This is a genomic window from Zavarzinella sp. (assembly GCA_041399155.1).
GTDB lineage: Bacteria > Planctomycetota > Planctomycetia > Gemmatales > Gemmataceae > JAWKTI01.
Genome location: JAWKTI010000003.1, coordinates 749,729 through 807,399 on the forward strand (window position 1 = coordinate 749,729; position 57,671 = coordinate 807,399).

Here is a 57,671-nt window from a genome sequence, read left to right on the forward strand (position 1 = left end):
ACCGACGTTGAGGCGATTCTTCCCAAGTCAGTGTTGCGCAAGATAGGATGCCTGTTTGGGCCGTTGCCAGATGGACGGGTCGTGACGGTGAGTCTTCACGAACCACCGAAGCAGCACCGGATAATCAACGTGGCAAATGCTCGCTAACCAAACACTGGATCGGGGCCACAACCGTCCTTGTGATCCGAACGCTGGTCGTCGGCCCCTGCCAGAGAATGTTGGTCCGCGATTGAGCATATATTAAAGGTAACGGCCACAAGCGGCTTAGCGATTGGAGTAGTGATGGCATCTGAAGCACCAATTCAAAACATCGACCAAATCGACATCGTCGGCAAGCGTAAGGATGGGGGCGTGGATCTCGTGATTGTGGCTTCTTCGCCTGTAACGGCATCCCCAGAGCACCAACAACTGCTACTCGACAAGATTCAAAGCTACTTGGAGCAATGCAATTCCCCCGGCTTCAGAGACGAGTTTGGCTACGATGCAAAGGTGCGTATCCTGATCAACTTCTCCCAGCAGCCCGATCCGGTGATTGTTGAACTCCTAAAACGCTCAGCGTCTTGGGTGCTTGATAATAATGCCGAACTTGCCGCCAAAGTGGGTCACTAACTACCTGTTAGAGTGACCCGCGAGTAGAATGATGTTGTCAGTTGGACGCTTGCCCCCCGAGGGCGGTCGCAACTGTGCCGCATTACTTTAAGCCAGCTTGCGGCGGCTAACAGGGTCCGCGATTGAGGATATATTAAAGGTAACGGCCACAAGCGGCTTAAGTGAGCGATTGGAGCAGCAATCGCTTCGTATTCACTCCGCGCTCTGCTCACTCGCGGACTCCGTTATGCTAAGGAGTTGACTCGATGGCGAAAGTCTTAGACCCGTGTTGTGGCCAGCCACCCAAGAATTACTGGTTTGGCACTTACTGCCGCTGCTGTGGGGCCGAGTTGCAAGCCGGGAACGGCATTATTGTGGGCTGCAACCGGCCCCACTTCGGCCTAGAACCTTGCGAGTACTGCGGTCAGACCACCTGCGGGCCGCACTCGCACAATGGGACCGGGCCGTGGCAGGTCCGGCGTTTCTGTGAGCAGTGCGGCGAGCAGTGCGAGGAATCTGGAGCGTGCCCATCGCATGGCATGCAGCAAGCAAGGTAAGGCGACTTCGCCCTGGAATTCCTTTATTTGAACACGGATCTATGCACGTTCGAAGGAAATCAACTTACCCTGAAAGACAACAAACGGACCGAAGTCATCTTTGATCGTGGCAAGTAACCCTACGCGCGATAGGCCCCGTCTGTTTCGGGGTGGTAGGGGCGTTCCCATTGCAGCACCTCAATGCGGTTGCCATCCGGATCGTTAATGAAGAAGCGTTCTGCACCAGGGATTTTAACCGTTTCGGCAATCGGAATCCCACGTTCCTGCATGTGGGTGCGTGCCTCCGCAATCGAATCAACATGCAGGCAGAAGTGCCGTGGGCTGATCGTATCGGCTTCTGGTTTCAGCAGTAAATGCAGGTAAGTGCCGCCCAAATCGTACCACAGTGCCACAAAATCGAAGCTCTTCGGTGCGGGAATCTCCCGCAGCCCAAGCAGTTCGCCATAGAAATGCCTTGACGATTGCACATTTGTAATAATAACAGAGCAATGATCAATGTGGCTGACTGGAAAGGTCATGCGGCACCACAGGTGGGTAAAATATGATAAATCAATGAGAATCTGACGGTCTTACTGCTTCGGCTTCATATCCATCATGTCGGCTACTGCGTTAATGATTGGCGTGGTGGGCTTATTTGGCTGTTGATACCCCCACACATAGTGGATCAGTTCGTATGCCATCAGCCCCACCAGTACCAGCACAATCATCGTGGGCAGCATCATCAACGTGGGGAACAGCCCCCACTCTGCAGGTTTGGCAACGGTAATCACCTCACCTTCGTATTCATCATCATCGTCGTCGCCTGCAATAGCTGCGGGTTTCAGACCTTTCAGTGCCATGCTGGCGGAAGGGCCATCGTCCAGCTCCAGATCATCCAGATCGATCACGTCGTCATCGTCATCATCGGCAGGTTTTTTCTTGGATTTTGCTTTCCCTTTGCCTTGTTTGCTCTTCGCCTGCACCAGATCATCATCGTCAATGGCCACCACTTCGGATGCACTGGCATCATCGTCGCCATCAATATCCAGTTCCAGATCGAATTCCGAGCTTTCCAGGTCGGTATCATCGTCCAGCGAAATCACTTCCGATGCGGAATCATCTTCCAGAGAAGGAATTTCAAAGTCGGTGGCTTCAAAAATATCCTTGCCTTCATCCCCACCGTCGGCTTCGATGCTCAATTCCAGAGAAAGATCGCTGGGCTCTTCAATTGTCAGCTCAAATTCGCTGTCTGAATCTTCCACCAGCAGTTTTTTGCTGGAACCCAGACCTGCACCCGAACGGCCCACGCCAGGTGCGTCGAGGCTCAGTTCAAAGTCGATTTCATCGTCGGAATCTTTTTCCAGCGAAATCCCACTGTCGGCGGGTTTGTTCAGGTTCACGCCACTGGGGGAAGCACTGGGACCGGGATCATCACCCAGTGAAATTTCCGCACTGGAATCTGGCTCAATGGTCAGTTCAAAATCATCACTGTCGCTATCCAGATTCAGCTCAAATTCGCTGCTGTCATCTTGGGGTGGTTGGGGCAGTTTTGTGCCCGAATCACCTTTCTTCAAAACGCCCGATTGCCCAGCGTTAATCTGTGCAGAGGTCAGCTTACCGGATCGACCAGTCAGTTTCCCGCTGCCACCCAGCGACATCGGAACTTCAAATTCGTCGGTCAGGATTGATTCATCGTCGGAATCAGTATTCGGCTTGGGTGCGTCCTGTTTTTCCAGTCGCACGTCGCTGTCGGAGCCGGACTTTATCTTGCCGGATGCAGAAACGTCTGGCAGCAGGATAATGTCGTCACTGTCCATTTTGAGGGAGCTGTCGTCATCGTCATCCAGATTGATGATGTCGGGTGCCAGTGATTGAATCTGAGTCGGTGGGGTAGAATCAGCCACCACAGGTGCGTCAGCAATCGTTGGTTCATCATCCATGTTCAGCACAATGGCAGACGAATCGTCATCCGAACTGCTACCGCCAGTGGTACGCAGAAGATCATCGATGTCGTTCGCACGAAACCGCAGTGTGGAGCCATCCCGGAAGGAACGCACATGTTTCCATTCCTCACGGAGACGACGCTTGAACTCGTCAACCGACAAGTTCAGTTTTGCGGCTGCTTCGTCTAATGTATATGTTTGTGCCATTCAAATGCACCCCCGACGTGGTAACGACAGCGTCGCACCGTATTTTGATTCCGGTGAATATCTTCCATTGATTTTAAACGGTTTTGCGATCATTACAAGCAAATAAGTAAAGTGGACAAACAGGGAAAGACTGCGGAGTGAAAAGAATGGGGCGACTGTAGCGATTATGCGGGCTCATTCCGTCGAAGAATCGAACAATCCTGGTCCGGCGGCTGAAGAATTGCGCGGCTTTCTTTTTCGTTCCGGCGGCGAAACAACGAAACGAACGTTGGATTGTGGCAACTGGTGGCGGGATTCCAACTGTTCCAGAATCACCTGAGATCGTTCTAATACGGTGGGGGGCATTCCCGCCAGTTTTGCCACGTGAACGCCGTAACTTCTTTCGGCACTGCCACTTGCGATCTTATGCAAAAATACCACGTCGTTGTCCAGTTCCTGCACCTGTACGTGGTAGTTCCGCAGGTAGTGCAGCGATTCTGCCAACTGCGACAATTCATGGTAGTGGGTGGCAAACATACACCGACAGCGGATTTCATCGTGCAGGTGCTCGCTGATCGCCCACGCCAGCGACACACCATCGTATGTACTGGTGCCACGGCCAATTTCGTCCAGAATCACCAGGCTGGATGCGGTGGCATTGTTCAGGATGTTGGCGGCTTCGGTCATTTCCACCATAAACGTGCTGTGGCCTTTCGCCAGTTCATCGCTGGCACCCACGCGGGTGAAAATACGATCCACCAGCCCGATTTTTGCCGCTGCTGCAGGCACAAAACTGCCCATCTGAGCCAGCAGTACTATCAGGGCCACCTGTTTAATGAAAACCGACTTTCCCGACATGTTGGGGCCAGTGATCAGCCAGAACAGCCCAGTATCGGGTGTCAGCACCACATCGTTGGGCACCAGTGTTCCTGGTGGGAGGGTCTGATCCAGCACCGGATGCCGACCTTCACGAATTTCTAATAATTCGGGCTCATCCACTAACAATGGCCGCACGTAGCGTTTGTTGGCGGCAAGTTCTGCCAGACCGGCGAAAAAATCGAGCAGTGCCAGCAGATCGGCCAGTTCCAGCAGCCGAACTGTGTTCTGGGCAATCTGTTCACGCACCTGTTGAAACAGATCCAGCTCCAGTTGCAGCGACTTCTCCTGTGCGGTGACTGCCTTTTCTTCATATTCCTTTAATTTTGGCGTAATGTACCGCTCTGCGTTCTTTAATGTCTGCCTGCGAATGAAATCGTCCGGCACCTTTGCTGCGTGGGTGTTGGTAATTTCAATGAAGTAGCCATGCACCTGGTTAAAGCCTACTTTCAAAGTAGGGATTCCCGTGCGGGCAATCTCTTCCGCCTGATAATTGGCCAGCCACTGTTTCCCTTCCCGATTGATGACGCGGTATTCATCCAGCGTGGGGGAAAATCCTTCGCGAATCACCCCACCGTCACGTGGATTGTAAGGTGGGTCATCTACTAACGCACGGTCGAGCAGTTCCCGCAGGTCAGGGCATAGTTCCAGCTTATTCCCCAGATCCACCAACGGTGCGGCCTTTCTGCCCGCAATTTTCGCCTTTAACTTGGGCAACAGACGCACCGCACGCCGAATGGCTGCCAGGTCTTTTGGTGTTGCTCTGCCAGTGCTTACTTTTGTAGTAAGTCGTTGAATATCAGGAACTTCGGACAGAATATCGCGGATTTCACGCCGGGTATTTGTTTCTGTCAGCAGTTCTGCAACGGCATCGAGCCTGCGTTCGATTTCCTGTCGTTCTGCCAGCGGTGCCACCAACGCATCGTGCAGCATTCGGGCACCCATCGGTGTTACCGTGCGATCCACTACGCTCAGCAAAGAACCATCTTTCTGCCCATCGCGGATGGTTTTGGTCAGCTCCAGGCTGCGACGGGTCACCGCATCGAGTCGCAAATGCTTATCGTGATAGTAGGGATTCAATCTGCGGATGTGGGTCAATTCCGCTTTCATTGTTTCCTGCAGATAATGAATCAGTCCACCAGCAGCCACAAGGCAAGGTTGCTGATCTTCAAAGCCAAACCCACTGACAGTCAGCACGCCAAAGTGCTTGAACAGGATTTCGCGTGCGGTGTGGTTGTCAAAGGTCCAGTCGGGCCGTTTGGTAATACCCACGGGCAGTGCGGCAAGCAGTTCTGAAGGTAAACGGCTACTGTCAGCTTCGCCCACCAGACATTCTGCCAGATTCAGGCGGGAAATCTCATCAATCAGGGCACTGGTGCTGAAATCGGCAGCGAACAATTCCCCGGTCGTCGCTTCCACCCAGGCCACACCCAATTGATTGCCCACAGGAATGATGGCAGCAATCCGATTCGGCTGGCTGGCATCCAGCAGACTGTCTTCAGTAATGGTGCCGGGGGTGACAATACGGGTCACTTCCCGCTTGACCAGTCCCTTGGCTTGGGATGCATCTTCCACCTGATCACAAATTGCCACGCGGTGCCCACGCTTCAACAGGCTTCGCAGATGATTTTCCAGTGCATGGTGGGGGAAACCAGCCATCGGAATCTGTTTATCGCGACTGGTGAGGGTCAGACCGAGCACTTTGGCCACCAATTCCGCATCTTCCTCGAAAGTTTCGAAGAAATCGCCCATGCGAAAGAGCAGAATCATCCCGGGATGGCGTTCTTTCGCCTCCCGGTACTGCTGCATCATTGGTGTGCTCATAATTTTTTCATTTTTTGGTGCACTGCACCACCCACGGTGACCTCTGGTATTGGTTTCAGGATAGTGCCTTTGAGGAAAAATGGCGAAAAATCGGGAATAATGGGGCCAATTAGTTTACATGTAAGCTAATTGGTTTGCTTTCCACCGAATTTCCAGCGGTTTCACCTCAAATCCAGAAAAGTCTGCCTTTGAAATCACGTACTTATGAGAGAAGATGGTCCGCTACCTGCAATTATGTGTTTGTTTTCATATTTGATTTTTACCAGACAATCGACTTAAGTTCTTTTTAAATAAGTACTTAAAATAATGAATGCAACTCGGCTGTTAATTATTTGTTAAATTTCATTAATTTTTCTTGACACAATATTTAGATTTTGTTAATTTCTTGTTGTCTTCCAAATCTTGGCAGGCACCGCACACTCTCGTGCTCCTTTCTCTGCGAGGTTGTATGTGATGGTTCGTCGATATTGCCTTATGTCCATTGTTGTTGGACTTGTACTATCTCTGTTTGGCTGCAGTTCGGCTGAAAGCACGAACGAAGATCCCACCCAACTGCGCCTGCAATCGATCAGCGATGCTTATGCGAAATTTCTGGAAACCAATCGTCGCCCGCCAAGTTCGACCGAAGAGCTGACAAAATATCTTCCTGAAGGTGTTTCTGCTGCAGAAGTATTTGTTTCTCCGAATGATGAACAACCTTTTGACATTATCTGGGACATCAACCTGAACCGCGACAGCAGTGTTCCAGGCATGGTGGAAGACGATTCGGAAATGCAGAATCTGCCTGAAGAACTTGCCAGCACCAGTGGTAAGGTGCTCGTTTCGGAAAAAACCGGAAAAAACGGCCAGCGCTATGTTCTTTTCACCGATGGCGTTGTGTTGCAACTGGATGAAGAGGTGTTTGCCAAGGCACCGCGAGCCAAGCCGCAAGGCAAAAAAAAGCGTATCCAGTAATCTCTTAATCAAGGTGAATATTTTCTCATTATTTTGGAGTATTTCTCATGAATCTCTCATCAAGGAAATCGCCTCAGGGTTTCACTCTGATTGAATTGCTGGTAGTGATTGCCATCATTGCCATTTTGATTGGACTGCTGCTGCCAGCTGTACAAAAAGTACGTGAAGCGGCGAATCGCGCATCCTGCACGAACAACCTGAAACAAATCGGCATTGCTTTCCATGCCCACCATGATGTGCTGGGGGTATTCCCCACTGGTGGCCGCCACTGGAGTGCAGGCCGCAGTCGATCCGGAAGCAACATTTTTTCGGCCCCACAGCAAGACTGGGGCTGGGCTTACCAGATTCTGCCATATATCGAACAGGACAATCTCTACCGCAACACCAGCGATGCATTTGTTCGGCGGACACCAGTAAAAACGTATTTCTGCCCATCCCGCCGTTCCCCAAGTGTCATCAATGGTCGAGCATTATGCAGGTTGCTGGGGCTGGAGTTCTTACACCAATAATTCACGAAACGGGATTCTGATCCGTAACAGAGACAATACCACCACCACAAGCTATCGCACCGTAAATATTGCCGCAGTAACAGATGGGCTTTCCAATACCCTGATGGTGGGTGACAAACGATTAAATGCCAGCCGCCTGAACGTGGCACAATCAGACGATAATGAAGGTTACACATCCGGCTGGGACCACGATATGGTGAGGTCAGGAAATAGTCTGCCCGCACCTGATTTGCGATCTGGAACTGGAAATGGTGGGGGTCGCTTTGGGTCTTCCCACACAGGTGGATTTGTAGCTGTACTGGGCGATGGATCAGTGCGATTCATCCGCTATAGTGTCAACCTGACTGCGTTCCGGAACCTTTGTGCAAAATCAGACGGTAATGCCAGGAGCATTGACTAGCATCTGCATGGATTCCAGGGGGAAAATTGTGAGAACGATCCACCGAAATGGAGAAGACTATGTGTTTTTGTTAATAATTTGAATCTTTTTAAATTCGTCGCAAATGATTTTCCAGCAAGCATTTGCGCCTTTTGTGCAATGCAGAAGGCGTAAACATGTGTGAAATTTCATTCATTTTCGATTGACAAAATATTAAGTTTTGGTTAACTTCTAGATCATCTAATGTTCTTGAGCGACGACCGCGCACTCTTGTGCACCTTTCTGGCGGGGTAGTTGGATGATCGGTTTCCGTAGATTTTCGCTTAGCGCAATTGCGTACATCTGCCTGACCACACTGGGGTGTAGTTCTGCTACGGATACCAGTGAGGATCCTACGCAGTTGCGGCTGCAGGCAATCAGCGATGCGTACGCGAAATTTCTGGAAAACAATCGTCGTCCGCCAAATTCCAAAGAAGAGCTGACGAAATATCTTCCTGAAGGCATTTCAGCCACCGAAGTCTTTGTTTCTCCGAATGATCAGGAACCATTTGATATCGTGTGGGGGGTTAATCTGCACCAGGACAGCAGTGTGCCTGGGCTGGTTGCCGACGATCCGGAAATGAAGGATCTTCCCCCAGAACTTTCCAGCACTAGTGGGAAAGTGCTGGTTTCCGAAAAAACCGGAAAAAACGGCCAACGCTTTGTTTTATTCACCGATGGCGTTGTGCTGCAACTGGATGACGACGTTTTTGCCAAAGCCCCCAAGGCCAAACCAGGTGGGAAGGCAAGGCGTTCCCAGTGATCGGATAAGGTGAATATTTTCTCATTTATTTGGAGTTATTTTCATGAACCTCTCTCATCAAAAGACCCAGCGTGGGTTTACCCTGATCGAATTGCTGGTGGTGATTGCCATCATCGCGATTCTGATTGGATTGCTGTTGCCAGCAGTTCAAAAAGTACGGGAAGCAGCAAACCGCTCGAGTTGTACGAACAATTTGAAGCAGATTGGGATCGCATTTCATGCCCACCACGACATTTATGGTGTTTTCCCCACAGGTGGGATGCACTGGAGTGCCAACCGCAGTCGTTCCGGCAACAACATTTTCTCCGCACCTGAGCAGGATTGGGGCTGGGCCTACCAGATTCTGCCATTTATCGAACAGGACAACCTGTATCGCAACACGGATGATGCATTTGTCCGCCGCACCCCAGTGAAAACCTACTTCTGTCCATCGCGTCGGGCCCCCAGTGTAATCGGTGGCCGTGCTCTGCTGGACTACGCCGGATGCTGGGGCTGGAATTCTTATAACAACGGCTCACGAAATGGTATTCTGATTCGAAATCGGGATGATGCCAGCATTACCACCTACCGCACTGTGAATATTGCCGCAGTAACCGATGGGCTTTCCAACACCCTGATGGTGGGCGACAAGCGATTGAATGCCAGTCGCCTGAACGTGGCACAGTCGGATGATAATGAAGGTTACACATCGGGTTGGGACCACGATATGGTGCGTTCCGGCGATAATCTGCCTGAACCGGATTTACGTTCAGGAACCGGAAACGGCGGTGGTCGGTTTGGTTCTTCCCACACAGGTGGATTTGTGGCGGTGCTGGGCGATGGTTCGGTTCGCTTCATCCGTTATGGCGTGAATTTGACCGCTTTTCGCAATTTGTGTGCAAAAGCAGATGGTAATTCTACCACCATCGACTAACTTTGTGGTTGATCGCCCGAAGTATCGCGTTTTTTGCCTGGCAGGTCGGTTGCTAATTCTACTTTGCGGTAGCCCAGCGAAACCAGCACTTCCAGCACTTCACTCAATGTGGGAAATGGTCGGCGGTTTTCTCGTTTGTAACGTTCCATCGCCTGCATGAACTCAATTTCAGCCTCATTGTAGTTCCGTTCGCAAGTGGCAGGATCGATTAATCGCCGGCGTTCGCTAGTCCTTCGTTTTTCAGCAGCGTTCTGCTTGCGACGGTCTTTTGCAACTGGAATATTGCGTTTGCGGCGATCATTGGCGTCATCGCCTGAAATTTTACCTTCTGCTTTATCTTCCGTCATCGGTGCCCCATTCGGTGGTACGGGTTTTTCTAGGTGCAATCTGCAAAGGCAGAGCGACTGATACCGCAGGCACAGCCACTGGAATAACCATATCCGAAATAAGCCTACCCGCTATTGGGCTCTTGTCAAGAAAATGGGGGAGTTTTGTGGGCAGAAAAACCAGAATAATTGTCAATTTTACAACTTAGGACAGATTAGTGCGGCCTGCAGGCCAAAACAGAAAAAAACGACAGGATTTTCTTCCTGCACCGGATCACCTACCCGCGAGAACAGGTTTACCACCAAATCCAAAGCCTGCTTTCAGCAAAGAATCGGACCTTTGGTGCGGTTCGGCGATTACTTGACATATCAGCTATCTGGCTCATTTTGGGATAGAAAAATGAAAGGTTTATGAGAGCGGGCGAGTGTAACGCACATGTAACAACAGCGCAAACAAATTCAAGTTTCTTCGTTTCATAAAGATAGGCAATAAATACTGCACCTGGAGGGGTAATGAGCCAATTACTGGGATGGACCACCATTATTCTGGGCATCGTTGCGAGTTTCGCTTCGATTTTCGCCCAGGAAAACAAAAAAGAGCCGGAAGCCGCTGAAATTACATTACCGCTCAAGCGAATTGTCATCAGCAATTCAGGCATGGGATATTTCCACCACGAAGGTGAAGTGACTGGCAAGGCCACGGTTACCTTGCGGGTCAACGAAGAAGATGTCAACGACCTGATTCTGACCTTAAACAGCAGCGATCCCAAAGGGAAAGCTCAGACGGTGGTTTATGATAACCCCGCACCCGCCGACATTACGCTGAAGTCTTTTCGCATCGATCTGACAGAAAACCCCACCCTGGGCAACCTGCTGCACCAGGTGCGTGGCGAATCGATCGATCTGATCGATCTGAAGGACAAAAAACAAACTGGCATGATCGTCAGTGTGCACTTCTCACCGGACAAAACGGAAAACAAGTCGCAGGAACTGGTTTCGCTGATGACGAAAGACGGTCTGACCACAGTGCCTGTAGGGACGATCAAAAATGTGAAGTTCAACAACGACGACATTCAATCGGAGTTTTTGAAGGCACTGCGGGCCCTGGCTGCCGCACGTGGCTCGACGGCCAAAACTGTTTCGGTGGCATTCCCAGGCGAAGGGAAGCGTTCGGTCAATCTCAGTTACATCACCGATATGCCGATCTGGAAGCCCACCTACCGGTTCCTGCTGGGGAAAGAGAGCACCCAGGTCAAGGGGCTTGCGGTACTGGAAAACACCACCGAACAGGATTGGAACAACGTGCAGATTCAATTGGTTTCCGGTAAGCCAATTACGTTCAAGATGAATTATTACTATCCCATGTTTGTGGAACGCTCGGTCATTCAGCCCCGACTGTTTGGTTCGGTGCTGCCCCCACTCTACCAGGCAGCATCCACCGGCATGCTGGGTGGGGCAGGATGGACTGGTCCAAATTTGAATCTTGGATACCAGACGTTCGATCCGAACAATCCCAGGGCTAATACTTTAAATACTGGGGGGCAGTTCGGTGGTCAGTTTGGAGGTGGGGGTTTTTCTGGACAGCCAATGCTCACACCACTGAGCTACAATTCAACTGCACACTATGGTGGAATTAGCCGGCCCAGTTTTAAGCAGTTGTTCAATCAATTTTCTCAGAATCTGAGCACTCCTGTAGCAAAAGGCGATCCGAAATTGACGCCTGCAGATGCTTTGAAAACGGGAAGTGTCATTGATCTGGGGGAAAACTTTATCTACAACGTTTCGGAACCTGTGACCCTGCCACGGTTGAAATCGGCGATGGTACCGATCGTCAATGAAACTGTGGATTCCAAAATGATCTCTATTTACAACCCCAGTGTCTTTCCCAAACATCCACTGAAAGGGTTTCGAATTACTAACACGAGCAAGCAGTATTTTGCTGAAGGGCCCATTGCGGTGTATCAAGGCGATCAGATGCTGGGACAGGCCCGCCTGCCTGATGTCAAACCTGGAGAAACACAACTGATTGGCTACGCGGTCGACCTGGATACCATTGTCAGCATGAAAGAACCGAAAGAAGAGTCTACGCTGGTGTCAACCACCATTGTGAATGGAAATTTGGAACCGAAATACCGCAACAAACGCACCACCACCTATCTGTTGTACCACAAGGGCGATGATGGCGCCACCGTCTGGTTGACTCAGCCCATTGCGTACGACTGGAATCTGCTGGCACCTGCGAAGGCAACCGAACAAACAGCCGGGCTGTACCGCTTTGAAGTGGTGGCACCACCACGGAAAGAAACCACGTTGGATGTGGTGGAAGAAAAAGAGACTCTGCAAAAGGAAAGAATTAGCCTGACCATGAACCTGGCACTTCTGGAACGCTACAGCCTTGAACCCACCACCCCACCAAATGTGAAACAGGCGTTGGCAAAAATCATCAACAGTATTCAGGAGATCAATAACAACCGGAAACAGTTGGCCAGTGCCAATGCAGTCATCAAGACCATTTTTACGGAACAGGACCGCATCCGAGAAAACCTGCGGGTCACGCCGAAAGAGTCCGAAGCTTACCAGCGATACCTGAAGAAGTTCGATGAACAGGAAACGGTAGTGGAAAAAGAACGCAGTACGATTGAAAAGCTGAATGCCGACCACGACCGCATGCTGCAGGAATTCAACAAATACACCACCGACCTGAATGTGAAGTAGGCGGTGGTGGCATTCTGTAGATTCCCGCCTTCGCGGGAATGACGCTATTTTGGAAGGTTCGAATCGCTGAATACCACTTTGAGTTTTCTGCTCTGGATTCCCGCCTTCGCGGGAATGACGCTTTAGCTTAGGGTCAGTTAAACTGGAATCAGTTTGAAACTCGGCCAATAATCGAACAGTTACCAAGCCTGTCTTCATAGCCCGCAGCGTAAAAAAGGGAATTTCTCAATGAGATCTCACTGCCTTCATAGCCCGCAGCGTAAGCAAGGGTATTTCTGCTCAAACCCTTGCTTACGCTGCGGGCTATGAAGGCAAACTTAATGAATTCGAACGGAGTGTCAGGAAAGGCCGATCGTCCATCCGAACGAAGTTTAGTTATGTGAACGGGGATTAAGGAAAACTGATTTGCGTGCCAAAGGTTTTCGTCGGTTTCATGAAAACGGTTGTGACAACAAACGACATTCCCGCGAAGGCGGGAATCCAGTGCAGTAAACCCGAAGGACAACTCAGTTAACCGTTGCCCACATGAAAACTGTCATTCTTTGGATAGTCGGGAACAATAAACGTCATTCCCGCGAAGGCGGGAATCCAGTGCAGTAAACCCGAAGTAGAAACAATAAACCGAAGCAACTCGAAATCCTTCATACCACCGTTACTTCGGTCCCTGTGAGTGCTGAAAACGAAAAAAACCGAGGATGTTATCCCCGGTTTAATCGCTCTGGCACCATGAGCAGGTTTCACAATTCAGTAACAGGCTTCAGGCAGATCTCTGCTGATTAGCGGATTCCCATGAAGCGGATCTGGAAGAAGGCCATTGCGGTATACAGGTCATACTCGCTCGAAACAAAGGCCCGGGCTTCCGCACCAATCGTCAACCAGGAGCTGATGTCATAGTTCACCAGTGCCTTGGCATCATGGTAGGAAACCATGTTATTATCGGTGCTGATACCATACTGCAGCGAGTAATAACATTGATTACTATGGACAAAGTAATCGCGGCTTAACCAGTGCCACCACTCGACCCGAATCTCGCCCGAGGCAAAGATATCAGGTGCGAAGTATGGGTGGATCGTCCCAAACAGGTTGTTGGGATTCGGTGGGAAGCTATTAAACTGGGTTTCTTCCCGATACCCATACACATTAAACCGTTTCACCAGCTTCAACATCTTCGGTGGCAGGGTCAGTGCCACTTCGTTGAACAGATACCCGAAGTGGGAATCGTTGTCGTCGTCGTAGTGAGCGTAAGTATAACGGCCACCCAACATCCAGGTGCGGGTTGGCTTCAGGTCAGCCCCCATGTATGCACCGTAGCGGAAAATATCCTGACGAATCGACTCACCAGACTCTGCCACGTTTTCCAGGAACAACCCGGTGGTGGTCCGCAGGACATCGTTATGGTCGTACCACATCCCCACATCAAAGGTGGGTCGGGTGGTGAAGCGATCCTGGTACTGTTCGATATTCACCTGACCATAAGTCATCAGGCGATTATCATCAAACTTCTTCTGAAAGCGGGCAAATGGTGCGTTCCCCCACAACCCACGATCATCGGTGGGTTGATAGCCAATTCGGGAATAACCGAACTGCAGGTATTCGTTTTCATCACCCAGGGGCAGTGATGCTGCCATGGTGTAGCGATGGCGATCCATATTCGCCACACCAGTCCGCCCACGTTGACTCATAAAGTCGTAGCGACCATCCAGTTTCGGGCTGATTTCCGCCAATGCTCGTTCGCTGGCAGCAATCGACTCGCGGTGGGTGGGGTCCACAATCAGGGTATTGGAATACCATGTCAGGGCGGCATTGGTCATTCTGAGAGCCCCATACACCTGACCCTGATCAAACAAAGCTTCCGTGTTTGTGGGTTCATATGCAATCAATGCATCGTATTGCGGCACCGCCATATAGTTGCGGTAACCTTTCAGTTCTTTGGCATCCCGTTCCAGCCGGAAAGGTTCCTGCCAGGCCAGAGTGGCATCGTATTCACACAACAAGCGGTGGGCCGCCAGTTTCACTTCAGGATCACGATGAGTTTTGCTCATCATTTCCAGTTCTGCCCGCAACGCAGGTCCAGACATATGCCCCTTCAGGTGGGTGCCAAAGGCCTGCATCATCCGTGGGTCCTGCTGAGCATTAAAGGCCATCCGGTTCAATACCACTTCCGTGGGGGAAGGTGATAATACCGCGTTATACTGCGAGCGTGCCGCACTATATTGGTGATCGCTGAACAACACCCGTGCCCGTTCCCGTGGTGGGATGGTGAAGGTAGGGTCAATGCTCACCAGTTGATCGTACTGCACAGCCGATTTCCGGTAACTTTGCGTAATGGCAAACGATCGGGCCATTGCCAGGTGCCCACGAACGTTAGTGGGGGACTGGCGAATAATCTGCTGACAGGTGGCAAAGCAATCGCTTGGGTCGCCGGGCCAGCGTGCGGAGCGTTGCTGAGCATCTGCAAGACGAATCAGCACCGCCAGGTTGTTGTTATCGTAACCGTTGAAGCTATTGCAGATTTCAATGACCTTATGATCATCAAAGTCTTCCGAATAATAATCCGCCAGTTGCAGCCGACCACGCAGATCGTTGCCAATGGAAGTATTCAAGGATGACAGAATCTGATTAGCACGCTCTGCGTTCCCCAGGCGTTCTGCAGCGCGGGACAGGCCGTAGTAGGCTTCCGTAACGCGGCCAGCGGGTTTTTGCAGCGTGATTTCATACTCACGGCTGGCATCCAGATTTCTACCTGCTTCCAGCAAGGCGCGGGCAACTGCCAGACGCACCACGGTGGCAATCCGATCATCCTTTGGATCGGTGGCCAGGTAACCTCGACCCACGCTGATTGCCTTTTCAAACTGACCCGCTTTCGCCATCGCACGAATGTACAATGCCAGCACTTCCGTATTGTTGGGGTCATCTCGCATCATCTGCTCGGCAATCTGGGCTGCTTCCACGTGCTTCCGCTGGTGCAGCAGGGCATAACCAAACCACAGTCGGGCGGGACGAGACATTTTGTCTTGTGCGGGAATCATCGCGAATTCACCCTTCGCTTTCTCCCACTCTTTCGTATATTCGTACAGGCGTCCCAATGCATAACGGATTTCGTGGTCGTTGGGGTTGTTCGACAGCATGTGCAGATAGATCTGCTTCGCTTCCGTATATTCCCCCACGGTCTGGTGGTAGGAAGAATAGGTCATCAGGTACCCACGGCGGTTCTCTGCGTTGGGCACAAAGCTATCCAGAATCTGCTTGGCAGGTACGGGCTGAAACGTTGCCAGGTAGACATTCGCAATCCCAATCAGGCCGGAACCATTGGCTGGATCAACTGCCAGCACCTGGTTGTAAACGTGCCCACTCAGGTCGTACTCTTCCAGGTCATACAGAATATTACCTAATGCGTTGCGAATACCCGTTTGCGTGGGAACCCGGCCAGACATTTCGGTAATGGCTTCCATCGCCTGATGGCGTTCGCCGATGCGGGCAAAACCACGCACCATGCTGGCCAGCACTTCCAGAATCCGCAGTTCGTGTTCATCGCGGTCTTTGGGGTTGCTGTCCCGCAGTAATTGTTTCCGTTTTTCAATCAGGTAAGGCAACGCATCGTAAGGGCGATCCAGATCGAGCAGCATCGGCCCCAATGCCAGTGGTGCGGCTTCTGAATCGGGACGAATGGAAGCCAGGTAGGTATCCACAATCTTCGCTGCCTGCAGGATGTTATTATCCAGTGCGAACGCACGTGCGAGGCGGATGGCCACCTCAGGAGTGCGGTCAGCATAGCGTTTATCGCTTTGAACCATTTCCAGTGCAGTCTGGAACACATAAGCAGCCGCACGATAGTTCTGGATGCTCATGTAGGCATCACCCAACTGCAGGCGATAGCCAGCAGAGTTGGGATCCATACGAATGGCCTGTTCCAGTTCAACAATGGCTGCACGAGGATTGCCGGCTGCCAGGTAGAGTCCTCCCAACTCTGCCCGCAGATCATATTCCTTGGGATTGTCGCGGATAATTTCCGACAACAATTGTGCCGCACGACTGAAATCTTTCAACTTGGCAGCGTTTTGTGCTGCGTTCAGTTTGATTTCATCTTCCTGCGAAAGAGTCCCCACCACTTTCCGCTTGGGTGCGGCGGGCTCTTCTTTCTTTTCCTTGACAGGTGTGGGCGGCACAGGAATGACTTCCGGCTGCTGCAGGGTAGTCAATGTGCCTGGTACCTTCTTCGTGGGAGCAGGAACGCCCGGGATGGTGTAGTCTTTTGGTGCACTTGGAATCGGTGGCACTTCTACCGGAGAGGTCTTCACCGGAAAGCTGATCGGTGGGACTGCTGCTGGTAAAGGCAGGTCGTCTGGCTTTGCCGTAACCACTTTCTCTGCAGGCACTTCCGGCAGTTTCATTGCTGGAGCAGGTGCGGCAGGGACCTGATTGGCTGCGGGAGTAAACTTGGGATCTTTTACCGCAGGTGGCGTGGCAGCAGGCATCACCAGTGCAGGACCTTCCGGCACGCTGGTTTTATCCAGAGCCTTCAGCACTTCGGTTACCTGTTTGGGTAACATCACCTCTTTGGGTGCGGGTACCACTTCCGGCAATTTCGGAACTTCAGGAGCTGCCGGAACCGGTGCGGCCTTAAACGGATCCTGCTCTGGTTGACGCGGTTTCAGCACCAGCTCTGCAGGCTGCGGAGCTGGGGATGCCTTCCATTGGACCCCCGCCTCAGGCGTTGGTGTTGCCGCTTGTAATGTTTCGGCGGGGCCAAATTGCCAGTGTCCAGAACCTGTCAGATAGGCTGCAGTAATTGTGCAGGCCAGACCTGTCCAGGAGTACCACTTATTGGCCACCCGAACGAGCCACGACCGGGGAGGTTGGCCGAATTGGTGGGTGGAACTCATAGTCTCCGTCCTTCGAAAAAAGTACTTCGAAACTTACCGATTGTTACCCGATTGCCCATATTGCCCATACGATCCGCGCAAAAGTGCGAATTCAAACAACTCATGCAATCGGGCAATCCTATACAACATGTAAGTTCGGCACATCTTAACATTCGGGTTGAACAAAATCTGACAATTACACCGCATTTGCCGATATGAATTATTTCTCCAAATTGCCCAGAAATCCCTTTTTGCCGTAACGTCTGATTTGAACGCCACGCACAATGACCAGATTACGCTGGGTATTTCGATTTCCGCCCGAATGCCAGCCAAGTGGTATTAAAAACTGCTCAAGATGGTGGTGGAAAGAAGTGCTGGATTACCTGGAACCGGTGTGAGAATTGCGATTCCCATCAGGGAAATTATTCATCAAGCAGCAAGTATTAATGAACAAATATTCATTAAATCAATGTGAAAATAGTGAATTATTGTTCATTTTTACGATTCCCACGGCACGGTTCTGCCTTGAGATGTGCTGTTTCTGCCAGAACCCAGGATCCGACCGTGGATCACGCAATCCCTTCCACTGGGTTTGGAACCATCAAGAAACATTCTGGCAGGTGGAAATCTGGGATGGGCATCCCACAGTTGGGCAAGGTAAATCAGCCGCCATTGTGCTTTCGGATCAAATTCGTCTTCATTTCCCATATGTGCCAGAGATTTGCGGAGGATCTCTTCAAACTCCACCCGCGATTTTGCCATACAGGCAATTTCTTCCAGTTCAATCGTAACATATTGATAAGGAAGATTTTCCAGTGCACTTCGAAACAGCTGTGCGTATTCGTCTAACTTGCCATAGCCGTAGAACAGTTCTTCCAGATAGGGAATTGCGGCATCCAGTTGCCCCACCGCACGGCGTAGGTCGCACCGTGGTGCAATCGCGAGAAGCGTTTTGCCTTCCTGCGTGAACGTTCTCTGAATCAGGTCGCTTTCGCGGAATAATGCCAGCCATAGTAGTGGGATGGAATATGTCTGGCTGGCAATCGTTTGCTTACTGGCATCGTAAGGTTGATCCCCAAAGCTGGGGTAAATGGTTTCTCGATCTGTTGCACACAAATACGCCCAGTTGGCCATTACAGCACTCCGGATAGGGCTAGGATCTGATCAGTTTTCTAGCAGATCCTACCAAAACGAACACTTAAAAGAATTGCAGAAGGGTAAACCTGAAGTATCGATTATTTTGCAGCAGGGATCGTTGCGGGTACGGCGAGCTTCGATGAAATGGATATCTGTGCTGATTCTGTGTAGTTGATGTTACTTTCGATCCGACTGACCCCTGAATTACGCAGAGTTGCTACTACTTTGAGTATTTCCTGGTGATGTTGAAGGTTATTTGCGGCACCTGATAACGACGCAACACCGTTTTTAACTTCGATCTCGACTTTTCCACTTTGAATTACACCAGATTCATTGAGCTTTTTCTTGATCGCTTCCGCTAATTGCTGATCGCTCATATTTGGCGCAATTGGAGAATTTGAACCCGTAAACTTGTTTAAACGTTCGTTCATCTTTGTACTTGGTTGATGGAATTCCCAAAACCTTGCCCATTCTTTGCGAGCCTGACGCAGATCTGCTGATTGATCAGCCATATCCTTCGGATTACTATCATTCAGCACATTCTCCTTTAATTTCGTGCGAGGACCTGACAGAGGATTTGTCGTAGGTTGTGGTCCAGATGGCACAGTTTGAGCAGGCTGGACAGGCAAATCCTGTGGTTGTATCGGGCCCTGTTGCGGTGCAGGCATTGCAGGAATTGTTGATTGAGGTTGATGCACTGGTGGTATAGGATGCTGTTGAATCGGCCCCTGTTGCGGCACAGGCATAGCAGGTATTGCCTGCATTGGTGGCGGTACTTCTTTTGTAATACCTGAAGGAAAGGGAGATGGTTGAAACGGTACATGTAGTTGCGGCACTGGTATTTGTTGTGGAGGTATCGTAGGAGTTTGTCCTGCAGGCAAAACCTGCGGTGACGTTGGCCCCTGTTGCGGTGCAGGCATTGCAGTGCCTGGTAATTGCAACGGCACTTCAGGTCCTGCAGTAGAAGGTGTCGGTACGGGTTGAATCGGTATCGGCTGCAGAGATTGAGCAGGCAATATTTGTGGTTGATACGCAGGGATTTGTTGCGTTCCAGGCATGACAGGTGTTGTTTGTGGCGACACCCCTGGTGCAATCGGTTGCATATACTGTGGTGGATGTTGCAGGTACTGAGGCGATGGCAGGGTCATGCCACCGATACTGTTTCCTGAAAGCTGCTGGATCAGTTCGATCAGTTTTTTCGGATCGGACTTTGGCTGCTCATTGATGTTCAGTTCGCCAGTGTATTCTTTGTAGCTACCTTCAAAAATGCGGGTCGCGTTGATACCGGCTATTACAGGGATTGCTGCCTCACCCATTGCAGCCATCATTCCGGTGGGCAATCCGTAGAACAGCACTTTCATATCGCTGATAATGTACTTGCCATCTACTTTGCGCCAGTGATAACTGAAAGGCAGATCCAACATCAGATCGTTCAGCATCGGATCGGCCAACTTCCATAATTCAGTGAAGTCATTCAATGCAGCAATTTCAGGGATTGGGGGTAACTGAATGCTGACAATCTCCCCACTGGTGATCACACCGTGAACAACAGACTGGCGGGTAATGGAATATTCGCCCGTCAGTCGAATTTCCACGTATGCCCCACCCACATCGACAAACAGGTTCGCGGAAAAGTCCTCTTCTCTGTTTTCCAGAATAATTTTGATTTCGCCGTAATCTTTGAAATCAAATCGTTTAATCCATTTCCCGGTGGGCATCTTTGGGCGTGGTTCCAGTGCCTGCATTTCTGGCCGTGGGCTGGGTTTCTCTGTATTTGTCCTCGGCACTACCTGAATCGGTGTGGTAGGGGGATTCGATTGCTTCGTGCCCGATGTTTTTTCCTCTGGTTTAGAAGGATCATCTTCCTGTCGAATCAAACACCCTGTTAGAAAAATTGTCAGTACAAACCCGATGGCCAGGGGTAACCTGGTGAATGCTCTGCGTATCATGCCCATTCCATGGAAAATTGTTGCATCCAAAGCTGCCCAGTACTTTTGAACCATTCGAAAGTGACAGGCGAGCGGAATTGTATCCTGAAACAGAAAATCTGCACAAGAGCGAAATCTTTCCCAAATTAATGAACATATTTTAATATTTGAGCTGGCTTCGCACGGTCCAACAACGTCTTACTTGACCAATCGCTGCCTGAATCATGCGGCTGACATTGGCCAAAACTTCAATTCCCCCGCCCGTAAGCTCCCCTTTCGTCTTTTTTCGCTTTCCCATACAATTGCTGTTCTTAGAAGGAACGCTGGTGGGTGCTGGAAACATGGACAGTGGCGATGATCTGATTGAATTGCTCGAACACGCAGGCACACCTCGGGTGCTGGTGCTGGGCGATTGCATGCTCGACCGCTATGTGTGGGGCAATGCCGAACGGATCAGCCAGGAAGCACCCGTTATTCTGTTGCGGGCAGATTCCCGCGACGAGCGTCTCGGTGGGGCTAGTTCTGTAGCCACAATGCTGGCCGCACTGGAAGCCGAAGTTACGCTCGTCAGTATTACTGGTGCGGATGCCAACGCCGAACATGTCCGAAAATTATTGTCCGACCTGAAAATTTTATCCGACAGCTTAATTCCTGACCCTTCTCGCCCCACCACAGTGAAAGAACGTTACGTGGGACGGGCCCAGGCACGCCACCCACAACAGATTCTGCGGGTGGATTACGAAACCCGCGATCCGGTGGGGCCGGAAATCAGCCAACAATTGAAAAATCGCCTGACGGAACTGATTCCGACGCACCACGCGGTGCTGATCAGCGATTACGATAAGGGAGTATGCACTCCCGAAGTGCTGCGGTGGACAATTGATCTGGCAAATCAGCACCACATTCCGGTGATTGTGGACCCGATTCGCAGCACCGATTATTCCCGCTATCGTGGCTGCACTACGATGACACCGAACCGCCTGGAAGCGGGAATGGCATTGGGCATGCAGATCAATTCTGTTGCCGACGCCCTGCACGCCGCCGAACGCCTAAGAACCGAACTGGCAATGACTTACGGCATGGTAACGCTGGACAAAGACGGCATTGTGGTGGCAACTGCAACCGGTGCCCAGCACTTCCCCACGCGGGTGCGACAGGTCTACGACATCACCGGTGCGGGCGACATGGTTCTGGCCATCATTGGGCTGGTGCTGGGGACACGGACCGACATTCCTGCTGCCACCCGACTGGCGAATGTGGCTGGAGGGCTGGAAGTCGAAAAAATTGGCGTGGCTACCGTCACGCGGCACGAAATTATTAACGATCTGCTGCATTCCCCGTCCCACGTGGATAGTGGGGCACTTTCGCGTAAGTTATGCTCCCCACAGCAGTTACAACAGGAAATCCACCGCCGCAAGCAACTGGGCCACCAGATTGTGTTCACCAATGGATGCTTTGATGTGCTGCACGCAGGCCATGTGGATTACCTGAATGAGGCAAAGCACCAGGGCGATTGCCTGGTCGTGGGGCTGAACAGCGACCGCAGTGTGGCAGAATTAAAAGGCCCAGGCCGGCCTGTGAACCCACAGGAGGCACGTGCCGCTGTGCTGGCAGGTCTGAGTGCGGTTGATTATGTGGTAATTTTCGACGAACCCACTCCCATCCAACTGATTGAAATGGTGCAGCCCACGGTGCTGGTGAAAGGGGCCGATTATCAGAAAGATCAGGTAGTGGGCGGGCCATACGTGGAATCGTACGGCGGACGGGTTCATCTGGCGGGTTTACGGGCAGGTTATTCCACCACCAATCTGATTTCGCGGATGAAATCTTCTGATCAGTGATGCAGTCTACCAATTACCAGCGGATCGCCTTTTTCCTTCCCAACTGGATTGGGGATCTGGTGATGGCCACGCCTGCCATTGCTGCGGTAGCCCAGAAATATCCCCAGGCAGAACTGATTGCGATTGGCAAACCATACGTGTTTGCCACCTTATCGGGCAATCCGTGGTTCTCCCACAATATCATGTTGGATAAAAAAGGCCCACCTGAACAGCGGGCGAGGGCAGTGATTCGCCAATTGAAGGCACTCTCGCCCGATGCTGCCGTGCTGTTTCCCAATTCGTTTCGTGCCGCCTGGATTGCCTGGCGGGCAGGGTGTCGGCAGAGAATTGGCTTTGTGCGCTACGCACGTGGGCTGTTACTGACCGACAAGTTCTACCACCAACGTGGGCGATTTGGCAAACCGATCCCCATGCCGGTGATCGACGATTACAACCGCCTGATTGCCCCACTGGGAATTACGAATCCCGATTGTCGAATGCAATTGTTCACCACAGCAGATGAAGAACAATCTGCCGATGCCCTGTGGACAAAACTTGGCCTAAACCGTTATAAAACAGTCATTTGCATCAATTCTTCCGGTGCCTTCGGTGCGGCAAAACTGTGGCCCAGTGCCCACTTTGCAGAGTTAGCAAAAAAACTACTGCAGCACCTTCCCGATGCTGCCGTGCTGGTGGTGTGCGGGCCGAACGAAAAGAAAATTGCCGAAGAGATCACTTCCACGGCGAATGACCCGCGGGTGATCAGTCTGGCAAACGAAAAAGTCTCGATTGGCCTGACCAAAGCCTGCATTCGTCGTTCACAGATGCTGATCAGCACCGACAGTGGCCCACGTCACTTCGGTGCGGCGTTTGGCATTCCCGTGGTCAGCCTGTTTGGCCCCACGCACATTGAATGGACTGACACCCACTATGTGGATGAAGTGCACCTGCAAAAGAAGGTGCCGTGCGGTCCGTGCCAGAAACGGGTATGCCCGCTCGACCATCGCTGCATGACGCAACTATCTTCAGAAGAAGTACTTACGACAGCACTTGATCTGTTTCAGCGTGCCAAACGCAGGAAGGTGCCCCTTGCCTGAGACGCACATATTACGCACGGGGGTATCCATGTCGTGTGACTGGCTGAAAATCCACCCGGACTACCAGGAACTGCTGCACGGCTGGCAGGCAAGTGATCTATTACAACTGCCCGGTGTGGTTGTCAGTGGGCATGTCCGGCGAAATGTCACCCGCGTTGAAATCGCTGGCGAAACCGCCTACTTGAAACAGGAACATTTCGTCCGCAAGCGGGATCGCTTCAAGAACTGGTGCGATGGCTTTGGCTGGTGCTCACTTTCCGTGCGGGAACAGAACGTACTGGCCCATTTACAGAGGTTGGGCTTTTGTGCACCCCAATGGATTGCCTATGGCGAAGCGGAAGGCAAAGCATTCTTACTATTAAAAGATATTGGCCCGAATATCCCACTGGCACAGTGTGACGATGTATCACCGTATATGATGAAGTTGGTGCAATATGTGGCACGACTTGTTGACAGTGGAATCGATTTGCCAGACCTTTTCTTAAAACATTTTCATCTGCTGCAAAATGGTGAAATCTGCTGCCTCGACTGGCAGCGAGCCAGAAAAAGTCCACCTGGGGCGGCTCATCTTCAAAAAATTGCAAAGAAGCTGGCACAATTACTGGTCAGTGGGTTGCAGCAAAAGCTGTCAATTACCTCCAAACTCCGATATTTTTTGAAATTTTCAAAATTATTGAAACTTTCTCACCTAGAAATGCGTCTACTATATCAGAGAACGGTTCAGTGCGTGAATTCACTGGACCATTCCAGGTACGCCCGTCACAAGGTGGCGAGCACTTCGGTGAATCAGGAATTGCTGCGCATTCGTGGGGAATACGCATGCATACGGCCAATGTATCAGGAAATTATTCCCCACGTGGAGGACTTTTACAATGGACAAAACAGCACATTCAAATCACTGTTAGGAAATAGTATTGTTATTCAGCGAACATTGAATGGCAGTTCAGTTAGAAAGTTCGTCGCGACATGCCTCGGCAAGCAATGGCGTTCACAGGAACTGGTTGTGGCACGGATGTTGTTTCATCTGGAACGTGCAGGTATCGCCGCACCCACACTGGTGGGGTATGGCTTGCAGCACCACTCTGGGATGCGGTATTCCAGTTTTGTCTGCTACCTGCCCGTGCCTGAGCAAGAAGGATCCATCGCACAACAGGCAGCACTGCACCTAATGCAGCAACTACATGCTGTGGGGGTCATTGTTCAGCAGGATAATCACGGCAAGGTGCCGTTTGCAGCAGGTGGAAACCGCGTCTGGATCACGAATCCTGCGTGCCTGGTCTTTCAGAAAAACATCTGCCCCAAGGTGACGATCCATCAACTGCACATCGTTTGCACTGCAAAGAATGTGTTGAAGGATGGCACCGCGTGATTCCATCGTTCTGGAAACGTCGCACTCACGGCTACACGAAGCTGGAAGCCACAGACCATTGGCGTTCCATTGCACCTGCTGGTTGGGAAAGCACGGTGATGGCCAGTGAAGAGCCCAAAGTGTTTGCGGCGAAGCAGGGCAGGTCGATTGCCACCTGGCAATTGCACGACCGTGAAGGGAAGCCCACGCTGGTCTATTTGAAGCGGCACTACCGCCAGCCCTGGCGAACGCGCCTTGCAGCACTGTTTTTCCCCAGGCGTGCCTGGACACCCGGACTGCAGGAATGGCACCACTTACAGTGGGCTACAGAGCACGGCTTCGCAGTGCCCACTGCTCTGGCAGCAGGAGAATATCTGTTGCCTGATGGCCAGTTGCACGGCTTTATTGCCATTCAAGAATTACAGGGCATGGTGGCACTGCACGAGGCAATTCCACGTGCGTATGACACGATGGCACCTGGCGATTTTCGACAGTGGAAAAGACAGTTGATCCGCATGCTGGCCGAGATGAGCATTGCGTTGCATCGCACTGATCATTTTCATCGCGACTGGTATCTGTGCCACTTTTACATTCCGGAAAACTGGATTGGTGCCACGCAATTTCCCGCCCACGAACAGATGTATGTGATTGATTTTCACCGTCTGATTCACAAACGCTGGCGGCGTACGTTTGGCATCGCGAAAGATCTAGGCCAACTGCTCTATTCCAGCGATTTGCCTGGCATCAGCACGCGGGACCGCCTGGAATTCTGGGCCCTGTATCGCAAATCGGTGCGTTGGCCACGATGGCTTCGCTGGTTAAGCATTCGCAAATGGCGTTTGTATCAGCGTCACGATAAACCCCACGGGTAGCTGAGATGAAGATCGGTTTGTGCTACGAAACAGTATTGCCCGCCCGAGGTGGGTGCGAGCACTACATTGGTGATCTTGCTCGTCGCCTGGCGAAAGACCACCACGAGGTGCATCTGTTTGCCTGCCGCTGGGAAGCAGCATCGTTGCCACCTGGCACTATTTATCATCAGATTCCCACCGTACGTGGGCCACGCTTTCTGCGACCATATCGCTTTGCAAAACGGGTGCTGCAGGCCCTGCACGATCAACCGGTGGATGTATCGATTGGATTTGATAAAACCTGGGGGCAGTCGATTCTATATCCGCAAGGTGGCCTGCACTCCGCTTCGCGCCGGCAGAATTTGCTGAAGTATCCTTCGGCTGGGAAACGATTGATTGCCAGGTTGTTGCGGGTATTCGATCCCACCAGTTACACGTTTCGATGGATTGAAAAGAAACAGTATCTGTCCGCACCACGCCCACTGGTAATTGTGAACAGTAAGATGGTGCAGCGGCACTTCCAGGAGATTCTGGGCTTTCCCGCAGATGCGGTGCGGGTAATTTACAGTTCGATCGATCCGGAACGCTTTCACTGTGAAGAGCGGGAACAGGTACGCCAGCGAGTACGGCAGCAATTGAACATTCCCCCTACCGCACCCGTGGGGTTGTTTGTGGGGATGAACTATCGGCTGAAAGGATTGCAGCAACTACTGAATGCCGTGAAGGAAGTACCCGAATCGCTGGGTTACCACCAACTGGTGATTGGTGGGAGCAAGTTTCAGGGGTACCAGGAACAGGCAACGAAGCTGGGCATTGCCCACCGTGTGCATTTTCTGGGGTTTCAGACCGATCCGAAAGACTATTTCTTTGCCAGCGATTTTTTGACGCACCCCACGTTTTATGATCCCTGTTCGCTGGTGGCACTGGAAGCACTGGGCTGTGGGCTGCCGGTGATCACCACGCAATACAATGGGGCCAGTGAATTTATTCAGCCTGGCAAGAATGGTACAGTTATTGCCGACCCCCACGATGCAGCAACGCTGGGGCAGGCAATTGCCGATTTCTGCCAGCCCACACTACTGCCGAAACGGAAACAGGCTGCAGAAGAATCCGCCCGCGGCTGGACGTTTGAAAACCACTACCAGCAGATTCTGGAGGTCATCGAACAGGCTGCCAGGCAAGGTGTCGAGCAAATGACTTAGATAGATGATATCTGTATGAACCATGTAACAAACATTTCACCAAAAGTGCTTGAAAAATTGGACAATTTCTTTGAATCCCCAAACCAACGTCATTGGTAGCAGTATTTGAATGAGCAATGAAGGGAAAGCAAGCAGATTGGGGCGAATCGTTTGCCGCAACCCGATTTCAACACAACCGATTAGGTGAAGTAGATGATCAACTATCGAATCAGTTTGGTTTTCAGTTCGCTGACGATCAGATCAAGCTCTTCAAGTGATTTCTGATGCAACTCATCCATGGGGGTTAGTGGTAAGCTGAGAATCTCTTCAAATGCGTGAATCTTGCCGATTCTTTGTCCTCGCTCTTCGCCAAGTTTGATGCCTTCTTCTTTCGCAATTTCTTCAAATGAGGTTACGAACGGCATTTTATTCTCCTGAATTAATTCAATTCGAACTTTATTAAAATCTTTGCGCATTTCTTCTGGTAATTTTAGCAGCCAGTCGAGCAAACGCATAATATCCCATACTTTTTGATCGGTTAAGTTGCGTTGAAAGAGCTGCCGAATTAGGCGGGCTTTATCGTCAAAGCGTAAGTGTGGGTTACCGTGGGTCAGTAAACTTTGAATACTGGCTGCCACGATAAGCCCTACCGGACTACGGTGCATCGTTAATTCATCCAGCCGATCAACATAATCAAGCAGTTTCACCGAATTAAACACGAACTCATTGTGTGTCCCTTTACAACTCAACATGTTGCGATTCACACGCCAATTTGGGTTCTCATCGGCCAGAATTGCAAAGCTGGAAACATTCAGGCCATATTTTTGCCGAATTCTCCAATAGTATTCTGCCATCCGCGAAGCAAAATGGTCATCACGTTGCGCCTGCACCTCAAAGTGAACAAAAATGGTCACGGTCTGGCCGGGGTGCTCTAAATCGTACACCTCAAACAGTGCGTCGGCACGAATCATTCCCGCTTCAGAATCGGGCAACAACGTGCGTAATTCGGTGTCGAGCGAGCGAAAACCTTTCGCCCAGTCGAACGTGGGGTACCACTGCGGGAACAGAAGCTCGAAAATATCAGGCAGATAATTTTCCAGAGTCTCTTTCCAGGGGGAATCAAATTCTCGGGTCATTGTGGGGCCTGCGGGAAAAGATTACATCGCTTTAATTGAAATTTCTTGATGTGGAAACCGGTCATTAAAAAGGTTCATTCGTTCGAAAACCGAATTTAAACTAATGACGTTGATCGATTTCATCCACCCTTACTCGCCGTCATCAACTTCTTCCATCTCCCCCACGGGTGCGGTGGAGGAGGTCTGGTTGTATTGTTTCACTAGTTCCTGCAGGCCAGCGACCGCACCGGACAGCGAGAGTGCTGCCATTTCAAAGTTGGTGTGGGCACTGTAGTTCTTGTATTCCTGCTGAAAAAAGGTCGCTATTTTACCCAGTTTTCCCAGCTTTCCAGCCAGTTTCCGCATGTAACGTGGCAGATCGTTATTTTGTAGTGCGGGTTCGACCGCACGGATCGAATCGTACAAGGTGCGGGGAACTTCGAGCAGTTCTGGATTGTCTGCCGTTTCATCGGCATGTTTCAAAAAGGTGCGTATCATCCACAGGTGGGCGAGATATACCTGCGAACGTGCAACAGCGTCTTCGATCGTCATTGGCTTAGACGTTATCCAATTCCTTGCGAATTTTTCGGATCGCCTTATATTTTTCATCGCTGACGCGATCGACAGAAATCTGCAATTCGCTGGCGATTTCCGGCACTGCCCAGCCTTCGGAAGTCATTTGCAGAATCTGCTGCTGCCGAGTGCTCAACACCTGACGTGCCACATGCTGCACTTCTTCCTGCAATTCATTGCGTTCGGTGGCTGGGATAATTCCACGATCTGCAGTTGCTTCTGGCAAATTACCCCAGCGTTTGGTACGCAAAGTTCGCTTTTTGACAGCATCAATGGCTCGGAAAAACTCGCGTCGTTCCTCGCCTTCGTGCTTCAAAATACCTGCCCAGCGGTCGGCTTCGACCGTCTGCAGCAGCCGAACCAGCACTTCCTGGGTGCAGTCCGACCAGCTATCGGGGTGCAGACGGGCATTCCGCCAGCACGCCTGACAGTACCGGGAAATATCCTTGACCGCATCTGGATTGGGTTGGTTACCAGCGTGGGCTTCGCTGGACAGCGTTGCCAGTGCCGTCCCCACCACCATTGCAGCTACCATTTTGCGTGAAGCATTCAATTTTGACATCTTTGAGCTGCCTTATGTAAGCACGGTAACAATATCTGAATTCACCAGACATTGTACCTGTTTATTCTCGCACATCGACTATATTTTGACAATCCGAGATTGGGAAAACAAATTAATGAGTGAAAACTTTCTCATTTTCGGTCGAAGCTCATGGCGATTAAGGAGTGGATTTCCGGAGATGAAGCTATTTTTTTGTACATTCTGGCACGAGAATTAAATTATTCTAACTTGTGTTAGACTATTTCCAAAACAGCATCAATTCAAAAGAATCATGCAAAAGAAAGCCGCTTACTTTGCACCAGCCGCAATCAATTGATGAGCAATTCGAGTATAACCATACCTCTTAGCTGCGCTTAGCGGGGAATCGCCAGCGCACAGAACATTTGGATCTGCACCTGCATTTAACAGTATAGTAACTAAGACTTCATCTCCTTCTTGAGATGCAGCAAACAAAGCATTATCATGTAGCCCACACGGATCTAGCAGAAACCCATTTGGATCTGCACCAAAATTAAGTAACTGTTTTACTCGGGCAATGTCTTTGGAATAGACTGCATAAACAAGACTAGAATCCAACCTGATTTGTATATCAGTACGGTCATCCCCCCACCGCCGGGCAATAGCTTCCCAAAATGTTAAAGGTTGTACCGCTTTGAGTTTTTGAGCAGGAGAATTCAACCAATCTACTACGAACACTGTCCAAATCAGAAGCACGTATGCAACTATCCATGTAAAAGGAAGGCCAACTTTTTCTTTGTCCAATTCCGACAAACATGAATGATGCTCGGATTGTTTCATACTGTTCCCATTCATATGTGCTATCGATGCACCCAACTCAATCTGGTAAGTACGATTTACACAACTGCTTCACGATCCAAGTCAGAATAGGGGTAATATCCCGCATCTTTCAGCCTGGAAAGTAATTGTCTGCCACCATGTTTCCTGGCAAAATCCATCTCTTGACGAAACACTTCGATGACCAACAACAAACCGAAGTCTGCCATTTTATCATCAAACTTGTACGCGTCAAAGATCAGGCATTTTCCTCCAACCATTTCCATATCATCGGGAAATTCACATGTTTGAAATGGATTCAAAGTTGCAAGCGCACTGTAAGGTGCGACGTGATTCAGGATTGCATCGATATTGAGATGTGCACGTCCAAATGGTGTATTTTCGTTTGTTGCATCATCCACTGACAAATGATGCCTGGTAAACATGACAATTTCGTAGTTTCGAAAGACATCATTCGATGAACCAGAGTTGTGCGTTTCGCAGAGCTCTTTCGTGGCAATCGCACAACCAGAAATGCCATTTGGGTAGTAGTACAGGTCGAGATTGCCGCCAATTGCATAGGGAATCATTGCGTGCATTACAATGTTGTGTTCTTCGCCAAGCAACGTTTCCATCATTGCAGTTTTCTTGTTGTACCATTCATCCATGAGGGAGTCTTCATTATTATCAGCCATGTTGCTCCTGGATTGTCATCTGATCAGTCACTACCAAATGGCCAGCACGAATTAAATTGTTATTAAGATATAACCATCGTTCCCAGTGGCACGCCAGCGGTAAATCGTACCATTGACAGCAATCTTTCGAGATTTTTTCTTGCTGCGAGCCACTTTCTGCCCCAACTTTCGTTAACTACTCGCTATTATTCCAACAAATGCGTTTAAAGCAATAACGAAACTTCCGTCAATTGTGCCTTCCTGTGCGCTCTGCGAGGAGTGGGGTTGCGAAACCGGGTGAGGTCAAAGTATGAAGGCATGTATTCCCGCCTTCGCGGGAATGACGATTCTGGTGGGTATCAATCTATTGGGTGCACTTCGGGTTTTGTAGTGCATTGCCTGCCCGCGCGGGAATGACGGTTGTCTTCAGAATCTCTTCGCGACTTTGCGTGCGAATGCTTTCATAAATTAAAGAAATTCTCTTGTTGGCACTGCGGGCTTTTAAAGAAAGAAAACTAACCGTGGCTAACGCCGTCGGCTCACAAAGCCCTGGGTTCGTGCCACGAAAACAAAGCGAATCCGACGATTGACCCGATGCGTATCATTTGGAGCAGATTGATCGCAGATAAGAGAAGTCATTGCGGAAACTTTTGTACTGCGTGGGGAGATAAATGTGCGACAAATCAATCCCTACTCCGTTTGGGTAGGTCACGCGGGAGACGGGCGTGCGTTTCGAGAAATCTTTGAGCAAGGTATCCGGGCAGTCGTTCAGGTGGCAATCGAAGAAATTGCTATACAAACACCCCGAGAACTCATTTACTTTCGATTCCCCATTATGGATAGCACTGGAAACGGTCCTGAACTTCTCGACATGACGTTAAGTTCTGTGGCAAATCTGATAAGAAATGGGATTCCCTGTCTGGTCTGTTGCGGAGCGGGAATGAGCCGATCACCAGCAATCGTTGCTGCTGCGCTGGCAGTCATTCAAGGGAAAGACTTTGATGAGTGCTTCAGGCTGGTAGTGGCCTGTGGCCCTTCAGATTTATCCCCTGGCCTCTGCGATGAAATGAGAATAGCTACCGAACGGGCAAGAGTATCCGGCTTCGTTGAGTGAGAGCAGTGAAATAGCCTATACACGGAGGGTTTCCTGTAAGAGGACTTCGGAAAGACTGGGTAAAGCATTCTTCAGGCACGAAGTGCCGTCTAGTTTTAGCCTGGTCCGTGAGGGCCAGGTTCGGAACGTAACAATCACGGAAGGCCTCTAAGGCCGTCTCACGTGAACAATGATGCCCCAATTGCTCGCATTAATCCATCTGTAAGCCGTTTTCAACAATCAGCCACGCCCCAATTGCAAATAAGGCGGCCTTACAGGCCTTAGAAATCGAGGAATCTGCCCCCGGCCCTCACGGACGGACTACGATTAGACCGCACTTCGTGACTGAAGAAATTTCACAGGTGTTCTAACGCAGGTTTTAATATTTTGAGTTCAAATCAATTGATTATCTATTTGCGAAAATATTAAATGCTGTTGTTCGCTACCATGAATTACATGAATTAAGCTGGCTAGATAATAGACAGTCAATGGCCCCTTCAGGGCCAAAAGAGAATAAGCCTTTAACAGCCATGATCACAATTACTTGAAAACCGCTCTAAATAATAACAATCGATCTCAATCAATACAGGTGGGCACTTGCCAGTAACATGGCAATATTACTTCCCAATACAGAAGCGGGTGAAGATTTTGTCCAGCAGGTCGTTGGTGTAAACCGCGCCGATCATCTCGCCGATCTGGGCGATTGCCTCCCGAAGTTCCAGTGCCGTCAATTCGGGTGGGTCTTCAAACAAGGTGCGTTGGTGGGCAGCACGAAGGTGATTTAACGCTGTATCCACATGACCCTGACAGCGGCTGAATTGGGTGCCTTCATCGTGCTGCAGGAAATTTCTTGCCCGCGTGTCAATTTCCTGCTTCAAATGCTCGATTCCTGGGTGGGCGACAGCACTGACAGCAATCCCTGTGGGTAATTCCGCACGAAGATCGGCTTTGGTGTGTACTGTCAACACCTCCACATGGTGCGGGAAGGCATCTGCAGGTAATTCATGCTGATGGCTGTCTGTCAGCACCAACACCAGGTGGGCAGAAAATAGCTGTTGCCTTCCCAGGTGCTGCGAACGCGCATCCAACTCATCGGTGGTGGCGTGCCAGCCCGCAGTATCTACCAGTTCCACCACCAGTTGATCCAGTCGCCATTCCGCTACCAGGTAATCCCGGGTGGTGCCCGCAATTGGGCTGGTCAGTGCGGCATCCTGATTCAAAAGTGCGTTAAACAGGGTACTTTTCCCCACGTTGGGTGGGCCTGCCAGCACCACTTTGTAACGATTTTGTAACAACGTGCGGTTTTTTAACTTTTTTTGCAGGTTCATCAGGTGGGCCATCCCAGCACTGATGCGAAGTAACGCATCGCGTTGATCGACAAAGGAAATATCTTCGTCGCTGAAATCCAGCCCCGCCTCCAGGTCGGCCAGCAGATTCATTAGATCGTCCCGCAATGCATGCAGTGGCTGGGAAACATTGCCCGCCAACATCGCCAGCGAATGATTCAACGCTTCGGTGCTGCGAGATTGCACCACTGCCTGTACCGCTTCCGACTGAGCCAGGTCTTTTTTCCCAGCCAGAAACGCCCGCATCGTGAACTCTCCAGGCTGGGCTGGGCGAGCACCGGTGGCGTAGATTGTACTAAGCAGTTGTTCCACAATTGGTGGGGAACCAATCAGATGGATTTCCGCACAATCGTCGCCAGTATATGTCTGTGGGGCGGGCATCCAGCCAATCTGCACAGGAAGTGGGGAATGGATTTCCGGAATCCGTAAGCTGCATTCCCAAAAACCACGTTCTGCCGGTAAATCTGGTGCCAACTGATCGATAATTTCACGGGTAGCTGGGCCAGAAATCCGCACGATACTGCGTGCCGCACTCCCAGGTGGGGATGCAATCGCTGCAATGGTATCGTTAAGACGCAAAGAATGATTCATGAGAAAAAACTAACGCCTGCGGGCACGAAATATATTCATTTTACTCTCATAAGTCCAGATTGCCTTCCCATTGATGTCGTATTCGATCAGTTTTTTCTGGCTGTGGCTGGCAGCAAGGATCCCACCGGTCTGCAGGGCGGTGGCACCCGTAACGTTAGGCGTATTCCAGGTGCGTACCACTTCACCAGTGCGGGAAAATTCCACTACCTTCATCTGTGGGGAAGGCTGGCTGACAAGAATATTGCCATTTCGCAACAGATCGATGCCGCTGGTCCAGGAGGTATCCCGCTTGGAATCAAAAGCAAACAGTTCTTTGAAATCAGCACTGTAGCGCACCACTTTGCCATCATTTCGCAGGCAGATGATCTGGCCATCGGGTGCTTTATAGCCGGCAGTCAGGTTGGCAGAAATCTTGTGGTGGGTCAGTATTTTCCCTTCCCGATTCACTTCAATGAAGCCATCGGTGGCAGAAACGAAGGTATTGCCATTGGGAAGTCGCTGCACGTTGGTGGGGCGGGATGGTAAAGAAGCTGCCCACACTTCTTTGCCTGCAAAATCAAATTCGCGAACGCGATTGCCATCCCATTCGGCTACCAGCACCCGATTTCCGGGCAGCACCACTGCATCCACGGGGTAACGTATCTCGCCTATTTCCCACCGTACCTTGCCATCACGGTCCAGTTCCACCACTCTGCCCACGCTGTTACTGCCCACCTCGCAGACCAGGGTGAAGCCAAGGTAGTTGAAGTTTTCCCGCTGCAGTTGGGCCAGATCAATTGTCTCGCGATTCTCCTGCAGCCAGGCATCCCATGCCGTCCGTGCCTGCTTGCGGGTAGGCAGGTCATCGTTCAGCACCACTTTCGGTGCGTTGGTATCGGCCAGTTGCTGCAGCATATCCAGTGAAGGCCACGAATCACTGGGGGGTAACAATTCCAGCATTTCTACCAGTGTTTGTAATGCAGGTCGATAACCCACGCGGACAAGTTCGATCGCGGTGGCCTGACGCACCAGCAAATTGGCATCAGTAAGCAGCTTTTTGGTTTCTGGCAGCGACTCTTTACTGTGGGATTTAATCAGCGTTCGCATCGTTACCAGACGCACCAATTCGTTCTCGTGGCGTAGTCCCTGAAGCAATTCCCCTGGTATCTGTCTGGTGCGAAGAGCAATACTGGTCATCGATTGTTCAATTTCGCCCACCAATGTATCGTGGGTTTCCAGAAATGGTAAGTAATCCCGCATTACTCCAATTGCTTCAGGTGGGTTGCGGATTGCCAGCAGTCGGGCGATACCATCAGGCACTTTCAAATTCGGACGCTGTTCAATCGATTGAAAACAGTCTTTGGCACGGGTTGCTCGTTCCGCATCGTCATCATCCTGGGCCTGCAGCAGCAGATTCAACACCTTCCCGCCCATCTCCAGTAGTTTTTTGGATGCCATTTCTCGAACTCTGAAGTCAGGGCTGCCCAGTTGATCAATCAACTGAGTTGCCACTGGTAGTTCTGTGGGCAACAGGGTGCGATCGCGAAAGGCTTTTACCAGATTCTCCGCATCATATTTCTCCCACCAACCGGTCCACTGGGCGTGCCCCGTTGGGTTCGCATCCGTGATCCCACGTGGGGCTGTGGAACCCGCAATATTTCGGAGTGCTTCCAACAGAATGAGATTGCTTTCATAATCTGCGGTTTTCAACAGCTCGATCAATTCCCTCACTGCAGGTGCGTAGTTGATCGTCGCAAATTTTAATGAGATTCTCATCCGAACGAATGGATTCGGATCGGAGATCAGTTGCACCAGCGTTGCCTGCGTGGGGGATGAAGTGCTGCGAAACAGTGCCTCTGCTGCAAACGCACGCACCTGCGGGTTATCAGATTTTAACGATTCGATGAGTGTTTGATTAGGCAAGTCTTTCTGATAAGCCAGTGCGGTGAGCGTGTTCAGCAGCACCACCTGCATTTCGCTGGTATGGGAGAAGGGCAGAAATTTGATCAATGTGGGCACCACGATCGGATCGGTTTGGGTAGAAAGCCACTCGAGCGTGCTGATGATGAGGGTTTGATCGTTATTTTCGATGGTACTCAGGCAAGCGGTGGCACGTTTTGCTGCCAAGGGATCGGTTTTGTCATTTGCCACTTTTCTCAACCCAGGCACCACCAGTGGACCGTAGGTCAGCAGTTCGTGCTGGGCTGCGTGTGCAATTGCCGTATCTTTCGAACTCAGTGCAGCAATGAGAGGCGCAAAATCGCCCACATTCGTCTGAATGATTGAATGATTGTCTAATAGTTTTAGTCTTAAGGCCAGGTCTTTGGGGAATTCAGGCAATGCCTCGTCGGCACGGCAAGTGGTACTTCCCAATGCAGACAGAACCAGAACCATGCAGCATAGTTGCTTCATTGTGCACCTCGTTCGACTTCATCCATGAAACTTTCATGATGATAACAGATTCGCGAGAGCAAAAATGAAGAAAAAATGAGAATAGTGAATCGCAGCACGGTGGGCAGTCGAAGGTAGTCAACTTTTTAAGTACAGCGAAAAGATGAAAATCCATTACTACATCAAATCAAGTTGATGAATCTGAATGAAATGCTTCGGGAATGTTGCGAAGAAACAAATATCGCGTGGCTGCCGATTGCCCCATTGGCGGAGGTCAGTTCAACAATCGGTTTGCGGGCAGCACACCAAGAAATCCCCATCGTTCCGGTGGGGAACACTTCTCATTCCCAGTTCCCATTATAATGTGAATAGATAAGGAAATCGGAGTTTTCACGTGGCAGCGATTAAAAATATTGATATCCGCAAGGGTAACGTCTTCATCGGCGAAGATGGGCAGTTGTACCTTTGCCTGGATCGGGATTTGAATACACCGGGTAACTGGCGGGCAATTCTGCAGTTGAAAGTGCGAAACCTGAAGACAGGTTCGATCACCACCAACCGCGTGCGGCCAGATGACAAGGTGGAGCTGGCATACCTGGAAACCAAGGAAATGCAGTATCTCTACCGTGAAGGTGACGATTTCATCTTCATGGATACCGAAACTTTCGATCAGATCCCACTGAATGTCGAATTTGTGGGCGACCAGATGGTCTACCTGAAAGAAAACGACATGGTCAAAGTGACCACGTATGAAGGCAGTCCCATGAGTGTGGAATTGCCGCAAACCGTTGAGCTGAAAGTAATTGAGACAGATCCCACCATCAAAGGTGCTACTGCAGCTGCTCAATACAAGCCAGCAATTCTGGAAACCGGTGCCAAAATCGATGTGCCTTCCTTCATCGAAGTGGGCGAAATCATCAAAATCGATCCCACCGAAGGCAAATATATTGCCCGCGTGGGGAAATCTTAATTAATTTTCATTTCTAAAGTTCTGGATGCGTTGCCACCACTGCTCTCATGATTTTCTCATGCTGTTAGTGGGGCAAATATGGCTAAATTCTCATCATTTGATGGCAGGATACCCGCGTGACTGTTGAAAAAATTCCTCTCAGACATGAAATTGCACCCACTGACACGTGGGAATTAGAACGAATGTTCCCTACCGCACAGGACTGGGAAACCAGTTTCACCACGTGGGAGCAACAAGCCAATGGATACGAACGTTTTCGTGGCACACTTGGTCAGGGACCTGCCACCATTCTGGAATTATTAAAATTCGATGAGGAATGCGAGCGGTTGGGCGATCGTTTAGGCACCTACGCCTTTCTTCGCGAGGCGGAAGATATCACCAACACCGATTCGCAAGGTCGCAAAGGTCGGTTTTATGGTGTTGCCGCACGTTTTGCAGAAGCGGCCAGCTTCATCACACCGGAATTGCTGTCGCTACCCGATGAGACTTTGCAAAGCTACCTAAGTTCTGCTGAATTAAGCACTTACAAACTTTGGCTGACCCGCCTGACTCGGTACAAGCCCCACACATTGACCGAAGCGGAAGAACGCCTGCTGGCGATGCTGGTGGAAGTGATGCAGACCCCCAGCAACACATTTGACCAACTCACCGATGCCGACATGCAGTTCGGCGAAATTGAAATGGAACCCGGCTACACCATCGAATTGACCCAGGGGTCGCTCATGGTGTGCCTGGAAAGCCCGAACCGTGCGGTGCGGGAGCAGGCATTCAGACAGTTCTACAAAGAGTTTGAATCCCACGCCAATACCCTGGCTGCCACCTACTCAGGCTCGGTGCGGCAGGATGTCTACAATGCCCGCGTGCGAAATTACCCTTCCGCACGTGCGGCGGCAATGTTTCCCGACAATGTGTCCGAAACGGTTTACGACAACCTGATTCTGGCTGTGCGGCAGAATCTGCCTGCGGTGCACCGTTACTATGAATTGCGACGCAAGGCAATGCAGTTGCCAGACATTCATTTTTACGATGTCTATGTGCCGATTCTCAGCGATATTGAAAAACACCACACCTGGGATCAGGCCGTCGATGCTGTCATTGCGTCGCTGCACCCACTGGGGCAGGAATATTGCACTGTTCTGGAACAGGGACTGCGGGGACGCTGGTGCGACCGCTACGAAAACAAAGGGAAGCACAGTGGGGCGTTCAGCAGTGGCTGTTTCGACAGCGACCCTTACATATTAATGAATTTTAAGGAATCAATCCTCGACCACGTGTATACGTTGACGCACGAAGCGGGCCATTCGATGCATTCGTGGTACAGCCGCAAGAATCAGCCTTTTCAATATGCCAATTACACCATCTTCGTGGCGGAAGTGGCCAGCACATTCAACGAGCAGTTGCTTGGCAAGCACCTCTACCAGCACGCCAGCGACGACCGTGAGCGAGCCTACTACATCAATCGTGAGCTGGATGATATTCGCAAGACAATCATTCGGCAGACAATGTTTGCTGAATTCGAGCACCGGATTCATGCGATGGCAGAGGCCAACGACGCACTGACTCTGGCCAGCATTCGAGCCACCTACCAGGAGTTGCTTGAAGCCTATTTTGGCCCGAACTTCATGCTGGACCCAGAGTTAAGTCTGGAAGGCCTGCGAATCCCGCACTTCTACCGTGCGTTCTACGTTTATAAGTACTCCACCGGGCTGGCAGCAGCCATCGCCTTGGCGGATCGTGTGATCAACGGTGGGCAACAGGAATTGAACGACTACCTGAATTTCCTGAAATCGGGTGCGTCGAAAGACCCACTGGAGCTGTTGCGGGATGCCGGCGTAGATATGAGCACGCCAGAACCTGTAAATAAGGCACTGCAACGATTCAGCACACTGACGGACGAGCTGGAAAGACTACTCAATTTGTAGTCTTGATAAAACATAAATTGCGATTCTCCATGGTTGTAATCCAGTTAAAGTAAAAGTGTTTTCTTTTTTTGAATTCTCACATTTTAATCAGGTGAGTAGAATTTGCTTTGTCGCGAGTTGTAACCTCTACAGCAGTCTATCCGGATTAACCAAACAGTCCGTAGATTGCTTGATAGTTGACGAGCAGCTGGGAGATGGCATCAAATGAGCAGAATATTGCAACGAAGTGGTATCTGGTTTATGGTTTGCGCTTTCTTAGCAGGCTGTTCCTCTGACTCTGAGACACCTCAACAGGAGTCAAATATCTCACTCTCCGAGGCGAGAAAGGGATTCAAAACACAACTGGTTCGCCGCGAGAATACAGATTTGCCGCTGCCCAATCCGCCCGCTGAGCTGTTTCGATCGTTGCGGTTTTCCGCTCCTAGCGGCGAGTTGCTCGCTTACCTGACACCCGACCCAGGAGATGGGAAAAAGCATCCAGCGATCATCTGGATCACTGGCGGCAATTCCAGTTCGCTTGATGACGGCATGTGGAAAGCGCTTCCGTCTGGTGATGAAACTGCCAGCGGTTTTCGGGAAGCAGGAATCTTGATGATGTTTCCAACCTTGCGTGGTGGAAGTAAAAACCCTGGTGTTCATGAGGGATTTTTCGGGGAAGTTGATGACGTTATCGCCGCCACAGACTTTCTTGCGAAGCAGCCCTACGTTGATCAGGATAGAATCTATCTTGGGGGGCTCAGTTGCGGTGGAACACTTGCACTCTTAAACCAAAATCAGATTGAAAATCGGAGTTTTTCCGCTTGAGGATCGACTTCAAATCTTGGCCACAGTCTTTTAATTATTTCATCCGGAGTTTCATTCAATGTATCGATGAATCCTTTGCAAGCGTCGAACAAGTCACGCAAGGTTGCAAAACAACAATGTTGCGTGACCTCTTCACGCATCCATTTCCATAACCCTTCAATGGGATTGAAATCGGGACTATAACTGGGCAAAACTACTATTTCGATGTCCAACTCGCTGGCTTTGGTTCGAACGAACTTCGCCTTGTGCCAAGGTGCTCCATCCCAAATTACCACAACACGTCGACCTTGTCTTTCTACCCAATCGTTCACTCGGTGCAAAAATTCAGCCGTGTTTTCCTTGTTGCATTTGCCTTCGTTCCAGATCAAACATGCACCAGCACTGAAATTGTAAGCACCATACCAGTTGATGCGATCGGACAGCGGAGGGCAATCACTCACTCGCCAAGCCGATTCTCCCTTGCGCCACCAAGTATAGCCCAAGTCCATATCACGATGAAAATGGGATTCATCAATATAAATGATCACGATATCGCCGCGACACATGTGCTGGTACATATCCGCGAACTGTTTCAGGTATTCGGCCCGCTTTTCAGGGTCCCCTTTGCCGAACAGTTTCTTGCATTTCTTCCAGCTCAATCCCGCTAATTGCAGGATCCGCCGCACGGTATTCCGAGATACATACCGCTGGAATTGACAACCGATCCAGTTGCACAACTTCCTGATCGTCCATCCGTGGCCTGGCAATTGGTGATCTACCGGATCGCTTTTCAGAACGGCATCAACGATCTGCTCTATCTGCGACTGGACAAAAGGGGGACACGGCCGCCAGTACGCCGATAAATCAAGGCGTCAGGTCCATGGTTGTTATATTTATGAACCCAGTTCAACAACACATCGTCGCAACGTCCAATTTCTGCGGCATAAGCAGTTGCGTTAGTGTGACCAAGAGCAATTTGGTACAAAGCCATAAACCGCTCCCGAGTACGAGGATGCTCGGATTCCAGAGCCAGGCGACGCAAATCATCGGTGGTTTGATTCCATTTAGTAGTGTTCGGTCGGATCATCCTTGATCTCCAAAGGTTGGTCGACTTGCCTAGGTTGAACATTCTGACCAGCTTAACATAACTCACCAAATCTGTAAACACCGATTTTCAATCTGATTTTGGTTTAGTAGCTGAGTCATCAGACCGCTATCGTGCCGTCTTCGCATTTGGTGCGGCGGATACGCCACTCAGGCACAGCCCGGAATACACGTTTTGCGACCCTTCGAACAGAAAGGAAATTCAACTACGCTCACCGATCCGTTGGCTCGACTCGATTAAAAATCCGACGTTTATCATTGAAGGTACGATTCAAAGCAATCTAGTGCTTTGTCACATCTAAAAAGTCGGATTGGCAATTCCAGTCAAATCTGCGATACTGCATGGTACAAGGAGTTTGCCATGCGGAAGTTGTATATCATTCGACTGACAAAGCAAGAACGAGTCGAGCTTCAGAGTGTCGTCAAGAAGTTGAAGGGAACCGGGCAGAAAGTTCGACGTGCTCAGATTCTGCTGAAGGCAGATGCCGATGGTCCGAATTGGACTGATGAGCGTATTGCCGAGGCGTTTTCGTGTCGGACTAGAACCGTGGAACGGCTTCGCCAGCGGTTCGTCGAGCAAGGATTTGAAGAAACGCTCAACCGAGCTAAACGTCAGCAACCACCCGTGGATAAGCTATTGACGGGCGACCAAGAGGCCCGCATCATCGCGACTCGGCTTGGGCCGCCTCCGAAAGGCTACAACAACTGGACGCTTCGGTTGCTGGCACGCAAGGTCGTGGAGTTGGAAATCGTGGAGTCGGTGAGCTACGAAACGGTCCGACGCACGCTAAAAAAATGGCATGACGAATCGGAAGATTGAATATTGGGTGATTCCTCCGGAGGCGGACGCCGAGTTTGTCGCCCATATGGAAGATGTGCTGGAAACCTACGAAAAACCGTACGATCCGAACGTGCCGGTCCTGTGCATGGACGAACAACCGGTGCAGTTGTTGAAAGAAACACGCGTTCCTATTCCCGCCACGGCCCAACATGCCAAGCGGGTTGACTACGAATACGAACGAGCGGGCACGGCGGCTATCTTCATGTTTACCGAACCGCTGGTCGGTTGGCGTGAAGTCTCCGTTCGCGAACGGAGGACGAAGATTGACTGGGCCATCGAAATGGCTCGGTTGTTGGAGGGTCGCTATGCGTCATGTGCCAAAGTGATCGTGGTGTGTGACAACCTCAACACCCACACCAAGGGCGCGTTCTATGAAGCGTTTGAACCCGCGCGTGCGCGGACCTTGGTTCGACGGATCGAATTCTGCTACACACCCAAGCATGGAAGTTGGCTGAACATCGCAGAGAATGAACTGAGTTCGTTAACCCGCCAATGTGTCGCGGACCGTCGCTTTGAAGATGTTGCCACTTTGAGTGAAGAAACCGAGGCATGGTCGAACGATGTCAACACCACACAGCGTGGCGTTGACTGGCAAATGAAGATCGACGAAGCACGAACGAAATTAAAATCGGTTTACCCGACAATTAAGTCGTGACAGAGCACTAGCCTCTTTGGAAAACATGAAACGTGTATCGAAAAACTCACTCATTCAGTTCATTCCTGTGGAAGGGGCTGGACATGTGTCGGTGCTAGCGCCAATTGTTCGATTGCTCGCTGAGAAGATTGTCAATGATTCAGGTGAACGATGCAATATTCAAATGACTGGGGAAGAGGCAAGCCGGCATTTTTGGAAATGATGACACTGTTTTTTGGCTTCGATTTCACAACTGGAGCGTTTCTGAATTTGCTCTAGCGACAAATACTTAATGCTGTTGTTCGCAATCTTGAATTACATGAATTGAGCTGGATAGATAATAAGTGGTCTTTGGCCCCCTCTGGGCCAAGAACTTAACAGCCATGATTTTAATTACTCGAAACCCGCTCTAGCGGTGCGGCAGTCGAGCTGGGCCGCGACCTTTGGTGTCTAATTTCGAGAACAAGAAGTTGCCAATATCTTCGAATATATTGCGGTCTGCTGCAGCCTGTTCTTCTTCGATTTGGTGAAGCGGTTTTCCAAACACTATGTCAACTGATTCACTGTCTGTTCGGCTGTCACCATTTCGATAAATATAATCGACTTCACCATCATTTACCGTGCTATACACATTAGTATAGTTGCGTGAACCGCCATGAAGCCAGTCGTTGCCTTCTCCGCCATCAATGTTATCGATGCCCGTTCCGCCCCAGATGATATCGATACCCGTTCCGCCAGTTAGGAAATCGTTTCCCGAATTGCCTTCGATATCATCGTCGCCTGCTTCACCCCAAATAAAATCTCTACCATCACCACCAAAGAGTCTATCCTCGCCACTTCCACCATAGATGGTATCAGCTCCATTGCCGCCGTAGACGATATCGTTACCGCCCGCTGCATAGACGGTATCGTTACCGCTTCCTGCAAAAATATTATCGGCACCGTTATTGCCGTAGATGGTATCGTCCCCCTCACCACCATCTACATATTCCGGACGTGTAGAGGCACTGTCGTATCGGGTGCTTGTGTGGATCGCATCATTTCCCCAACCGCCGAGAATCACATCACTGTCGTTTCCACCGATGAGCAAGTCATCTCCTGATTCGCCGGAAACAAGATCGGTGCCATCGCGGCCATCAATTTCATCATTTCCCCAGCCACCATAGAGGAAATCGTTTCCGTCACTTCCGTATATCAGATCGTTTCCATCACCGCCATATATTTTGTCGGAGTACTGGTCGCTATTACGTCTTGGGCTTGTCCAGTCTCCAAAGAGCCTGTCGTCTCCCCCGCGGCCTTCGATTTGATCATTCCCAAAACTTCCGACAATAATATCTCTACTTTCGCCTCCAATCAGCAGATCATCTCCAGCTCCACCGTCGATCGTGTTATCACCATTTCCACCAAAAATGGAATCTGAACCATCAGAACCGTATAATCGATCCGGGCCATCTCCGCCTTCTATCCAATCATTACCATCTCCGCCCGAAATCGTATCTTCGCTGTTCTCACCATATAGAAAATCATTGCCGTCGCCGCCATTGATGGTGTCATTACCGTCGCCACCATATATCACGTCATTGCCTTCATTGCCGTAAATTGTGTCATTTCCTCGGCCACCAAGGATAAAATCGTTCGCATACTTCGAGCCATAAATCGTGTCATTGCCATCTCCACCAATAATAACTATGTTTTGAAAAGTATTCTCTGCAAAAATGAAGTCGTCGTCTCCAAGCCCGTTCACAGTAATTTGGCTGATAGGACCAGTTACAAATGATCCAACAGAACCATCTGAATAGGTGATTGGTACGATACCAGCCAGCGTACGAACCGAGCTGCTCAATTGATCGACTACGATTTGATCTCGCATTTCCGTTCCCTCGACATATAGAGCGCGAGTGTTGACATCGAACGTGGCAGTGATATTCGCCGCAGGCACTTCGCGAGATTCGAGACTTTCGAGTTTCAGAACAGTCTGCTTTTGCAGTGATGTTGTGTTAGACTGGCCGATCAGTTTTGAAATTAAACGTAGCATTGACCTTCTCCGGTAAGGAAATCTGTCTGGTAAAAACCGTCTCACCAGTTCAATCGCCGTGCGGATGCCAGCCGGACAAAGAATGCCAAGATTATTTCAGAAAGGTGAAAAGTTTGTGTCAGCCGCCGTACATGCTTTTGCGGGCGAAATTAGCGGAATGATTTTAGTTGCAGCAGCATGAATTCTTGTAGTTAAAAGAATTTCTGACAAAACACTCGATTCGAAGTGAACTCTACTTGGGCATAATCAGGGCGGGTGCGGGGCGAAAGTCAGGCACAATTTCCGGTAGTGGTGCCGGTTTTTTCGGCTCCAAAACGATCGGTTTTTTCATTTCCGATACAGGTGGTGGGGGCAATTCGGGTAATTTCAGTTCTTTAGGATCACCCACCTTGGGAATCGTAACTGCTGGTTTGGCAGGAACTTCCAGCGATTTTTCCGGCAGTGAAGCAGGAGTGGTTGCCATCGGCAAGCCCAACGAAGCGGACCGTTCACTTGGCTTCGGTTTCACAGGCACTTCCACCGGTGGCAGAGGTTCTGGAACACGTGGCAGCAATTGTTCGGGCAATTTGGGAACCCCTACAGGTAGCTCCACGCGTTTTTCGGCAGAGTTTGGCAGGGTGGGCACCAATTCCGGGCCATTTACCAGACGCAAATCGCTTTTGTCCTTGCGGTCAGGCAACTTCAATTGCGGCTTTTCTGGTTTCATTTCTGGCTTCTTTGGTGGATCGGGCAATCGTGGTTCCACGGGAACGACAGGCGCTGTTGGTGCCTCCGTTACAGGAACTTCATGCACCACAATCGGTTGCATAGTGCCTGGAAATTGCCGCCACTGCGTGGGGTAATAGCCAAAATAGGGCTGATACTGAACTCGCGACATGTGCGTTGGGACTTCCACGTGGTGCGAGTGATGACCAATCGTACCAGCGACGCGTCTGATATTGGGATCAACTGGTGGCAATGGTTCTGGCGCACGTACCGTGGGGCGGGCGTCTGGTCCGACTAGGGGACTGCTTGCCGTTTTCGTTTGGGCCAGGGCTGTGCAGGTCATTGCACCGCACAATACAGCCGTGGTGAATAGTCGACGTTCCATCGTCTTGATCCTTATGCTGCGAGCCAGTTATCTTGTTACTTTTGTGCCGGAGGGCTGATTTGTCCTGGTGTGCCAGTGCCACCCGAACTGCTCCCTGATTTCCCAGTACGATTTCCACCAAAGCCATTTCCGGAAGATCCCAGTACAGAACTGCTGCGGCCGGTGCCCAGGCCAGAACCAGATGAGCCCAGCGTGCTGCCAGAACTGGAGTTGCCTCCGAGATTCAGAAAGTAGTTGCCGGTATTCAAAAATCGCACGCGGGTGCCCACGTTCAAACCAGGATTCACCTGTTCGCTCGTAGCACTGCCCCCGCTGTAGATTTCCTGCTGCAACGTCTGCAGAGCTTCCCGCACATTATTCTGTGGGCGAACAATGCCATAATAATTGCCGACAACAGAACCGCCCCCACGCAGCAGATTCAGGTAAGGACTGAAGCCAGGCGAGCCGGAAGTCCCGATACCACCAGGAGATGCGCTGCTGAAGCCACCTGAAAAACCGCCTCCCGGCGATCCCCCACGTGGGAGAAACTGGGCGTGCACCGTGTTTCCACAGAGCACCACGACAGCAACGAGCAGAAGCATTTTTATCTTCATGATTCTTCACCAACATCTTATATAGCAATGGGGCTATATTTATAATCGAATATTAAGGCAGCTATCAGTGTTCCACGTGGAACATTCTACTATTATTGTACCATGATTAGAGGGTTGGTGCTGGTTTACGGTGCACCCCCTCCGACCCCACCTCCGATCAAGTTGGGATTCTTGATCGACTGGATAGTGCTTTGTCCCAGCAGAGTGACCCCCAATGCCCGTTCGATGGGCGACAGGAACATCGACAGGTAGTTGTCGAAGGTGATCATTGGCTGTGCCTTCACATACAAACGATCCCCAGGCAGAATCTGGTAATTGGTTTTGGTGCTGCCATGCTGGGTAACACTGTTCCAATCAATCGGCATAATCAACTCTTTGCCGGTTGCGGCAGGTGCCGGGCGTGCCAGCCACATATGATTAGTGCTGGAAACCGGCGACAGACCATTTAACTGTGCCACCGCATCAAGGACGGTATCTTTGCCTGTAATTGGCAGTGGGACTACTTGCTGACCTCGACCACCGCCATCGTAAATGACATAGAATTTTTTGCTGTTATAGGCGGCAATATCCACGGTAACGGAGGGATTGTTCATCGACTTCTTCAGGAAATCCTGAATAACGATGTTCGCTTGTGCCAGTGGGACGCCGACGAGTCGAACAGAGCCGTAAATCCCCAACCCGACAGTGCCATCCTGGCGGACCAGGTATTCCCCACGTAAGGCGGGGAGAGATCTCGACTGCAATAGTTGGATCGACGCTTTCGGTTCGCGGACTTTGTATTCAATTGCCTGCTTTTCAATGGCGACGCGGGCTTCATCGGTAGTAAGGCCCACCAGTTTGATTGTCCCACCGAATGTGGGGCCAAGATTGACGGTGCCATCCGGCCCAATCGGCAGGTCACCGCTGACAGGTTCGGTTAAGCCTGGGTAAATGATCGAAATACCGATCGTATCACCCACATCAAGGCGGTAGTTCGGCAGTGGCTGCACATTGGTTAGTTCAATTCGGAGGATATCGGGCGGTTCAATGATATATTCCGGCATGGTGACCATCTGCAACTCGCGTGGGAGTTGCTGATCAAGCGCCTGATCGGCGTAAAACGCCTGATTCAGTTCGCGGTCCATGGTGTAGGGTGCGGGATTTTCTGCAGGATTGCCTAACTTCGGGGCGGTGTAACAGCCCACGTTCAGCACGCACAACGCGAGACTACTACAGTAAACCAACGTGCGGCGAAACAGGATTTTCCCAGCCATGCAACAATTCCCCCCCGAGGCAATCGATCCTTCTTTGCAACCACCAACCCCCATTGGTCGTCGCGCAGAACCGACTTCAAAGTGGGGCTATACCACGTTTTCCAATCCCTGCAACATGACTTTTCAGTACATGGGTGTGAAACTGGGTAACGAGAGACCATGAAATGGCTAAGAGTTGGCGTAAGTTTGCCCAACTGGCAGGGTATATGAGAAAAAATTCACTTTCAATGTTACTTGAGGTGAAACCAAATTGAATGCTTGAATTTAATCTGGTTTCGATGACAAAAATGAACGATTGCGACGTTTTTTTGCATGAACTGGTTTAGAAAAATAAGCGTTGTGCAGTTCTTTGAGCACAATCACGTTGCCCCCTTCAATTCTAACCAGTTTACCATCCCGCACCAGCACCACTGTTTTGCCCGAACGTAGTGCTTGCTCTGTAGCTTCGTTGAGGGCTTTGACTGCCAATGCTGGAACATCGGCATCTTCGTCGATTTCAGCGATGGGTGTCATGATTTACTCCATAAACATTATTTGAATTATAGTTGTTTGATCAACATTAGAACGAAAAAAGTTAAGCGCCATTTAAAGATTCTACTACGCCATTGAACCAGATTGGCACGAGTACATTTTGTTTTATTTCCAGATGAATACCATCTGTAATTTCGGCAAACCAAACTGAGTTTGTACTGCTGGAATCGAAAAAATATGCCCGGTTGGACTGTTTTACTGCATCTGGCAATAGTTTCAGAGACCGTTCGTAGCGATCAGTGATCTTTTGCTTTGGCACATCATGTCCGCCATCGATCACGCGGTTCGCAACCCGTTGGATATTAATTTCCGAATCAACAGTGGCAACATAATACAGATAGGTGCGAAAACCATGTGTGCGTGCGAATTGCAGAAAATCGACCTTATCTTTCGACGACATGACCGTTTCAAACGTAAACGATTGCGATGACTCAACCAATTTCCTTCTTAGAAAATCCGATAATACGGAAGCGTGATAGGAAGTGAAAGAAATGCCTGAAAAATCGATTGCCCCATGTTCGCATTTGATGTTCTGAATATCTTCAGCAAGATTTGCTTTCTGTATTAATGTGGAACCTGCAAAATACTGTTGCACTTCGTCGGTCTTGGTGCGTGTTTGAAACGGTTCCAGCAAAAGTCGGCCAGTTTCAAGGATCGTTTTTTCGATTTCGTCGGGATTGATGTAAACGCCAAACCACTCTTGCGATTTCCCGAGATTGTTCTTGACAGTTGATTTGCCCGATCCGTTTGGACCTGCAAACATCCTCAACCTGGGCATTGATCTGGTCATGTGAAATCTGAAAAAGGGCTACAGATTTAGAATACTTTCAACATTTGGTTTCAATGTAATTGACTGGTCGATATCTCAGCTGGAAGAATTGATCACAGCTAATCAAAAAATCGTCTTATTCTTCGTCCATTCCTTTCTTGTAAACGCCATCTTTTTCTTTGCCGGTGATGGTCCAGACGTGCAGGCGGAAGTCTTCAATGCCGTAGTCGCCTTCGCGGGTAACTGTAATCGATTTATCGGGAGCCCAATCGCCCATGGTAAAGCGGTGGGAAACGACACGGGCACCCGGTTTCAGGTGCTTCCACAATAACGGTCGAACCAGAATGTTCAGATCGTTCCCCATGTACAACATTACCACCGTCACATCTGCCAGATCTTTTTCGGTCAGTTTCAGGGCGTTCCCTTCACGCACCTCAATCACTTTATCCAGTTTGGCATCTGCCACTGCTTTTTTCGATTCTTTCACTTTTTCGGGATCGATATCAATGCCGTAACCTTTTTTGGCTTTGAATTCTTTTACGGCAGTCATCACCATGATGCAGTCGCCACAACCTGGGTCGAGCACGACATCTTTGTCGGTCACTTTCGCCAGTTTGCACATATCTTCCACCACTACTTTCGGGGTGGGCACCCAGCGAATCAGCACGTTATCGGGATTTTTGGGGTCTTTGTTCCGCACATCCAGCGTTACTTCTTCGCCCGCTTTGAAGCTGATTTCCCGTTTGCGGATGATTTTGGTGTAGTTGTTCGGTTCGATGGTCACTTCCACCACGTAGGCGTAGGTTTTCCCACTATCCAGTGGTGGGGTCTGGATCATCCGCACGCCTTCGTTTTCCGCTTTTTCATTTTCTGGCAGTTCTTTGCCTTCAATTTTCACCGTAGTAGTGGTGGGGGACTTTGGAATCAACAATTTGATGGTGGCAGGCTTTTTCTGGTCCTGTCCATAACTGATGCTGCACGCCAGCAGCAGTGCAAATGTGGTCAATCGGCTGATCATCGTGGTTTACTCCCTGGATAGGACTATTTTCCACACCGCCGTGCGGTTGTACAGATGGGAATGAAAGTTATGAGAAGAAAAGCGTAAAATTTCTGTTCGCAGGAAGGTTCAACATCCAAATCGCAAGAAGAGTGATTTTTCAACAACCTGATGCAGTTGACTGTTGATTGCCATGTCCTGGTCGATGGCAGTGGAAATAGATCAGAGGTTGTTTCTTAGGAAATCGAAGCAGACAAAAGTGGTTGGACTATTCTGGATTGACCAGAACGATGACTGATTCGCTCACCACACCATGTTGATCGGTGGCGGTGACAGTTACGGTCAGTGCCCCCTGGCTGAGGCGTGGGAACGACAAACCGAATTGACCGTTGGCCAATGGAACTCCAAACCCTGATGTGCCATCGCTAGCAGTGGCAACGATGGTAACAAATTCTGGATTTTCATCTGTAACAAACCCTTCAATGACCACCGCGTTTGCAGTAGAATTTGCCGATGACAAATCTGACAGCACCGGTGCATTGTTGCCAATAGGTGGCGGGGGTGCTGGAATCGGATTGCTCTCGCCCGGTGGCACTGGTTCCGGGTATTGTTGCCCCACCACTGGATCGACAGGGGGTGGGGCATAGGGGATATCAGAAGGCGCGATCCGATCTGATAATACATCAAGCACCAAGCGCTGCTGGTGCGAATCTCGCAAGCTCATGGGTTAATCCTTCAAACTGTGGACAGAGACACTCTTCATCCTATCAGAATGAATTACCATTTGTCAAGCAATTCCTTTCAAGAAAAAAAGACTTTGATTCTACTGCTGTCGAAATTTTGTGGCAAGAGCAAATTTTTTGAGACTCTGCCTATATCTCAGCATGAATTTTTGCACTGTCAGCAGATCAGGTTTGGTGAGAATTCTTCGATTTTTTCTGCAAATAAACCCAATTTCTTATGAAAATCGGTGTTTTAACGTCTATCAAGCGAACCGCGGCTAATGTAAATTCCGTTTCCTTACGCTTCTGGTTCGTGTTGTCCTTTGGAATTAATGAAGAAATTTGTCTTCTTGGCGACGTGGCGTCTTGGCGGTCGTTCATTAAAAGAAATTCCCTTGCTGGCGCTGCGGGCTATGAAGACATTTTCAAAGCGAACCGCGGCTAACGTCTTCGGCTCACAAAAACATGATGTTGAGTTGCCAACTCAAGTGTTTAGTACTGGTTTCCCGCCTTCGCGGGAATGACGGTTGTAGACACAACCGTCTAAAACCCAACCTCGGTTGGGATTGTGAGCCGACGGCTTTAGCCGCGGTTGGATCGATAAATACCAAAAACACCGAATTTCAAACTGATTTTGGCTTAAGTGTTTTTTACCCCGGCTTGTGGGCTGATTTGTAACGTGTGATTGCCTGATTCAGCACTTGCAAACCACTCTCGCCGAACAGTTCTTCTGCCTGTTGCTGGGCCTGCTCCCAGGCAGGCATTGCTTGTTGCATCAGTGTTTTCCCCTCATCGGTCAATCGAAAAGGGTGCGACCGCCCATCGGTATCTGGCAGAATTTCCAGCCAGCCTTTCTGAACCATCCGTTCCACGGTGCGGCTTAGCGTCGAGTGATCCAGTTCCAGAATAGTGCACACTTCTGCAGGCCGTGCGATGCCCATCGATGCGGCCATTGCCAGAATTGTTCCTTGACTCAACTTCAGCCCGTAAGGCCGCAGTGCTTCATCGTAGATATTGGTGATCACGCGATTCAGCAGACGCACGCGACCTGCAATGCACGATTCCACCATTGTTTCAATTGTTGCGGGAGAGGAGGAATTCATGAGTTTGTTCTCACATTACCCTCCGACACTATTTCAGAAGGTCAATGCTTGTATATGCAAGTTTCAGCAATGTCAAGAAATATCTGATATGTAACTGATCCGCCAGAACCAGCTTTTTTCCACCATTTGCCAAAAATGCCTGAAATATGTGTTCATTAGAATATGCCAAACATTTGCCAAAAATGCCTGAAATATGTGTTCATTAGAATATGCCAAAAGGATATATTATTATGTACAATTGGGCCCACAATGGATGGCAGCACGATGAATGACCTGTTTCGTTAACAGCACCTGTTTGTGGGAAATCAATTCCCTTTGTGCGAACCAGTTACCAATGAGGTAGTCTGTTAGTTACATTGGTAAACAAGGATAAAAACATGGCCAACACAGAAAAAATATCTCTGGCCAAGGCATTGAAGTTAAAAAATCGCCTGGTGGGTCAGATCTCGAAATTAACCCAGGATGTGCAGTTGTATAACTCCACCCAGGAAGGATCAGAAGCGATTGATGTACGTGCACGTTTTGAACTGCGTGCCCAGACAGTAGCAACCCTGACTCAGTTGAAGTATGCCATCTATCTGGCGAACCAGCCAGTGCAGAACCTGATTTTTGAACTGGCAGAACGCAAAGCGGAAGTGGCACTGCTTTCTGGTTTAAGCACCAAGCACGGTGTGTACAAGGAAGGTTACCCCACCGCTGGGGATATCAATTATCTGGCACAGTTCCGTAAGGCGGATATCGATGCCATGGTAAAGAAACTGGAATACCAGATCGATCTGCTGCAGGATCGCCTGGATGTGCATAACCACCAGACCACGGTGGAAGTGGATAGTGCTGTGCTGGCACAGGAAATTGATGCGTAATGTGCGTACGGTCACGGCGGAGGGTTGAGCAGCACAAATAGTTTTGGAGGCCCTACGCTGCGTTAGCGTATTACACCACAGATGGGGATCTGAAGATCAACGATGGGGATACCGAGTGTCAAGATTCAAGGTTTCCATACTGTCATTGATCAAGGCTGAAAAAGCAAACCTCATTTTTTCATTACTGCTTGTGTTGTATACCTCCGTCGTGACTCTTTTTTTCAGGTGTTAGCCCAGTGTAAGTAAAGCACTGGGGATTCTTACTTCAGCATCTCCTTCCACCCACAAAGATCAGACAATGCTGCGTTGCCCCCACAAATTAAGATCACCAAATGATCTGTGGGCTGAAAACTGCCTTTCAAGCGATCTGCTGCAGCCAGACAACAGGCAGCGGCAGGTTCTGCCAGAACTTTGGCACGTTCCAGCAGAAACACCAGCCACTTCACTGTATCTGCATCAGAAACAACCTGGATTTCCTTCGTAAACTGTCTGGCCATATGCAGTGTCATCGGCGAGACTTTCGGTGCACCCAGGGTGCGGGCAATTGAGGTGATTGCAGGCAATTCGACTGGCTGCCCGGCTGCAAATGCGTGGGCCATCGCATCCGCACCCGACGTTTCCACGCCAGTCAACTTTATGTGGGGGTTGGCAGCACGCAACGCCGTCCCCACGCCGGCAAATAATCCACCTCCACCAATACTGACCACCACATGTGTAGCATCGGGTGCGTCTTCCAGAATTTCCAGACCGATCGTTCCCTGACCCGCAGCCACCAGTGGATCATCAAACGGATGGACGAGTGTTCTGCCTTCCTGCTGCAGTTCATCGGCACGCCGAAACGCTGCATGGATGTTTTCCGTCAGCAAAACAGTGGCACCGTAACTGCGGGTAGCGGCCAGATAATTCTCTGGCGTGGAGCTTGGCATGCACACAACGGCATCAATTCCTAACGTGCTGGCCGCGAAAGCAACTCCCTGAGCATGGTTCCCCCCACTGACAGCGACAACGCCGTGCTGTTTCTGTTCCGGTGCCAGCGACAGCATTTTGTTGAATGCCCCACGTGGCTTGAACGAGCCTGTTTTCTGAAAACATTCTAATTTCAAGGATACTTTGGCACCAAAGTACGTGCTCAACGTGGTGTTATATAACAAGGGTGTTTTGGAAAGATAGGGCTCCAGCTGCTTTTTCGCAGCCTGGATCATTTCAATGGTCAGCATCAGTTCCGCCTCGTCAAATCATTTCCGCACAATCTTATGCCCACCTGATGCTGGGAGTTTGCAATTTTGCAAAATCGGCACACAATTTAGATCATGTGGCCTTCCTCATACTTAATGGGATGAAAATCATCCCTGCGAAAATGAAATTTCTCTCATAATGCTGCCTCACCTCATTACGGGAATCAATAAGATATTCGTTTGTCAATTAGATTGCCTGTCATTCATACAACACTGTTGACCGAGAACAGGCAACTTTATGCCCGATTGGCACGGGGACCCGCAACATGTTCTTACTTGAAATGATCCCCTTGGTGCTACTTCTGGGGCTGGTGGTATTTGCTCGCTGGCCGCTGAACCGTGCTGCACCTCTTTCGCTGGCAGCGATGGTCGTCTACCGCCTTGTTCAGCAGAATTTAATTATTGCCGCACCACTGAAAGGGTTGTTGGTGGGGATCGATATCTGCCTGATCCTGGTGGGAGCGATGGCCTTTCTGGAGCATTTGAAAAGCAACGGTCAAATTACGCAGATTCAGGAAGAACTGGGGCGTATGACCACCAACAAAGTGGTGCAGGCCTTATTGCTGGCGTGGATTTTCGGCTCTTTTGTTGAAGGAATTTCCGGTTTTGGGACACCGGCGATGTTGATTGCCCCACTCATGGTGGCCTTGGGCTTTCGCCCACTGAGTGCCGTGGTGGTCTGTCTGCTGGCGAACAGCACCGCAGTGATCTTTGGTGCGGTCGGCACGCCCGTCACCGTCGGTTTTGAGGGATTATTTACCGATGCGGGCTTTGTGCGCAAAGCGGCATTGGTTTCACTGCTCTCTTCCTGGCTGATCCCCTTTTTCATTGTGCGAAGCATTGTGAAGCTGGAAGAATTGCCAGGAGTGTCCTTCCGAGAACAAATCCGCCTCAGCATGCTTTTCGCGGTCGTCTTTCTGGTGCCGTTTTACCTCTGTGCACGGTGGGCCTACGAATTTGCTTCGATCATCGCCCCGCTGATCGCACTGTTCATCATTCTCGGCATTTACAAGCACCCCCACCCACGGCGGCTGATTCTGGCAATGAAAGCCTATTTTATTGTGATTGTGCTATTAATTCTAAGCCGAATCCTGCTCGGAAAAGTAACCGAAACCATCAACTTAGGCAGTGGCTTGTCGCATACCCTACGGCTGAATAATCCAGGAATTGTGTTTCTGTTGTATGTGCTTGCCGCACGTGGGCAGCGACATATTCGCAGCACTCTGACGAAATTGAGTCGCGTCTTCGTTGCGGTCAGTTCGCTGGCCTGTCTGAGCTATCTATATTTTGTTTCCGGCTTTTTTCACGAAATTGTGGATCAGGTGGGTCGACAGCTCTATTTCCTGCTGGCAATCCCACTTGGGGCGGTTGGCTCTTTTCTTGCCGGCAGTGCGACCGTGTCCAACCTGTTTTTCGCTAATCTGATCCCCACAGTGTATGCGTTGCACCAGCTTGATCCGCAAATTCTGTTGATGATGCAACTACTGGGTGCAGGTGCGGGAAATATGATTGCCCTGCAGAATATGGCAGCGGTACAGGCGGCAGTCTCGTTGCACGATCAGGAAAACCGAATTTTGAAACAAACGCTGATTCCCTGCCTGATCTACATTGCCCTGATGGTGCTGTGGGCCCGCCTGCTGTACTTTTGATCAATAGAGAATTCAATGTGAAATAAAACGAGCACAAAACAGAAATTACTGCTTCGGTGCGGTGCCTTCTTTGTAGCCTTTTTCTTTCGGATTGGTGGTGATAAAGATGGCGCCGTCGTCCTGGCTGCCTGCAGGGCCGTTTTTCACGTACCAGCCCCAGTTTTTGTCTTCACAGAGCTTGTTCATCAGCTCTTCCAGAGTAATCTGCTTGGCTTTAATCGTGAAGCGACTGGTCAAAGTTACACCTGCGCCGGGCAGTGGCTTGACTCGAATGGTGCCTCCACCCGCATCTTTTACCAGGCTGGGGATTTCATCCGTAATGATGGTCCGAAGGAACACGTTGTCAAAGTCCACATCGAGCTTCAGTGGTAACTTCTTGGTGCGTGTTGCCTTGAAGCCCGGGTACTCTTTGGTTTGTGCGTCCGCCGCAGCAGTGACTGCCAGCGTGGCAGCAACGGCAAATAAAGTGAAAAAACGCCCCATGGTGAGGTCTCCCAAGTGTAAAAACAGCCTTTTCTGAACAAAAGTATCTAATTTAGACGATTGTTCGACAAAAATAGTTCCCAAGGTTGGTTTGCAACGATGAAGAAATAGCCGTCATTCATAAGATATACACATCTTTTTGGCAAACAACCACACACGATCCGTGGTATTTTTTTCCGATCGATGACGGAAAAAGATTTCCCTTCCAATCGTAGGTTGGGCGCTATAGTTGCATCGAAGAACGAGGACGCACCGTTGGCGGCAGATAATCCACCCACAATCCCACCAGATGAACCGCTTTCACATGGGGCTGGGGACGGGGAAAATACCCCAATTCTCGATATTGAGCACGAATTGCGCGACAGTTACCTGACATACGCAATGAGTGTTATTGTCAGTCGGGCACTGCCCGATGTGCGGGATGGGCTGAAACCGGTTCAGCGACGCATCCTGGTGGCGATGAACGATTTAGGTTTACGTCCTACGGCATCCACGCAGAAATGTGCGGCGATCGTGGGCGAAACCATGAAGCGTTATCACCCCCACGGTGATGCCAGCATCTACGATACGCTGTGCCGCCTGGCTCAGGACTGGGTGATGCGCTATAAGCTGGTGCACGGCCAGGGGAACTTTGGTTCCATTGCCGGCCTACCTGCCGCTGCACAGCGTTATACCGAAGCACGCCTGACTCCGGTTGCCGCAGAACTGTTGAACGATCTCGATAAAGAGACGGTCGACTTCATGGACAACTATGACGGCAAGTTCCGCGAACCGCTGGTGCTGCCTGCCCGCGTGCCAAACCTGCTGATCAATGGTTCCGATGGGATTGCGGTGGGGATGGCGACCAGCATCCCTCCCCACAACCTGCGGGAAATCTGCAGTGGTCTGATTGCACTGATCAACAAGCCGGAAATTACTCTGGCAGAACTTTTCCAACACATCCCTGGGCCCGATTTCCCTACTGGTGGAATTATTTGTGGCCGTCAGGGGATTGTAGAAGGCTATCGTTCGGGCCGTAGTCGGATTACCCTGCGTGCTCGCTGCGACATCATTGAAGGGAAAAAAGCCCAGATTGTAATCAAAGAAGTGCCTTTCCAGCAGACTCGAAACAAGCTAGCCGAACAGATTGGCGATCTGGTTAAAGACGACCGCATTAAGGGAATAGAAGAGGTGCGTGACGAATCAAACGCACGCTTGGGCGAGCCCGTACGCATCGTGGTCTACTTGAAACGGGATATTGATCCCCACCTGGTTCTGAACCAGCTTTATCAGTATTCGTCGCTACAGACCACCGTCAGCCTGATTCTGCTGGCCCTGGTGGAAGGTCGGCCGCGTTTCCTGTCGCTCAAGGAAATGATGCAGGAATTCCTGAAGCATCGCGTTCAGGTAATCCGCCGCCGAACGGAATATCTGTTGCGAGAAGCCAAGCGGCGTGGGCACATTCTCGAAGGGCAGCTCATTGCCATTTCTTCGCTGGATGAGGTGATTCAGATTTGTCGTACCTCCCCCAGCCGGGAAGAATCGAAGGTGCGGCTGACAGAAATGAATGTGGCAGCTACGGTGCTGGAACGTGCCATTGGTACCACCGCATTTGAAGCATTGCAAAGCGAACTGGGTGTTTCCACCGAATATTACATGACCGAACAACAGGCCGATGCCGTGGTGCGTCTGCAGTTGGGTCAACTGGCCAACCTCGAACGGGATGAAATCACCCGCGAGTATCAGGATTTGCGCGGCAAAATCACTGGCTACGAAACGCTGCTTAGCTCCGAAGAAAACATCTTCCAGGTCATTCGGGATGATCTGGCAGAAGTCGGCGAAAAGTATGGCGATGCCCGTAAAACGGAAATCACCGACGCTGGTGTGAATGTCAATCTGGAAGATCTGATTCCTGAAGATGATGTGATTGTCAGCATCAGCCACGCGGGTTACATCAAGCGGATGCCCCGCAGCACCTTCCGCACCCAGCACCGTGGGACAAAAGGGGTCAGTGGCGGAAATCGCGATGAAGACTTCATCGAACACTTCTTCATCGCCAGCACGCACGCCTACATGTTGTGCTTCACCAACAAGGGGCAGTGCTACTGGTTGAAGGTGTACGATATTCCCGAAGCCAGCCGCACCAGTGGGGGCAGATCGATTGCGAATGTGCTTTCATTAAAAGAAGATGAGAAAATTGAAAGCGTCATTCCGGTGCGGCATTTTGTCGCCGATCAGTATC

General features: G+C 50.3%; 50 protein-coding genes and 1 pseudogene (2 of these 51 running past the window's edge). 24 read left to right on the forward strand and 27 right to left on the reverse strand.

Going from position 1 to position 57,671, the window contains the following annotated elements; all coding sequences use genetic code 11:
• Window positions 1-147, forward strand: partial view of a hypothetical protein gene (locus tag R3B84_17370; protein ID MEZ6142332.1) — the 3' portion only. Its footprint begins 72 nt before the window's first position; the window shows 147 of its 219 coding nt (coding positions 73-219); its start codon lies off the left edge, out of view; it ends in the stop codon at window positions 145-147.
• Window positions 148-282: 135 nt separating this feature from the next.
• On the forward strand, window positions 283-609 hold the full coding sequence (locus R3B84_17375) for a DUF6572 domain-containing protein (GenBank protein ID MEZ6142333.1): 327 nt from the start codon (window positions 283-285) through the stop codon (window positions 607-609).
• A gap of 380 nt (window positions 610-989) precedes the next feature.
• Here R3B84_17375 and R3B84_17380 read toward each other — a convergent pair whose 3' ends face one another.
• The 4 genes from R3B84_17380 to mutS form a co-directional block, all read right to left on the reverse strand.
• Window positions 990-1,124 carry a hypothetical protein gene (locus tag R3B84_17380; protein MEZ6142334.1) on the reverse strand — a complete coding sequence of 45 codons (135 nt, stop codon included), beginning with the start codon at window positions 1,122-1,124 and terminating at the stop codon, window positions 990-992.
• Window positions 1,125-1,264: 140 nt separating this feature from the next.
• Complete coding sequence (locus R3B84_17385) at window positions 1,265-1,663, reverse strand: VOC family protein (GenBank protein ID MEZ6142335.1); 399 nt, start codon at window positions 1,661-1,663, stop codon at window positions 1,265-1,267.
• A gap of 51 nt (window positions 1,664-1,714) precedes the next feature.
• A complete protein-coding gene (locus R3B84_17390) occupies window positions 1,715-3,274 on the reverse strand; it encodes a hypothetical protein (GenBank protein MEZ6142336.1) in 1,560 nt (519 codons plus the stop codon).
• Window positions 3,275-3,448: 174 nt separating this feature from the next.
• On the reverse strand, window positions 3,449-5,953 hold the full coding sequence (gene mutS, locus R3B84_17395) for a DNA mismatch repair protein MutS (GenBank protein ID MEZ6142337.1): 2,505 nt from the start codon (window positions 5,951-5,953) through the stop codon (window positions 3,449-3,451).
• A gap of 474 nt (window positions 5,954-6,427) precedes the next feature.
• Between mutS and R3B84_17400 the strand changes: the two genes are divergently transcribed.
• The 4 genes and pseudogenes from R3B84_17400 (at window position 6,428) to R3B84_17415 (ending at window position 9,510) form a co-directional block, all read left to right on the forward strand.
• The gene (locus R3B84_17400) at window positions 6,428-6,907 is read left to right on the forward strand and encodes a hypothetical protein (GenBank protein ID MEZ6142338.1); all 480 of its coding nucleotides are present in this window, start codon (window positions 6,428-6,430) and stop codon (window positions 6,905-6,907) included.
• Between the two features lie 47 nt (window positions 6,908-6,954).
• Window positions 6,955-7,816 (forward strand): annotated as a pseudogene (locus tag R3B84_17405) (DUF1559 domain-containing protein).
• 277 nt (window positions 7,817-8,093) lie between these two features.
• On the forward strand, window positions 8,094-8,597 hold the full coding sequence (locus R3B84_17410) for a hypothetical protein (GenBank protein MEZ6142339.1): 504 nt from the start codon (window positions 8,094-8,096) through the stop codon (window positions 8,595-8,597).
• Window positions 8,598-8,640: 43 nt separating this feature from the next.
• On the forward strand, window positions 8,641-9,510 hold the full coding sequence (locus tag R3B84_17415) for a DUF1559 domain-containing protein (GenBank protein ID MEZ6142340.1): 870 nt from the start codon (window positions 8,641-8,643) through the stop codon (window positions 9,508-9,510).
• Here R3B84_17415 and R3B84_17420 read toward each other — a convergent pair.
• Window positions 9,507-9,857, reverse strand: a complete 351-nt coding sequence (locus tag R3B84_17420; protein MEZ6142341.1) for a hypothetical protein — start codon at window positions 9,855-9,857, stop codon at window positions 9,507-9,509. The two genes, R3B84_17415 and R3B84_17420, sit on opposite strands and share 4 nt — an antisense overlap.
• A 492-nt stretch (window positions 9,858-10,349) precedes the next feature.
• Between R3B84_17420 and R3B84_17425 the strand changes: the two genes are divergently transcribed.
• Window positions 10,350-12,551 (forward strand): hypothetical protein, encoded by a 2,202-nt coding sequence (locus R3B84_17425; protein MEZ6142342.1) that lies wholly within the window; start codon window positions 10,350-10,352, stop codon window positions 12,549-12,551.
• A gap of 776 nt (window positions 12,552-13,327) precedes the next feature.
• On the opposite strand, the gene R3B84_17430 is transcribed toward R3B84_17425, so the two are convergent.
• The 3 genes from R3B84_17430 to R3B84_17440 form a co-directional block, all read right to left on the reverse strand.
• Entirely contained in the window at window positions 13,328-17,434 is a 4,107-nt protein-coding gene (locus tag R3B84_17430; protein ID MEZ6142343.1) for a tetratricopeptide repeat protein, read from the reverse strand.
• A 477-nt stretch (window positions 17,435-17,911) separates the two neighbouring features.
• On the reverse strand, window positions 17,912-18,547 hold the full coding sequence (locus tag R3B84_17435; protein MEZ6142344.1) for a hypothetical protein: 636 nt from the start codon (window positions 18,545-18,547) through the stop codon (window positions 17,912-17,914).
• 101 nt (window positions 18,548-18,648) lie between these two features.
• Window positions 18,649-20,499, reverse strand: coding sequence for a BON domain-containing protein (locus tag R3B84_17440; protein ID MEZ6142345.1), 1,851 nt, complete (start codon window positions 20,497-20,499; stop codon window positions 18,649-18,651).
• 203 nt (window positions 20,500-20,702) lie between these two features.
• Between R3B84_17440 and rfaE2 the strand changes: the two genes are divergently transcribed.
• Genes rfaE2 through R3B84_17465 form a run of 5 tightly spaced genes read left to right on the forward strand, consistent with a single transcriptional unit; the run spans window position 20,703 to window position 26,796 of the window.
• A complete protein-coding gene (gene rfaE2, locus R3B84_17445; protein MEZ6142346.1) occupies window positions 20,703-22,319 on the forward strand; it encodes a D-glycero-beta-D-manno-heptose 1-phosphate adenylyltransferase in 1,617 nt (538 codons plus the stop codon).
• The gene (gene waaF / locus R3B84_17450; GenBank protein MEZ6142347.1) at window positions 22,319-23,395 is read left to right on the forward strand and encodes a lipopolysaccharide heptosyltransferase II; all 1,077 of its coding nucleotides are present in this window, start codon (window positions 22,319-22,321) and stop codon (window positions 23,393-23,395) included. Before rfaE2 ends, waaF begins: the two co-directional genes overlap by 1 nt.
• Entirely contained in the window at window positions 23,388-24,764 is a 1,377-nt protein-coding gene (locus R3B84_17455; protein MEZ6142348.1) for a hypothetical protein, read from the forward strand. The genes waaF and R3B84_17455 overlap by 8 nt, the downstream gene beginning before the upstream one ends.
• Window positions 24,761-25,615, forward strand: a complete 855-nt coding sequence (locus R3B84_17460) for a lipopolysaccharide kinase InaA family protein (protein MEZ6142349.1) — start codon at window positions 24,761-24,763, stop codon at window positions 25,613-25,615. Before R3B84_17455 ends, R3B84_17460 begins: the two co-directional genes overlap by 4 nt.
• Before the next feature lie 5 nt (window positions 25,616-25,620).
• On the forward strand, window positions 25,621-26,796 hold the full coding sequence (locus R3B84_17465) for a glycosyltransferase family 4 protein (protein ID MEZ6142350.1): 1,176 nt from the start codon (window positions 25,621-25,623) through the stop codon (window positions 26,794-26,796).
• A 200-nt stretch (window positions 26,797-26,996) separates the two neighbouring features.
• Here R3B84_17465 and R3B84_17470 read toward each other — a convergent pair whose 3' ends face one another.
• The 5 genes from R3B84_17470 to R3B84_17490 form a co-directional block, all read right to left on the reverse strand.
• Entirely contained in the window at window positions 26,997-27,911 is a 915-nt protein-coding gene (locus tag R3B84_17470) for a hypothetical protein (protein MEZ6142351.1), read from the reverse strand.
• Window positions 27,912-28,040: 129 nt separating this feature from the next.
• Window positions 28,041-28,442: a hypothetical protein gene (locus R3B84_17475; GenBank protein ID MEZ6142352.1), complete on the reverse strand. Its 402-nt coding sequence runs from the start codon at window positions 28,440-28,442 to the stop codon at window positions 28,041-28,043.
• 4 nt (window positions 28,443-28,446) lie between these two features.
• Window positions 28,447-29,025: a sigma-70 family RNA polymerase sigma factor gene (locus tag R3B84_17480; protein ID MEZ6142353.1), complete on the reverse strand. Its 579-nt coding sequence runs from the start codon at window positions 29,023-29,025 to the stop codon at window positions 28,447-28,449.
• 288 nt (window positions 29,026-29,313) lie between these two features.
• Window positions 29,314-29,823: an ankyrin repeat domain-containing protein gene (locus R3B84_17485; protein MEZ6142354.1), complete on the reverse strand. Its 510-nt coding sequence runs from the start codon at window positions 29,821-29,823 to the stop codon at window positions 29,314-29,316.
• Window positions 29,824-29,879: 56 nt separating this feature from the next.
• A complete protein-coding gene (locus tag R3B84_17490; protein MEZ6142355.1) occupies window positions 29,880-30,494 on the reverse strand; it encodes a hypothetical protein in 615 nt (204 codons plus the stop codon).
• Between the two features lie 652 nt (window positions 30,495-31,146).
• On the opposite strand from R3B84_17490, the gene R3B84_17495 reads away from it, so the two are divergent.
• Complete coding sequence (locus R3B84_17495) at window positions 31,147-31,587, forward strand: hypothetical protein (protein MEZ6142356.1); 441 nt, start codon at window positions 31,147-31,149, stop codon at window positions 31,585-31,587.
• Between the two features lie 596 nt (window positions 31,588-32,183).
• Here R3B84_17495 and R3B84_17500 read toward each other — a convergent pair.
• Together R3B84_17500 and R3B84_17505 are read right to left on the reverse strand one after the other, a co-directional pair.
• Entirely contained in the window at window positions 32,184-33,503 is a 1,320-nt protein-coding gene (locus tag R3B84_17500; protein ID MEZ6142357.1) for a tRNA modification GTPase, read from the reverse strand.
• A 9-nt stretch (window positions 33,504-33,512) separates the two neighbouring features.
• Entirely contained in the window at window positions 33,513-35,894 is a 2,382-nt protein-coding gene (locus R3B84_17505; protein ID MEZ6142358.1) for a HEAT repeat domain-containing protein, read from the reverse strand.
• Between the two features lie 373 nt (window positions 35,895-36,267).
• Here R3B84_17505 and efp point away from each other — a divergent pair, with 373 nt between their 5' ends.
• From efp to R3B84_17520, 3 genes are all read left to right on the forward strand, one after another.
• Complete coding sequence (gene efp, locus R3B84_17510; GenBank protein ID MEZ6142359.1) at window positions 36,268-36,843, forward strand: elongation factor P; 576 nt, start codon at window positions 36,268-36,270, stop codon at window positions 36,841-36,843.
• Window positions 36,844-36,959: 116 nt separating this feature from the next.
• Complete coding sequence (gene pepF / locus R3B84_17515; protein ID MEZ6142360.1) at window positions 36,960-38,765, forward strand: oligoendopeptidase F; 1,806 nt, start codon at window positions 36,960-36,962, stop codon at window positions 38,763-38,765.
• 204 nt (window positions 38,766-38,969) lie between these two features.
• The gene (locus R3B84_17520; protein MEZ6142361.1) at window positions 38,970-39,569 is read left to right on the forward strand and encodes a prolyl oligopeptidase family serine peptidase; all 600 of its coding nucleotides are present in this window, start codon (window positions 38,970-38,972) and stop codon (window positions 39,567-39,569) included.
• Here the strand turns inward: R3B84_17520 and R3B84_17525 are convergent.
• Window positions 39,539-40,315: an IS630 family transposase gene (locus tag R3B84_17525; protein ID MEZ6142362.1), complete on the reverse strand. Its 777-nt coding sequence runs from the start codon at window positions 40,313-40,315 to the stop codon at window positions 39,539-39,541. The genes R3B84_17520 and R3B84_17525 overlap by 31 nt on opposite strands.
• On the opposite strand from R3B84_17525, the gene R3B84_17530 reads away from it, so the two are divergent.
• The 3 genes from R3B84_17530 (at window position 40,262) to R3B84_17540 (ending at window position 42,148) form a co-directional block, all read left to right on the forward strand.
• Window positions 40,262-40,411 carry a hypothetical protein gene (locus R3B84_17530; protein ID MEZ6142363.1) on the forward strand — a complete coding sequence of 50 codons (150 nt, stop codon included), beginning with the start codon at window positions 40,262-40,264 and terminating at the stop codon, window positions 40,409-40,411. The two genes, R3B84_17525 and R3B84_17530, sit on opposite strands and share 54 nt — an antisense overlap.
• A gap of 602 nt (window positions 40,412-41,013) precedes the next feature.
• Window positions 41,014-41,472, forward strand: a complete 459-nt coding sequence (locus R3B84_17535) for a helix-turn-helix domain-containing protein (protein ID MEZ6142364.1) — start codon at window positions 41,014-41,016, stop codon at window positions 41,470-41,472.
• On the forward strand, window positions 41,453-42,148 hold the full coding sequence (locus tag R3B84_17540; protein ID MEZ6142365.1) for an IS630 family transposase: 696 nt from the start codon (window positions 41,453-41,455) through the stop codon (window positions 42,146-42,148). Before R3B84_17535 ends, R3B84_17540 begins: the two co-directional genes overlap by 20 nt.
• Window positions 42,149-42,536: 388 nt before the next feature.
• Here the strand turns inward: R3B84_17540 and R3B84_17545 are convergent, their stop codons facing one another.
• The 4 genes from R3B84_17545 to R3B84_17560 all read right to left on the reverse strand — a co-directional run bounded on the left by R3B84_17545 (window position 42,537) and on the right by R3B84_17560 (window position 47,098).
• Window positions 42,537-44,162 (reverse strand): calcium-binding protein, encoded by a 1,626-nt coding sequence (locus tag R3B84_17545; GenBank protein ID MEZ6142366.1) that lies wholly within the window; start codon window positions 44,160-44,162, stop codon window positions 42,537-42,539.
• Window positions 44,163-44,394: 232 nt separating this feature from the next.
• Window positions 44,395-45,252: a hypothetical protein gene (locus tag R3B84_17550; GenBank protein MEZ6142367.1), complete on the reverse strand. Its 858-nt coding sequence runs from the start codon at window positions 45,250-45,252 to the stop codon at window positions 44,395-44,397.
• 35 nt (window positions 45,253-45,287) lie between these two features.
• Window positions 45,288-45,845, reverse strand: coding sequence for a hypothetical protein (locus R3B84_17555; protein MEZ6142368.1), 558 nt, complete (start codon window positions 45,843-45,845; stop codon window positions 45,288-45,290).
• 125 nt (window positions 45,846-45,970) lie between these two features.
• Entirely contained in the window at window positions 45,971-47,098 is a 1,128-nt protein-coding gene (locus R3B84_17560; protein MEZ6142369.1) for a polysaccharide biosynthesis/export family protein, read from the reverse strand.
• Here R3B84_17560 and R3B84_17565 point away from each other — a divergent pair.
• The gene (locus tag R3B84_17565) at window positions 47,097-47,261 is read left to right on the forward strand and encodes a hypothetical protein (GenBank protein MEZ6142370.1); all 165 of its coding nucleotides are present in this window, start codon (window positions 47,097-47,099) and stop codon (window positions 47,259-47,261) included. The genes R3B84_17560 and R3B84_17565 overlap by 2 nt on opposite strands.
• A 101-nt stretch (window positions 47,262-47,362) precedes the next feature.
• Here the strand turns inward: R3B84_17565 and R3B84_17570 are convergent, their stop codons facing one another.
• From R3B84_17570 to R3B84_17585, 4 genes are all read right to left on the reverse strand, one after another.
• Complete coding sequence (locus R3B84_17570) at window positions 47,363-47,611, reverse strand: hypothetical protein (protein MEZ6142371.1); 249 nt, start codon at window positions 47,609-47,611, stop codon at window positions 47,363-47,365.
• Window positions 47,612-47,672: 61 nt separating this feature from the next.
• Complete coding sequence (locus R3B84_17575) at window positions 47,673-48,392, reverse strand: zeta toxin family protein (protein MEZ6142372.1); 720 nt, start codon at window positions 48,390-48,392, stop codon at window positions 47,673-47,675.
• A gap of 142 nt (window positions 48,393-48,534) precedes the next feature.
• Window positions 48,535-49,416 carry a TIGR03000 domain-containing protein gene (locus R3B84_17580; GenBank protein MEZ6142373.1) on the reverse strand — a complete coding sequence of 294 codons (882 nt, stop codon included), beginning with the start codon at window positions 49,414-49,416 and terminating at the stop codon, window positions 48,535-48,537.
• 247 nt (window positions 49,417-49,663) lie between these two features.
• Window positions 49,664-50,119: a hypothetical protein gene (locus tag R3B84_17585; GenBank protein MEZ6142374.1), complete on the reverse strand. Its 456-nt coding sequence runs from the start codon at window positions 50,117-50,119 to the stop codon at window positions 49,664-49,666.
• 330 nt (window positions 50,120-50,449) lie between these two features.
• Between R3B84_17585 and R3B84_17590 the strand changes: the two genes are divergently transcribed.
• A complete protein-coding gene (locus R3B84_17590) occupies window positions 50,450-50,641 on the forward strand; it encodes a hypothetical protein (GenBank protein ID MEZ6142375.1) in 192 nt (63 codons plus the stop codon).
• Between the two features lie 126 nt (window positions 50,642-50,767).
• Here R3B84_17590 and R3B84_17595 read toward each other — a convergent pair whose 3' ends face one another.
• Window positions 50,768-51,220, reverse strand: a complete 453-nt coding sequence (locus tag R3B84_17595) for a MarR family winged helix-turn-helix transcriptional regulator (protein ID MEZ6142376.1) — start codon at window positions 51,218-51,220, stop codon at window positions 50,768-50,770.
• Window positions 51,221-51,597: 377 nt separating this feature from the next.
• Here R3B84_17595 and R3B84_17600 point away from each other — a divergent pair, with 377 nt between their 5' ends.
• Complete coding sequence (locus R3B84_17600; GenBank protein ID MEZ6142377.1) at window positions 51,598-52,083, forward strand: hypothetical protein; 486 nt, start codon at window positions 51,598-51,600, stop codon at window positions 52,081-52,083.
• Window positions 52,084-52,343: 260 nt separating this feature from the next.
• Here R3B84_17600 and R3B84_17605 read toward each other — a convergent pair whose 3' ends face one another.
• Window positions 52,344-53,300: a threonine/serine dehydratase gene (locus R3B84_17605; protein ID MEZ6142378.1), complete on the reverse strand. Its 957-nt coding sequence runs from the start codon at window positions 53,298-53,300 to the stop codon at window positions 52,344-52,346.
• Window positions 53,301-53,584: 284 nt separating this feature from the next.
• On the opposite strand from R3B84_17605, the gene R3B84_17610 reads away from it, so the two are divergent.
• Window positions 53,585-54,967 (forward strand): L-lactate permease, encoded by a 1,383-nt coding sequence (locus R3B84_17610; protein MEZ6142379.1) that lies wholly within the window; start codon window positions 53,585-53,587, stop codon window positions 54,965-54,967.
• Between the two features lie 45 nt (window positions 54,968-55,012).
• Here the strand turns inward: R3B84_17610 and R3B84_17615 are convergent, their stop codons facing one another.
• Window positions 55,013-55,450, reverse strand: coding sequence for a hypothetical protein (locus R3B84_17615; protein ID MEZ6142380.1), 438 nt, complete (start codon window positions 55,448-55,450; stop codon window positions 55,013-55,015).
• Window positions 55,451-55,705: 255 nt separating this feature from the next.
• On the opposite strand from R3B84_17615, the gene gyrA reads away from it, so the two are divergent.
• Window positions 55,706-57,671, forward strand: partial view of a DNA gyrase subunit A gene (gyrA, locus tag R3B84_17620; protein ID MEZ6142381.1) — the 5' portion only. The gene runs 869 nt beyond the window's last position; 1,966 of the gene's 2,835 nt are visible here — the first part of the coding sequence; its start codon is at window positions 55,706-55,708; its stop codon lies off the right edge, out of view.

What these genes read in the sequence shown, in the direction of transcription:
- R3B84_17375 (MEZ6142333.1), top strand. Translation starts at nt 283, where the DNA reads ATGGCATCTGAAGCACCAATTCAAAACATCGACCAAATCGACATCGTC.
- R3B84_17380 (MEZ6142334.1), bottom strand. Translation starts at nt 1,124, where the DNA reads ATGCGATGGGCACGCTCCAGATTCCTCGCACTGCTCGCCGCACTGCTC.
- R3B84_17385 (MEZ6142335.1), bottom strand. Translation starts at nt 1,663, where the DNA reads ATGACCTTTCCAGTCAGCCACATTGATCATTGCTCTGTTATTATTACA.
- R3B84_17390 (MEZ6142336.1), bottom strand. Translation starts at nt 3,274, where the DNA reads ATGGCACAAACATATACATTAGACGAAGCAGCCGCAAAACTGAACTTG.
- mutS (MEZ6142337.1), bottom strand. Translation starts at nt 5,953, where the DNA reads ATGAGCACACCAATGATGCAGCAGTACCGGGAGGCGAAAGAACGCCAT.
- R3B84_17400 (MEZ6142338.1), top strand. Translation starts at nt 6,428, where the DNA reads ATGTCCATTGTTGTTGGACTTGTACTATCTCTGTTTGGCTGCAGTTCG.
- R3B84_17410 (MEZ6142339.1), top strand. Translation starts at nt 8,094, where the DNA reads ATGATCGGTTTCCGTAGATTTTCGCTTAGCGCAATTGCGTACATCTGC.
- R3B84_17415 (MEZ6142340.1), top strand. Translation starts at nt 8,641, where the DNA reads ATGAACCTCTCTCATCAAAAGACCCAGCGTGGGTTTACCCTGATCGAA.
- R3B84_17420 (MEZ6142341.1), bottom strand. Translation starts at nt 9,857, where the DNA reads ATGACGGAAGATAAAGCAGAAGGTAAAATTTCAGGCGATGACGCCAAT.
- R3B84_17425 (MEZ6142342.1), top strand. Translation starts at nt 10,350, where the DNA reads ATGAGCCAATTACTGGGATGGACCACCATTATTCTGGGCATCGTTGCG.
- R3B84_17430 (MEZ6142343.1), bottom strand. Translation starts at nt 17,434, where the DNA reads ATGAGTTCCACCCACCAATTCGGCCAACCTCCCCGGTCGTGGCTCGTT.
- R3B84_17435 (MEZ6142344.1), bottom strand. Translation starts at nt 18,547, where the DNA reads ATGGCCAACTGGGCGTATTTGTGTGCAACAGATCGAGAAACCATTTAC.
- R3B84_17440 (MEZ6142345.1), bottom strand. Translation starts at nt 20,499, where the DNA reads ATGATACGCAGAGCATTCACCAGGTTACCCCTGGCCATCGGGTTTGTA.
- rfaE2 (MEZ6142346.1), top strand. Translation starts at nt 20,703, where the DNA reads ATGCGGCTGACATTGGCCAAAACTTCAATTCCCCCGCCCGTAAGCTCC.
- waaF (MEZ6142347.1), top strand. Translation starts at nt 22,319, where the DNA reads ATGCAGTCTACCAATTACCAGCGGATCGCCTTTTTCCTTCCCAACTGG.
- R3B84_17465 (MEZ6142350.1), top strand. Translation starts at nt 25,621, where the DNA reads ATGAAGATCGGTTTGTGCTACGAAACAGTATTGCCCGCCCGAGGTGGG.
- R3B84_17470 (MEZ6142351.1), bottom strand. Translation starts at nt 27,911, where the DNA reads ATGACCCGAGAATTTGATTCCCCCTGGAAAGAGACTCTGGAAAATTAT.
- R3B84_17475 (MEZ6142352.1), bottom strand. Translation starts at nt 28,442, where the DNA reads ATGACGATCGAAGACGCTGTTGCACGTTCGCAGGTATATCTCGCCCAC.
- R3B84_17480 (MEZ6142353.1), bottom strand. Translation starts at nt 29,025, where the DNA reads ATGTCAAAATTGAATGCTTCACGCAAAATGGTAGCTGCAATGGTGGTG.
- R3B84_17485 (MEZ6142354.1), bottom strand. Translation starts at nt 29,823, where the DNA reads ATGAAACAATCCGAGCATCATTCATGTTTGTCGGAATTGGACAAAGAA.
- R3B84_17490 (MEZ6142355.1), bottom strand. Translation starts at nt 30,494, where the DNA reads ATGGCTGATAATAATGAAGACTCCCTCATGGATGAATGGTACAACAAG.
- R3B84_17500 (MEZ6142357.1), bottom strand. Translation starts at nt 33,503, where the DNA reads ATGAATCATTCTTTGCGTCTTAACGATACCATTGCAGCGATTGCATCC.
- R3B84_17505 (MEZ6142358.1), bottom strand. Translation starts at nt 35,894, where the DNA reads ATGAAGCAACTATGCTGCATGGTTCTGGTTCTGTCTGCATTGGGAAGT.
- R3B84_17520 (MEZ6142361.1), top strand. Translation starts at nt 38,970, where the DNA reads ATGAGCAGAATATTGCAACGAAGTGGTATCTGGTTTATGGTTTGCGCT.
- R3B84_17535 (MEZ6142364.1), top strand. Translation starts at nt 41,014, where the DNA reads ATGCGGAAGTTGTATATCATTCGACTGACAAAGCAAGAACGAGTCGAG.
- R3B84_17540 (MEZ6142365.1), top strand. Translation starts at nt 41,453, where the DNA reads ATGACGAATCGGAAGATTGAATATTGGGTGATTCCTCCGGAGGCGGAC.
- R3B84_17545 (MEZ6142366.1), bottom strand. Translation starts at nt 44,162, where the DNA reads ATGCTACGTTTAATTTCAAAACTGATCGGCCAGTCTAACACAACATCA.
- R3B84_17550 (MEZ6142367.1), bottom strand. Translation starts at nt 45,252, where the DNA reads ATGGAACGTCGACTATTCACCACGGCTGTATTGTGCGGTGCAATGACC.
- R3B84_17555 (MEZ6142368.1), bottom strand. Translation starts at nt 45,845, where the DNA reads ATGAAGATAAAAATGCTTCTGCTCGTTGCTGTCGTGGTGCTCTGTGGA.
- R3B84_17565 (MEZ6142370.1), top strand. Translation starts at nt 47,097, where the DNA reads ATGCAACAATTCCCCCCCGAGGCAATCGATCCTTCTTTGCAACCACCA.
- R3B84_17560 (MEZ6142369.1), bottom strand. Translation starts at nt 47,098, where the DNA reads ATGGCTGGGAAAATCCTGTTTCGCCGCACGTTGGTTTACTGTAGTAGT.
- R3B84_17570 (MEZ6142371.1), bottom strand. Translation starts at nt 47,611, where the DNA reads ATGACACCCATCGCTGAAATCGACGAAGATGCCGATGTTCCAGCATTG.
- R3B84_17575 (MEZ6142372.1), bottom strand. Translation starts at nt 48,392, where the DNA reads ATGTTTGCAGGTCCAAACGGATCGGGCAAATCAACTGTCAAGAACAAT.
- R3B84_17580 (MEZ6142373.1), bottom strand. Translation starts at nt 49,416, where the DNA reads ATGATCAGCCGATTGACCACATTTGCACTGCTGCTGGCGTGCAGCATC.
- R3B84_17585 (MEZ6142374.1), bottom strand. Translation starts at nt 50,119, where the DNA reads ATGAGCTTGCGAGATTCGCACCAGCAGCGCTTGGTGCTTGATGTATTA.
- R3B84_17590 (MEZ6142375.1), top strand. Translation starts at nt 50,450, where the DNA reads ATGAAGAAATTTGTCTTCTTGGCGACGTGGCGTCTTGGCGGTCGTTCA.
- R3B84_17595 (MEZ6142376.1), bottom strand. Translation starts at nt 51,220, where the DNA reads ATGAATTCCTCCTCTCCCGCAACAATTGAAACAATGGTGGAATCGTGC.
- R3B84_17600 (MEZ6142377.1), top strand. Translation starts at nt 51,598, where the DNA reads ATGGCCAACACAGAAAAAATATCTCTGGCCAAGGCATTGAAGTTAAAA.
- R3B84_17605 (MEZ6142378.1), bottom strand. Translation starts at nt 53,300, where the DNA reads ATGCTGACCATTGAAATGATCCAGGCTGCGAAAAAGCAGCTGGAGCCC.
- R3B84_17610 (MEZ6142379.1), top strand. Translation starts at nt 53,585, where the DNA reads ATGTTCTTACTTGAAATGATCCCCTTGGTGCTACTTCTGGGGCTGGTG.
- R3B84_17615 (MEZ6142380.1), bottom strand. Translation starts at nt 55,450, where the DNA reads ATGGGGCGTTTTTTCACTTTATTTGCCGTTGCTGCCACGCTGGCAGTC.